The 48,124-nt window shown below is 45.8% G+C and carries 43 protein-coding genes, 1 tRNA gene and 2 pseudogenes; 25 read left to right on the top strand and 21 right to left on the bottom strand.

What is annotated here, in order from left to right; genetic code table 11:
• Positions 1-709, top strand: a pseudogene (locus QUA36_RS23030) (hypothetical protein); the annotation flags it as partial.
• A 58-nt stretch (positions 710-767) separates the two neighbouring features.
• Here QUA36_RS23030 and QUA36_RS23025 read toward each other — a convergent pair.
• On the bottom strand, positions 768-1,046 hold the full coding sequence (locus tag QUA36_RS23025) for a hypothetical protein (protein ID WP_333459230.1): 279 nt from the start codon (positions 1,044-1,046) through the stop codon (positions 768-770).
• A 588-nt stretch (positions 1,047-1,634) separates the two neighbouring features.
• Positions 1,635-1,708 (bottom strand) — tRNA-Arg (locus QUA36_RS23020).
• A 38-nt stretch (positions 1,709-1,746) separates the two neighbouring features.
• Between QUA36_RS23020 and QUA36_RS23015 the strand changes: the two genes are divergently transcribed.
• The 4 genes from QUA36_RS23015 (at position 1,747) to QUA36_RS23000 (ending at position 6,086) form a co-directional block, all read left to right on the top strand.
• Positions 1,747-1,926 (top strand): hypothetical protein, encoded by a 180-nt coding sequence (locus QUA36_RS23015; protein ID WP_333459229.1) that lies wholly within the window; start codon positions 1,747-1,749, stop codon positions 1,924-1,926.
• Between the two features lie 727 nt (positions 1,927-2,653).
• Positions 2,654-3,328: an Npun_F0813 family protein gene (locus QUA36_RS23010; RefSeq protein WP_333163983.1), complete on the top strand. Its 675-nt coding sequence runs from the start codon at positions 2,654-2,656 to the stop codon at positions 3,326-3,328.
• A 549-nt stretch (positions 3,329-3,877) separates the two neighbouring features.
• Positions 3,878-4,939 carry a hypothetical protein gene (locus tag QUA36_RS23005; RefSeq protein ID WP_333163980.1) on the top strand — a complete coding sequence of 354 codons (1,062 nt, stop codon included), beginning with the start codon at positions 3,878-3,880 and terminating at the stop codon, positions 4,937-4,939.
• Positions 4,940-5,093: 154 nt separating this feature from the next.
• Positions 5,094-6,086 carry a hypothetical protein gene (locus tag QUA36_RS23000; RefSeq protein ID WP_333459228.1) on the top strand — a complete coding sequence of 331 codons (993 nt, stop codon included), beginning with the start codon at positions 5,094-5,096 and terminating at the stop codon, positions 6,084-6,086.
• Between the two features lie 16 nt (positions 6,087-6,102).
• On the opposite strand, the gene QUA36_RS22995 is transcribed toward QUA36_RS23000, so the two are convergent.
• Together QUA36_RS22995 and QUA36_RS22990 are read right to left on the bottom strand one after the other, a co-directional pair.
• Entirely contained in the window at positions 6,103-6,378 is a 276-nt protein-coding gene (locus QUA36_RS22995) for a LapA family protein (protein ID WP_333459227.1), read from the bottom strand.
• A 363-nt stretch (positions 6,379-6,741) separates the two neighbouring features.
• Entirely contained in the window at positions 6,742-8,175 is a 1,434-nt protein-coding gene (locus QUA36_RS22990; protein WP_333459226.1) for a phosphoglucomutase/phosphomannomutase family protein, read from the bottom strand.
• 1,013 nt (positions 8,176-9,188) lie between these two features.
• Here QUA36_RS22990 and QUA36_RS22985 point away from each other — a divergent pair.
• Positions 9,189-10,283 carry a hypothetical protein gene (locus QUA36_RS22985; protein ID WP_333459225.1) on the top strand — a complete coding sequence of 365 codons (1,095 nt, stop codon included), beginning with the start codon at positions 9,189-9,191 and terminating at the stop codon, positions 10,281-10,283.
• An 81-nt stretch (positions 10,284-10,364) separates the two neighbouring features.
• Here the strand turns inward: QUA36_RS22985 and QUA36_RS22980 are convergent, their stop codons facing one another.
• The 3 genes from QUA36_RS22980 to nagA all read right to left on the bottom strand — a co-directional run bounded on the left by QUA36_RS22980 (position 10,365) and on the right by nagA (position 13,082).
• The gene (locus tag QUA36_RS22980; protein WP_333459224.1) at positions 10,365-10,757 is read right to left on the bottom strand and encodes a DUF423 domain-containing protein; all 393 of its coding nucleotides are present in this window, start codon (positions 10,755-10,757) and stop codon (positions 10,365-10,367) included.
• Positions 10,758-10,957: 200 nt separating this feature from the next.
• A complete protein-coding gene (gene bchM, locus QUA36_RS22975) occupies positions 10,958-11,644 on the bottom strand; it encodes a magnesium protoporphyrin IX methyltransferase (protein ID WP_333163965.1) in 687 nt (228 codons plus the stop codon).
• A gap of 208 nt (positions 11,645-11,852) precedes the next feature.
• A complete protein-coding gene (gene nagA / locus QUA36_RS22970) occupies positions 11,853-13,082 on the bottom strand; it encodes an N-acetylglucosamine-6-phosphate deacetylase (RefSeq protein ID WP_333459223.1) in 1,230 nt (409 codons plus the stop codon).
• A 226-nt stretch (positions 13,083-13,308) separates the two neighbouring features.
• Here nagA and purE point away from each other — a divergent pair, with 226 nt between their 5' ends.
• Entirely contained in the window at positions 13,309-13,830 is a 522-nt protein-coding gene (gene purE / locus QUA36_RS22965; RefSeq protein ID WP_333081709.1) for a 5-(carboxyamino)imidazole ribonucleotide mutase, read from the top strand.
• Between the two features lie 83 nt (positions 13,831-13,913).
• A complete protein-coding gene (locus QUA36_RS22960) occupies positions 13,914-15,512 on the top strand; it encodes an ammonium transporter (protein ID WP_333459222.1) in 1,599 nt (532 codons plus the stop codon).
• A gap of 136 nt (positions 15,513-15,648) precedes the next feature.
• Here the strand turns inward: QUA36_RS22960 and QUA36_RS22955 are convergent, their stop codons facing one another.
• On the bottom strand, positions 15,649-16,899 hold the full coding sequence (locus tag QUA36_RS22955; protein WP_333459221.1) for a transposase: 1,251 nt from the start codon (positions 16,897-16,899) through the stop codon (positions 15,649-15,651).
• A 61-nt stretch (positions 16,900-16,960) separates the two neighbouring features.
• Between QUA36_RS22955 and tnpA the strand changes: the two genes are divergently transcribed.
• From tnpA to QUA36_RS22940, 3 genes are all read left to right on the top strand, one after another.
• Positions 16,961-17,374, top strand: a complete 414-nt coding sequence (gene tnpA / locus QUA36_RS22950; RefSeq protein ID WP_333459220.1) for an IS200/IS605 family transposase — start codon at positions 16,961-16,963, stop codon at positions 17,372-17,374.
• A gap of 414 nt (positions 17,375-17,788) precedes the next feature.
• The gene (locus tag QUA36_RS22945) at positions 17,789-18,889 is read left to right on the top strand and encodes a glycosyl transferase (RefSeq protein WP_333459219.1); all 1,101 of its coding nucleotides are present in this window, start codon (positions 17,789-17,791) and stop codon (positions 18,887-18,889) included.
• 103 nt (positions 18,890-18,992) lie between these two features.
• Entirely contained in the window at positions 18,993-19,409 is a 417-nt protein-coding gene (locus QUA36_RS22940; RefSeq protein ID WP_333459218.1) for a secondary thiamine-phosphate synthase enzyme YjbQ, read from the top strand.
• On the opposite strand, the gene QUA36_RS22935 is transcribed toward QUA36_RS22940, so the two are convergent.
• Positions 19,396-19,911, bottom strand: coding sequence for a heme-binding protein (locus QUA36_RS22935; RefSeq protein ID WP_333459217.1), 516 nt, complete (start codon positions 19,909-19,911; stop codon positions 19,396-19,398). The two genes, QUA36_RS22940 and QUA36_RS22935, sit on opposite strands and share 14 nt — an antisense overlap.
• Positions 19,912-20,331: 420 nt before the next feature.
• Between QUA36_RS22935 and QUA36_RS22930 the strand changes: the two genes are divergently transcribed.
• The 5 genes from QUA36_RS22930 to QUA36_RS22910 all read left to right on the top strand — a co-directional run bounded on the left by QUA36_RS22930 (position 20,332) and on the right by QUA36_RS22910 (position 25,584).
• Positions 20,332-21,534, top strand: coding sequence for an EAL domain-containing response regulator (locus tag QUA36_RS22930; protein WP_333459216.1), 1,203 nt, complete (start codon positions 20,332-20,334; stop codon positions 21,532-21,534).
• Positions 21,535-21,677: 143 nt separating this feature from the next.
• Positions 21,678-21,839 (top strand): hypothetical protein, encoded by a 162-nt coding sequence (locus QUA36_RS22925; RefSeq protein ID WP_333459215.1) that lies wholly within the window; start codon positions 21,678-21,680, stop codon positions 21,837-21,839.
• A 373-nt stretch (positions 21,840-22,212) separates the two neighbouring features.
• Complete coding sequence (locus tag QUA36_RS22920) at positions 22,213-23,547, top strand: alkaline phosphatase PhoX (protein WP_333459214.1); 1,335 nt, start codon at positions 22,213-22,215, stop codon at positions 23,545-23,547.
• Between the two features lie 157 nt (positions 23,548-23,704).
• Positions 23,705-24,157 (top strand): DUF732 domain-containing protein, encoded by a 453-nt coding sequence (locus tag QUA36_RS22915; RefSeq protein ID WP_333367139.1) that lies wholly within the window; start codon positions 23,705-23,707, stop codon positions 24,155-24,157.
• Between the two features lie 632 nt (positions 24,158-24,789).
• Positions 24,790-25,584, top strand: a complete 795-nt coding sequence (locus QUA36_RS22910) for a sulfite exporter TauE/SafE family protein (protein ID WP_333459213.1) — start codon at positions 24,790-24,792, stop codon at positions 25,582-25,584.
• A gap of 144 nt (positions 25,585-25,728) precedes the next feature.
• Here QUA36_RS22910 and cysK read toward each other — a convergent pair whose 3' ends face one another.
• Positions 25,729-26,709 carry a cysteine synthase A gene (gene cysK / locus QUA36_RS22905; RefSeq protein WP_333459212.1) on the bottom strand — a complete coding sequence of 327 codons (981 nt, stop codon included), beginning with the start codon at positions 26,707-26,709 and terminating at the stop codon, positions 25,729-25,731.
• 18 nt (positions 26,710-26,727) lie between these two features.
• Entirely contained in the window at positions 26,728-27,165 is a 438-nt protein-coding gene (locus tag QUA36_RS22900) for an Rrf2 family transcriptional regulator (protein WP_333165957.1), read from the bottom strand.
• 110 nt (positions 27,166-27,275) lie between these two features.
• Here QUA36_RS22900 and QUA36_RS22895 point away from each other — a divergent pair, with 110 nt between their 5' ends.
• Both QUA36_RS22895 and QUA36_RS22890 read left to right on the top strand, forming a co-directional pair.
• Entirely contained in the window at positions 27,276-27,509 is a 234-nt protein-coding gene (locus QUA36_RS22895) for a hypothetical protein (protein ID WP_333165954.1), read from the top strand.
• 364 nt (positions 27,510-27,873) lie between these two features.
• Positions 27,874-29,085: a transposase gene (locus QUA36_RS22890; RefSeq protein ID WP_333459211.1), complete on the top strand. Its 1,212-nt coding sequence runs from the start codon at positions 27,874-27,876 to the stop codon at positions 29,083-29,085.
• Between the two features lie 146 nt (positions 29,086-29,231).
• Here the strand turns inward: QUA36_RS22890 and QUA36_RS22885 are convergent, their stop codons facing one another.
• The 3 genes from QUA36_RS22885 to QUA36_RS22875 form a co-directional block, all read right to left on the bottom strand.
• Positions 29,232-31,175, bottom strand: coding sequence for an ATP-binding protein (locus QUA36_RS22885; RefSeq protein ID WP_333459210.1), 1,944 nt, complete (start codon positions 31,173-31,175; stop codon positions 29,232-29,234).
• A 215-nt stretch (positions 31,176-31,390) separates the two neighbouring features.
• Positions 31,391-32,422 carry a sulfate/molybdate ABC transporter ATP-binding protein gene (locus QUA36_RS22880; RefSeq protein WP_333459209.1) on the bottom strand — a complete coding sequence of 344 codons (1,032 nt, stop codon included), beginning with the start codon at positions 32,420-32,422 and terminating at the stop codon, positions 31,391-31,393.
• A 173-nt stretch (positions 32,423-32,595) separates the two neighbouring features.
• Positions 32,596-32,853, bottom strand: coding sequence for a hypothetical protein (locus QUA36_RS22875; protein ID WP_333166033.1), 258 nt, complete (start codon positions 32,851-32,853; stop codon positions 32,596-32,598).
• An 86-nt stretch (positions 32,854-32,939) separates the two neighbouring features.
• Between QUA36_RS22875 and gltD the strand changes: the two genes are divergently transcribed.
• From gltD to QUA36_RS22860, 3 genes are all read left to right on the top strand, one after another.
• Positions 32,940-34,424 (top strand): glutamate synthase small subunit, encoded by a 1,485-nt coding sequence (gene gltD, locus QUA36_RS22870; protein WP_333173112.1) that lies wholly within the window; start codon positions 32,940-32,942, stop codon positions 34,422-34,424.
• Between the two features lie 108 nt (positions 34,425-34,532).
• Positions 34,533-34,931, top strand: a complete 399-nt coding sequence (locus QUA36_RS22865) for a hypothetical protein (protein WP_333459208.1) — start codon at positions 34,533-34,535, stop codon at positions 34,929-34,931.
• Positions 34,932-34,933: 2 nt separating this feature from the next.
• Positions 34,934-35,476 carry an Imm30 family immunity protein gene (locus QUA36_RS22860; RefSeq protein ID WP_333459207.1) on the top strand — a complete coding sequence of 181 codons (543 nt, stop codon included), beginning with the start codon at positions 34,934-34,936 and terminating at the stop codon, positions 35,474-35,476.
• Between the two features lie 220 nt (positions 35,477-35,696).
• Here the strand turns inward: QUA36_RS22860 and priA are convergent, their stop codons facing one another.
• The gene (gene priA / locus QUA36_RS22855; protein WP_333459206.1) at positions 35,697-38,258 is read right to left on the bottom strand and encodes a primosomal protein N'; all 2,562 of its coding nucleotides are present in this window, start codon (positions 38,256-38,258) and stop codon (positions 35,697-35,699) included.
• A gap of 79 nt (positions 38,259-38,337) precedes the next feature.
• Positions 38,338-39,408 (bottom strand): ATP-binding protein, encoded by a 1,071-nt coding sequence (locus QUA36_RS22850; RefSeq protein WP_333459205.1) that lies wholly within the window; start codon positions 39,406-39,408, stop codon positions 38,338-38,340.
• A gap of 376 nt (positions 39,409-39,784) precedes the next feature.
• Here QUA36_RS22850 and QUA36_RS22845 point away from each other — a divergent pair, with 376 nt between their 5' ends.
• The 3 genes from QUA36_RS22845 to QUA36_RS22835 are packed head-to-tail and all read left to right on the top strand — an operon-like array spanning position 39,785 to position 41,177.
• Positions 39,785-40,033, top strand: coding sequence for a hypothetical protein (locus QUA36_RS22845; RefSeq protein ID WP_333453916.1), 249 nt, complete (start codon positions 39,785-39,787; stop codon positions 40,031-40,033).
• Positions 40,023-40,967 (top strand): fused MFS/spermidine synthase, encoded by a 945-nt coding sequence (locus QUA36_RS22840; RefSeq protein WP_333459204.1) that lies wholly within the window; start codon positions 40,023-40,025, stop codon positions 40,965-40,967. Before QUA36_RS22845 ends, QUA36_RS22840 begins: the two co-directional genes overlap by 11 nt.
• Positions 40,968-41,006: 39 nt before the next feature.
• Positions 41,007-41,177 (top strand): YqaE/Pmp3 family membrane protein, encoded by a 171-nt coding sequence (locus QUA36_RS22835; protein ID WP_333041499.1) that lies wholly within the window; start codon positions 41,007-41,009, stop codon positions 41,175-41,177.
• A gap of 156 nt (positions 41,178-41,333) precedes the next feature.
• On the opposite strand, the gene QUA36_RS22830 is transcribed toward QUA36_RS22835, so the two are convergent.
• Positions 41,334-42,614: a lipid-A-disaccharide synthase gene (locus QUA36_RS22830; RefSeq protein WP_333459203.1), complete on the bottom strand. Its 1,281-nt coding sequence runs from the start codon at positions 42,612-42,614 to the stop codon at positions 41,334-41,336.
• 36 nt (positions 42,615-42,650) lie between these two features.
• Between QUA36_RS22830 and QUA36_RS22825 the strand changes: the two genes are divergently transcribed.
• On the top strand, positions 42,651-43,127 hold the full coding sequence (locus QUA36_RS22825; protein WP_333459202.1) for an ankyrin repeat domain-containing protein: 477 nt from the start codon (positions 42,651-42,653) through the stop codon (positions 43,125-43,127).
• Between the two features lie 117 nt (positions 43,128-43,244).
• On the opposite strand, the gene QUA36_RS22820 is transcribed toward QUA36_RS22825, so the two are convergent.
• The 4 genes and pseudogenes from QUA36_RS22820 to QUA36_RS22805 all read right to left on the bottom strand — a co-directional run.
• Positions 43,245-44,285 carry a calcium-binding protein gene (locus QUA36_RS22820; RefSeq protein WP_333459201.1) on the bottom strand — a complete coding sequence of 347 codons (1,041 nt, stop codon included), beginning with the start codon at positions 44,283-44,285 and terminating at the stop codon, positions 43,245-43,247.
• Between the two features lie 507 nt (positions 44,286-44,792).
• Positions 44,793-45,782, bottom strand: coding sequence for a calcium-binding protein (locus tag QUA36_RS22815; protein WP_333459200.1), 990 nt, complete (start codon positions 45,780-45,782; stop codon positions 44,793-44,795).
• A 206-nt stretch (positions 45,783-45,988) separates the two neighbouring features.
• A pseudogene (locus QUA36_RS22810) lies at positions 45,989-47,075 on the bottom strand (calcium-binding protein).
• An 83-nt stretch (positions 47,076-47,158) separates the two neighbouring features.
• A partial coding sequence (locus tag QUA36_RS22805) for a calcium-binding protein (RefSeq protein WP_333459198.1) occupies positions 47,159-48,124 on the bottom strand: 966 nt, incomplete at its 5' end.

Raw genomic sequence — 48,124 nt, 5'->3', positions numbered from 1 at the left:
TTATGCCAAAGACTTATGGAACGAGTTACAAGAGTGGTATCAAGAGGCGGGGATACTTGAGATTGAGTGGAACGAGAAGGGTAAGGACAAACTGGTTTGGAATGATTTACCTAACCAGTGGGACAAACCTGTGAAAGCTATCAACCAGTTATATGCCCGCCTTTGTGAGATTTTTCCCAAGCTGGAGAAGCATCGGCACACAGAACGGGGGTTTGAGGGTCAGCGGACAATGGGTGATTTTTACTATGTCGGCATCAGCAAACAAAAGTCTGAAAGAAGTGGAAAAAGTGCTCCAGCATCTCCAGCAGTAGACACAGCAAGGATATCGTCTCCAGCAGTGCTCCAGCAAGAAATTTCTGCTGGAGCACTGCTGGAGCAAACAATCCTTACGCAGAGCGCTGCTGGAGATGCTGGAGCACTAAACTCAACTTTGTTAGACTTTTGCAATTCATTCTCCAAACTCTCGGATTCCGACAAGCAAAAACTGACAGAGTTGCTCACTGGCGTTCCCTGCTCTGACCCGCTCAAAGCATTCAGAGTCGGAGACAAAGTGGCTGGCAACAAGCCAGAGGACTCTAGCTATAACTGGCACGGCCGCATCGTTGAGATTCACACAAGCATTAGTTGCAAGGTTGACTGGCAAGAGCGCGAAAAACACAAGGGCGGCAGGGTAATCTCAATGCTCTTCTGTGACCTGCGGAAAATTTAGCCGCTGCCTGACAACTGACGGCTCAATCCCATCCCCCTTAATTGGGGGATTTTTGTGTCTACAGCTTGTCAAGAATTAACTTGAGATCGGATATCAGCTTGCTGGCTGAGTTAGCCCTGTAGCCCGGTTCTTTAGCCTCTATTTTTACCTTAAGGATTCTCAGGTAGCTTAAGCTTTCATCCTGTGTCACAAGTGATTCGCCTGCATCCATTTGACGCGCTACCACCAGTATCTGTTCAGCGAGGGCAACGGGTACTCTGATGGTTTGAGTTTTGCCCGATCGCCACTTGCTCTCATAAGGTTTTAAAGTTTGAATATTTCCGTTGGGATTAGACATGATTCTCTGTCACAAGTGATTGATTACCTTTGTACCCTAACAAAGACTTGTTTGACTGTCAAGCACTGTGTCAAGTGATTCAATCTAATTTTTTAGCTCGTGTACTGTGAGATGTCTACATCCTGTATACAGATTTTGTCTACACGAAGCGACAACAACGTCAAGTCTACAATTTGTCTACAAATCCGGTGGAACTGTAGACAAGGTTGCGAGCGATCGCCTTGACCGTGTGCTTGACCGCAAGAGCTCAAGGAAGCGCAGCGCGATCGGGAAGAAAATAAAAACTCCGCTCCGACCGTCGCAGAATTTCCAGAACCGGCCGACTTGCTCAACCAGTTAAAAGCGCGGCGCAAAAAATCCAGAGCGGACTTGGCAGACGTGGAGACGTTCTTGGAAATATTGGGCTCGGAGAGTTGACCCGTGTCTGCTGAAAGGATGCCGGGATACTACCTGACCCAGATAGGCAGTGTTTCGCATTTGTTGTGCGAAACAAAATGCGAAACAAATGCGAAACAAATAAGGTTTGAGCCGCCCTCTACTTTTCGGTAAAGAACGGCTCAAAGCATTGATGCTATTAGGTTTCATCTACGGGTACGGCAGGACTTGAACCTGCGGCTCGCTGCTTAGAAGGCAGCTACTCTATCCAACTGAGTTACGCACCCAACTCAAAAATCGCTAACAACATTATTGTATCGGTGCAGTGTGCGATCGAGCAAGTAAATTATGTGATGACTTACGCAGAAACCGCTTTGATGTACAAAAATATGGCGTGCAGCGCGATGATTCGGGAAAAAAAACCAAGGTGATGAGAGTGCCTTTGCCTCCAAGACTGTATCTGACAAAAGCTGGAGGGACTCACCTGCAAACAGCACAATTGTAAATTTACAATCAAAACTAGGTAGGACGTGAAGTCGGGTAAAGTATTTAGAGGTCGAGTTGAAACCCCCATATTTGGTCGATCGGATATCTCCCCAAATTAAGACGGAGCTCAGACAGGAAAAGAGTCACAGGTACTTTTTCCAATATCTCTATTAGTTATGTTAACATCCCCTAGTGGCAAAGCCTAAAACGCTGACCGCATTACCGCAAAACCAGAGATCGTCCCCTGCCTGATTTGAGGTATGAGTTGAGCCCGAATGAATAATTTGCTGATATTGAGTTATGTTGGCTAACATTCTACTCGACTTGATATTTCATAAAAATGTGGTAGAACTAGGATTGAAAGACTCAGGTGAAAATCCCTGATGGTACGGAGCCTCTATATAAGCTTCCTCTACGGCATCAAAGCAAAACAGTCAATCGCCCGCTCGGCACGAGCGCTAAAATCAAGCGTTGCCAGTACAGCAGTCGTAAATTGTGCGCGGGGGATTTTCCTTCGTGCATAGATTTATACGCCAAAGCTGAGAGACAATCTCAGCTTAGATATTTGTTAGCATTTGTTAGCAAAAAAGTATCGGAACGCTTGAGGAGAGAACCATCTCTGGGTGATCGGGAGCAATCCTGCTAATTTAAGTGGACTCGCTGAATCAAGAATCCCCTCGCCTTTAGGCATGGGGAGTGTCAAAAGCACAGCACCTCGGCCATGACAGGAGTCAAATCGCAGTGTCATGTTTATTCTGAAACGGCAGGATGTTGAAATAACCAATTTTCAACACCCAAAACGGGATCAACAAATTCCCATTCTCAATTATCAGGGGCAGACTTTTCGCCTGATCAGCGCCTTCAACGGCAAGCAAGCAGAAGACGCCAGAGCCTTGTGGCGGGACTTAACCGACAACCGAGGCAAAGCCTGTGTTCTGCTAGAAGAGCCGGATAGATATAGCGTCTGGGGAAAAGTCCGTTTAGATCAGCTTGCCGGTGAAGAACCGGCAGGGAATGAAGCAGCCAAAGCACCACTGTTCGCGCAGGCTTGTCTGCTGCTGCTCCAAGCTGTTTACTTCGATGTAGAAGACCTCTTAGGCGCAAGGCAAGCCACATCGTTTCAGAAAGATATCGCCAAGGTATTTCAGCAGGGAAACTTCCCCCAGGCAGACTCCCCTGATGCGATAAAAAACTGGCTAACCGTTAGTCCCTTGGAAAATCACAAGGTGCCTCCTTGGCAAGAGCAGCATCTCAAGACCTTATTGCAAGAACTCCACCGCTTGGGCAAATCATATTTTGGCAATACGGACTTCGCGGAGGGAGTGAGCGATGTGCTACAAGATATGCCAGCACCGGATCGGACTCAGTTTCTAGATTGGCTGAAACAATCAGCCCTCAACAAGTTGTGGATCGCAGGATAGAAAATCTGTGACAATTGCTCAGACAATTGGGCCCAGATAAGGGAGCTTAGATAATTGCACTGTAGGGGGTACGCGATATACAGGTTGGATGGCCAACTTGTATTGACCAACCAAATTGTTGATTCGGTTTGGAGGCCACCTATGGTCTGGCAATTTAACTCAGTTTCGATCGCAGTCCCCACCCACAATCATTGATATGAGTGGGGGAGTGTGAAAGCAAAAAAACATATCCCTCAACATTTGAGGGTAGAATTTCCGAGATAGATTGGGTACTGTAAAAGCCTTAAGGGTGGAGACATATACCGTATTTCTATCATTATATTTTCGGATACAAGATCGACTAACAACTAATTCATTGAATTAGTAAATAGATATTATTCTTGCTTAGTCTTTCTAGAGTGTACGAGGGCAAAAGTCCCGACGACACACTGAGGACGCCAGTTATTCCGGAAGCGTCAGATCAAGGTTTTTTGGCGAAAGAATCCTCATCTCGAATCAAAGATTGAGATGGGGTGCGTTCAACCGCTAGTTAGGTCTCGTGGAATCCCTATGAGTAGCACTTCAGAAAAGTCATCTACATCTTCATCTTTACTGTCAGCTCAGACCCTAGTGATTGCGGGCATTGTCTGGGCTGTAATGGCGCTGCTGTTCTTTTTGCTGTTCAGCGTCCCGCTCTCAGCAGAAGAGGGTTTACCTCTTTGGTACTCGATCGGCACTTATATTTTTGAATGCGGAGCATACTTGGGAGCGGCTTTAGTCTGTTTTAGAAACTGGCAAAGCCCGCACATGGTCAGCGGGCGCAACGTCTGGCTGGGCATTGGTCTGGGGATGCTGTTCTATTTCATAGCCGGCGTGCTGTTCGGGATTTGGGAACTGTATTTCGAGTTAGACCCGGACGTGTCTCCTGCAGATGCGTTTTATCTGGGCAGCTATGTGGTCCTGATCGGGGGCATGGTTGTAGCTGTGACTTCCAAGCGACTGAATCTAGAAATTTGGCAGTGGGCTTTGTTAGCGGGAATTGCAGCCTTCGGGATTGCTGTAGCTATTTGGGTTGCTGCACCTGACTCTTGGAGGGCCCAGCTAGGAATGGCTCCGGCAGCCACTCAAGAATTAGTGACAGAATCTGCACCAGCAACCGCTACCACAGGAAGAGCGCCTGCTTTGGACAATTCTTCCAAGATACAACCAAAAGCAGCAGCGACTGATGCTGCATCCGCACCCGAAGAAGAAGAAGCAGAAGCAGAAATCAAAGCTCCGGGATGGGTGATGGCACTTGACAAGCAACTGGCGCCTCACAAAAACGCAATCAATTTGTTTTACATCGTTGGGGACGTTTTTCTGCTGATTATTGCTACTGCATTGCTGCTGGCGTTTTGGGGAGGACGTTTTTCCCAATCTTGGAGAATGATTGCGGCTGCAACTTTTTCGCTTTACATCGCAGATATGTACTTTAAATGGCGCGATACTCAGGCTGAGGGTAGTTATCAAAGCGGCAGTTTGCTGGAAGTCTTTTTTGTTTTCAGCGCCATCCTGTTCGGAATTGGAGCTATCTTGGAACATGACATCTCAACCCGTTCTCGCCAGAGCAGGCGCAGTCGTCGCGCATCCTAGCGATTTGAGATTAGGGTTGCTTTGGCAAGCGATGGGGACGCGAAAGCTGTTTTGCCCTTGTCGGCATCTGTGAGCTTGAAATCGAAAATGAAAAATCACAGTTCGCTAACTGCTAGCCTGGGTCTTTTCACGTCTTTTTGCTGGAAAACTTGGCATGACGCCTACAAAACTCTCCGATTCAGACAAACGCGAACTCATCAGGCTGTACCGACAGTCAAACGAGAATACTGTCACTCTGGCAAAGCGCTACGGAGTGAGCAGTTCGACTGTGAGGCGCATCATTCAGGGGGCTTTGTCGGAGCCGGAATACGAATTTTTAGTGCAGCAAAAACAAAAGCGTTTGTCCGATCGCACAAGTGTTTCTGAACCGACAGAGAGGACTACTGAGTCGTCGGCCGATGGCGAAACCGATCCTATAGGTGTCCCCCTGTCGGAGTCAGCCCCTGTCCATCAGTCAGCCTCAAATTCGAGACCGACGATCCGAAAGCGTTCTGGATCAGCCCCTGAACCAGTTGCAGAACTCGAAATTCGAGGGAATGTAGAGTCGGATTTGGATGTTTCTGATGTGCCAGATGCCCAAGCAGCTACTGCCGATCGCAGCCAGCGCGCTGTTGTGACTGGTGAACTAAAGGCAAGGCTGCCAGCAGAAGGGCTGCTGGCAGGTGAAGACTTTAGCGATTTCGAGGACGACGATGAGGACGAGGAGGATGAGGAGGATGATGAAGACGATTTAGATGACGACTTCGACGAAGATGTAGAGGATGAAGACTCTCTGTTTGAAGGCAGTCTCCTGGGTTCACTATCGTCGGGTGAGTCTATCGAGCTTCGGGGTACAGGACTGATTCAAGTTTTGCCTTTAAGCGAAGCATCTCTGCCCACAATTTGCTATTTAGTGGTCGATCGGGCAGCAGAGTTAATCACTAGACCTCTAAAAGCTTTTGGCGAACTAGGTCAAATTCCGGCGGCGGAAATTCGCGAGAAAACCCTGGCAGTGTTTGACAATCACCGAGTTGCCCGCCGATTTGCTACTCGCAATCAAAGAGTTTTCAAGATTCCTGACGGTAGGCTGCTGCAAAAAGCTGCGCCTTACTTGCTAGCCAAAGGAATTACTCGGCTGCTGATTGACGGCCAGGTGTATTCCATCTAAGAATTCAGCAATTAACTTAATATTCTGCGGTGTTGGAGTCTTCTGGATTTGCCGGAAATTTAGGACGCGAGTTTTGCGACTCTGAAAGGTTCCACAGCGGTTGCAGCAGCGCACCGCCGATCAGTCCTGCACTAATGCTCATTGCCAATACTACTCCTACGGGCATTTGTATCGATTTAAAAAAGATAAAATTTAAGGATACTGGGGCGGCGTTCTGCACTGAGATAATGCCGATCGCGCTGGCTAAAATTGCTAATAAAAAACTAATGGCGAGCAGAGGAATTGTTTTCATAAAAGGGTTGACAGGCTACTTATTTAACTAATATAATTGTTTTACAATCTAAATATGTGTTAAAGTTTTATTTGTGCAAATATCCCATTATTTAATAATATACAATAAGACTAGGGAAAAAGTCAAGTAGATGCGGAAAAAAATTAGGAAATTTTTTAATTATTAAAAATTTAAAATAAATAAATTTACCAATCCCAAACTTTAACAAATCCACGTGTATTGCCAATATATAACTAGCTGAGCATTATCGTTGATGAATGTTCAGAGGCTCTACAAGAGTTATCAAAAAGATGTGAGGTGCTCTGCGGGCACCTCACAATCTCAAGCGGTAGAGAAAAACCCCGCGTTGGAATAGGTTGAAATTTAAACAGGTTCTAACTGAGAAATTACCTTTTCCATGTATTGGGCAACTTTGGCTTCTTTTTCCACAGAATTTGTTTCCATGTAAACGCGCATCAGGGGTTCGGTTCCCGAAGGCCGCAGCAATACCCAGCCGCCATCTTCAAGATAAAGTTTAATTCCGTCTTTGCGACCGATTTCCTTAACGCCGATACCTGCTATTTCTGTGGGGGGATTCTTGGTAAAAGATTCCAAAACGGCTGCTTTGTGGGCTTCTTCTAGGTGCAAGTCCAAACGTTTGTTGTACAGGGGGCCGTTGGCTTCTTTAATGGCTTCTTCGACTAGCTGAGAAAGCGGTTTGCCTTCATAGGCGATCGCCTCAGCAACTAGCATATCAGCCAAAATCCCGTCTTTTTCGGGAATGTGACCCAAAACGCTCAAACCGCCAGACTCTTCGCCACCGATGAGCACCGCAGTTTCCCGCATTTTTTCGCCGATGTATTTAAAGCCGACTGCAGTTTCGTAGATTGTTAAACCGTACTTGGCGGCCAAATTGTCCAGCAAGTGGGTAGTTGCGACTGTACGGACGATCGCCCCAGTCAATCCTTTATTCTTAACCAAGTGACGCGCCAGCAGCAACAGTACAGTATTTGGAGTCAAGACATTTCCCAACTCGTCAACAATACCAAAGCGATCGCTGTCGCCATCGGTAGCTAAACCCAAATCCGCCGAATCCTTCTTAACAGCTTCCACCAACTCAACTAACTGTTCCCCCTTGGGTTCGGGCATTCCGCCACCAAACAGCACGTCGCGGTAGGTATGAAAACTTTCGACATCGCAGCCGCAGTGTTCCAAAACGCCGTCGAGATAGCCGCGAGAAGTCGAGTAGAGAGCGTCGTACTTCACCTTCAACTTAGCAGAGCGAATCCGCTCCACATCGATCAAAGTATAAAGAAACTTGAGATATTCGGGTTTCGGGTCAAAACTGGAGATTTTATCGTTGTGGCTGCCTTTGGCTGGGGCATCAGAAGCACCAGCAATATTGGCCACAATTGTATCAGTAATTTCCGGGGTGGCTGGGCCCGCGTAGTCGGGGATGTATTTGATGCCACAGTAAGGTGCGGGATTGTGGGAAGCCGTGAACATCAGGGCTCCTGCGGAGTTGAGATGCTTGGCGCTGTAGGCGATGACTGGTGTGGGGCAGTCTCGATCGACCACTTTCACCGTCCATCCCAAATCTGCCAATACTTCCGCCGAGGTGCGGGCGAACTCGTCTGCCAGAAAGCGGGTATCGTAGGAGACTAGAACTGGACGGTCTTTGGTGTAAGCGGTTTCTAGGTAACTGGCGATCGCCCGGGTGACTTTTCGCACGTTGGCAAAAGTAAAGTCATGGGCAATCAGTCCCCGCCACCCATCGGTTCCGAACTTAATTTCTGTTGAATTGCTGCTAGCGCTCATTTTATCCACTTCCTCTCGTCCTACTAATCCTACCCGAAGCCATAGCCTTAAAGACGTACTGGCCGTGCTGTTTGTGAGGATTGATCGCCCATGGGACCTAATAAGCCTAATCCTATCGTTGTAGGGACAGGCTTCCGCCTCCGGCAGAGGACTCGAACCCGCTGGATTTGGCAAAATGTGCGGGCTACCGGGCGAGTCACTCGCTAATTCTGGTTTTGAAGGGTAGGTGGCCGATCGAATGGACAACGATCAATTGCGGGCGATTCCCTACGGGATAGCTTCGCTTCACGGGGAAGCTAAAAAACTGATCCCAAAAAACGGCCCTGGCAATAGTCTTAACGAAATGCACATAAATCTCATCCTAATCTTAAATTTAATTTTTTATTTAGCAATACTCCGGACAGTTTTTGAGACCGAGGCTGAAACCCTCATTCTACCGTTAGTATTTGACCTCACTGAGAAGGCTGAAACCCTCATTCTGCCGTTAGTGATTGAAAACTGTCCGGACTATTGATTTAGAAAAGCCGATTATTAAATTTGTTAGGGTTTCCTAACAATCGCCCGACTCACAATACATTTCTAATTCAGCTATAGAAATAAATTAACCAAGGTCATCGCTAGATCGTGCTGTAGCCTAGCTTCTTTAAGAAATTAGGGCGATCGACCAAAGCGCTTCAAAACAAAGATAAAGTATTTCAAGCAGCAGTTTTTTTTGAGGCAGATTTGACTTTAATTATCAGATTTTAAGACAAATTAAATTTACTTCTCGTCCTCTTTATAGGTCAAAAAAATAATTAGGATCGCGATCACAGGGTGATGGTGATCGCTCGCACAATAAATAACGTTATTAACGTGCAACTTATAAAAGATGCAGGCAGTCGAGCCAAATGGCTTATAGCTTTAAGCGTAATGGCTGATGACTGTCAGCGTACAAAGGCAGAAAATTGTAGTTAACGACGTTAAAAATTAGGGGATTCGATCGAGTGCGACTTAATAAAAAAACGAGGTTTATCATGACGGGTATTTCACAAATATCTTCAAAATCTTTACCAGCAGCCGACCAACTTCAACACGGCCCAAGTCAGGCGTCCCAAGGTATTACCGGACCCGACACTGACAAACTCCCAAAAGCTCAAGGTGTCAGCGTTTCTTCCTTCGCAGTTAGCTGGGCAAAAAAATATTACAGTACAGTTGCGACACGAGAGAACCAAGCGCCACGTCAAATTCTCCCAAGCCTCGATTTAACTAATTTTGAGGGGAATAGAGCCCCAATAGTTGAAAAATTGACAGATACCCTAAACTTAGCCAGCGAGATAGCTTGGAGTAGAGTAGAAGCTCTTTTAGGGAAACAAATAGAGCGGCACGCGATCAATCCAAGTTTAATTAATTCTTTAGAAATTCCCGGTGATTCTCGCACCTTATATCGGAAAGCAATAGACGCTTATGCGGATAGAGAACCTGTTTTCCGCTTGTCAGTGCTGGTGGGAAAAGATATTATCAAAGTGAGGCGAAAATACTCAGAGACAGATCCGTTAGTGCTGGGATTTGTGACAATGCAGTTTCAATACACTAGCAAAATCTTGTTAGGATGTCTTTCGGAGTCAGAGCGAGCGGAATTTGCGCCCTACTTAAAAGTAGTAGACGATTACCTGCACATTCCCTACGGAGAAATTAACGAGGCTGCGGCGAATCAGCCCCCGAATTCAAGAGCTCTATTAGCCGTTCAGCATTTGTTGCAGCACACGACTCAGATTGCTAGTGCAGTGTACGATCGAGCTAGTGCCCAGCATCAAGGATACCGCAGCAGCAGTGGCTATTTGAGCGATCGCGAGGTAAAAATTTCTGGTATTCGGGATGTCGAGATTTTTCAAAGCTATTTGTGCTGGTGCGTTTTGGAAGGTAGCATTCACCCGGTACAACAAGAATTGTTTCCAATTTGCGTGATGTTGTACCCGAAACTTCATGTAAGTTGGGAGTTAGTGCAGGATATGCTGCTGATTTTGTTTTGGGAAATATGCGAGCGGCTTCCTGCTGAAGATTTAACGGTATTTGTACCTTACTTGCGTACTTTGACAGAGCTGTTTTCCAGGGATGTGTTTGATAATTAGGGAATTGGGCATCGGGCATAGGGCATGGGGTCGAAAAGCGGAACTCTCGCGGAGGGATTTGGCATAGGGAATTGCCAATCTCTATTTAAAACTAAAAGCTGCGACTGCCAAACATCCCCAACCAACAATAAAAGCAACTCCGCCCAGCGGGGTAATTGCACCCAGCCATTTGATGTCGCTCAAACTCAGGGCGTACAAACTGCCTGAAAAGATGATAGTGCCGGCAATAAAAGCCCATCCAGCCACTGCAAAAAAGGTTTGAGACTCTTGGGCGCGGGTCAAGAGTAAAGCGACGAGTAATAGAGCCAGGGCATGGTACATTTGATATCGGGCGCCGGTCTCAAAAATGGTTAAAGCTCGATCGCTCAATTGATTTTTCAAAGCGTGGGAGGCGAAAGCACCGCCTGCAACGGATAAACCTCCGAATACGGCTGCTGTTGCTATGAAAATGCGCGTTAGGATTAGCGTTGACATATTTGTTTAATTGGTAATTTGATGCGAGCCGGTCAACCGCAGATATAAGGCAGATGCAACGCAGATACACGCAGATAATTTCATTCTGATGAAAACTGCGAAATGCAATGCAAGTCTATTACTTTAAATCGGCGAAGGAAAGGTGCGTGGCGCGCACCCTACGTTTATAAGAAAGTCGCTTTTTAACGGATATTTTTACCCTATTTGCGAACTGCTTCCAGCAACCTAGAATAGTAAAAGCTAGTGCTATTCATGGCTGTTCTGTTAATAACAAAGCCGTTGGTTTCTAGGATTTTGATAATATCAGCTTCGCGGTGCTGGTAAGCCCGGGTAGTTTTGCTGGGCCCTGGGAAAAGCTCACCAAATTTTTTGAGGGCGGTAAGTGCTAAGGTTTTGGGGGCAAAACTAAGAATTAGTCGCGATTCGGCGATCGAACTTAGGTGAGCGATCATTTCTGCAGCCTTATTTTGAGGATAGTGGATTAGCACGTCCAAACAAATCACTGTGTGGAATTTGCCGGTTAAAGCTTCCAAATCTTGGGCTGCGAAGGAGATGTTGTAGAGCTTGCCGGGAACTGCTGTCGATCGATCGTAAGCTTCTGCTACCATTTTTTCTGAGATATCGCTAGCGCAAACAATTGCCCCAGCGTCAGCCAGAGGAATGCTCAGAGATCCCACACCGCAGCCGGCATCGCAGACACAAAGCCCGGATAAATTCCCGTCAGCTTGCAGCCATTCGATGACTGTATCCACCGTTTTCTGGTGCCCGGTGCGGATGTCTAGCTGAACTTTATTGACTTTGCCGTCGCCGTAAATTCGCTGCCAGCGATCGAATCCCGTCGAGTTAAAATACTGTCTAACTATAGTCTTGTCGTCTACCAAATTCATCGATCTGCCTGCTGCTGAGTTATTGCCAACGGTTAGACATTATATAGCAATCCGGTTCGGAAAATGTGCAAATCGCAACAACCTATTTTAGATTTGCGATTTTAGATTTTAGATTAAAACGGCACATCTAAAATCTAAAATCGATCGGGTAATACCAGTTAGCACATTCCCACTCCATCAATTCTTTAATTTAAAATGATATAACAGGTTAAAATAACCGATGCCAAGTCAATTGCTTTGTCGCAGCATTTAAATTCCAGCGCAACAATTGACTTGCCGATTTGCCAATAATTCCCGAAATTCCGATCGCCCTTCTCGGAGATTCAGTTGCCAGGGCGATCGCACTTTCGGCATCGCAAATTCCCCACTCCACCAAATTCTGAACTCCCGCCAACAGCGGCAGAGTTGTACCTGCCAAAGTAGCAGATTCCAGGGGCGAGTGGTAATCTAATCTTACCCAAGCTGTACCTTTTCTGACTTCAATTTGTCGGGAATCCCAAGGATAAACACCGTCAGGCAAACCCAAAGGAGCCAAAGCATCGCTCACTAAAAAAACGCCTTTTTGATACCTACCAGCGCGTAGCAAAAAATCAATCATTGTCGGAGAAACGTGCTTGCCGTCGGCAATTAAACCGCATTTTACGCCCGGATAAACAATCGCCGCTCCCAATAAACCCGGTTCTCGGTGGTGCAAACTCGGCATCGCATTAAAAGCGTGAGTTACCATTGAAGCTCCCCGCTCAAATGCTTGCTGTGCCTGCTCAGCCGTCGCTTGGGAGTGTCCAAGACTGACGGAAATTCCCAAACTTTGCAAATAGGAAATGACTTCGCCAGTGCTGTCTAACTCCGGCGCTAAAGTAATTATTTTGACAATATCGGCACAATCTCCTAAAACTCGCTTGACATTTTCTATAGTTAGCGGTAGCAAAAACTCAACTGGGTGAGCGCCTCGCTTCAGGGGGTTGAGAAAAGGGCCTTCGAGATGAACGCCGAGAATTTCCGCTGTTTTGGGTTTAATTCTTGCGCGATCGGCGGTTTGTACAGTGCGGATATAATCAGCTATAGTCGAGAGCGATCGCCTAAACTTATCCAGCGAAGTTGTCACCAAAGTCGGCAAAAAAGCATCGACTCCCTGATTCCACAAAAATTGACAAATTTTTGGCAAAATTTCAATATGCTTGTTTTCTAAATCGGGAAAAGCAAAACCCATGGCGCCGTTAATCTGCAAGTCAACACCGCCTAGAGAAAGCCAATCGCCTGCTACATCAAGCACTTGCAAATCGGGAGGACAAATCCGTTTAAATACAGCGTCCATTGGCCAAACTTCTTGAATGATGCCCGTTTGGTCAACAGCAAGCATCTGCAAATCCTTGCAACCGGGGAGGCGAACATTGAGAATATCTGTGCGGGCGGCAGGTGGGGTTGTGGCTTCAGTCATCCGATTTTAGATTTTAGATTTTAGATTTAATATTCGCTACGGATAAATCCGGTGGCTGTCGATGAGGAGGGGGAGTTTTTGCTTTTTGCTGGCTCCAGGGCTGCTCAGACGGGGGCTTGTGGCAAAATTGCTTTTAAGGGTCAGTTTTGGTACAAAATATCTAAATTTGAATTAACACAATCATTTAAAATTAGCATTTATCTGAAATCTCAAATCTGAAAATTTTATGAATCAAGCGACAGTTGGAATTATCATGGGTAGCGATTCGGATTTGCCAACCATGAAAGATGCGATCGCAGTTTGCGAAGAATTCAGTGTTGCTTGCTCCGTGGCGATCGTCTCGGCGCACCGCACCCCTGAGCGCATGGTGGAATATGCCCAAACCGCTCACCAACGAGGCTTGAAAGTCATTATCGCAGGTGCCGGGGGAGCGGCGCACCTCCCCGGTATGGTAGCATCTTTAACCCCCTTGCCAGTAATTGGGGTGCCTGTACCGAGCCGGCACCTGCAAGGGGTAGATTCGCTGTACTCGATCGTGCAAATGCCAGCCGGGATACCCGTAGCAACAGTGGGGATCGGCAACGCTAAGAATGCTGGCTTGCTGGCAGTTCAGATACTGGCAGCTCATCAGCCGGAATTGCTAGAGCGAGTTTTGCATTACCGCAAAACTTTGTCCGAATCTGTACTGAAAAAACAAAATCAACTAGAAGAGCTAGGCTATCATAACTATCTCAATCTCAACAAATAATCCATAAACTTTTGTAGTAAGATTGGAAAGTTTTCCGAATATTGCTGAGCTTACTAGCCGTAAAGAGGGTAAAAGTGATTAAAATGACTGTCGGAAAGAAAAAGTCGAAACAAGTCAGGCGGGAGACTTTAAATTTGCCAGCAGCTAAATTTTTTACGAAAGTCAACAGGTTGAAGAAGTTACAAAGGGCGATCGCCCGCCTCACTCCAAGTTGGCAAGCCTGCATACCTTTAGCAGCAATCATCGTCTTGGTGTGGGGATATGCGGCGGTAGCCCAAACAGCTCCCGCGCCAACCACCGAGGAACAATTAGCAAGCCTTAAGGTGGGCATGGATACCATGTGGGTCATGGTGGCGGGGATGCTAGTGTTCTTTATGAACGCCGGTTTCGGTATGTTGGAAACCGGTTTTTGCCGTCAGAAAAATGCCGTGAACGTGTTGTCCAAAAACTTGATTGTTTTTGCGCTTTCTACGATCGCATTTTGGGCGATCGGCTTTGGCTTAATGTTCAGCAATGGCAACGATTTTATCGGCAGCAGCGGATTTTTTCTGTGGAATGTAGCCGACAACAGCCCTGCCACAGGAGAGGCTTATCAAGGCATTTTCGAGTCGCTTAACTGGACAGGAGTCCCCCTCAACGCTAAATTCTTTTTCCAATTAGTTTTTGCGGGAACTGCTGCGACGATCGTTTCTGGAGCCGTTGCAGAGCGAATTAAATTCCTTGAATTCTTAATTTTCTGCTTGCTGCTAGTAGGCATTGCTTACCCGATTACCGGACACTGGATTTGGGGCGGCGGCTGGCTGGCAGACGCAGGCTTCTGGGATTTTGCCGGTTCGACGGTGGTTCACTCGGTTGGCGGTTGGGCGGCTTTGATGGGAGCGGCATTTTTGGGGCCGCGGCTTGGTAAGTACCGCGACGGCGATACTGTGGCGATGCCGGGACACAATATGAGCATTGCCACCCTGGGCTGTTTGATTCTGTGGTTGGGTTGGTTCGGGTTCAATCCCGGTTCGACAATGGCAGTCGATCCAAATGCGATCGCCCATATTGCGATCACCACCAACACTGCCGGTGCCTTCGGGGGAGTTGCTGCAACCATTACTGCTTGGCTGTACCTGGGCAAACCCGACCTTTCGATGATTATCAACGGCATCCTTGCGGGCTTAGTCGGCGTAACAGCGAGCTGCGCTTGGATTAACGTGCCAAACTCTGCCATAATCGGCACGATCGCTGGTATCCTGGTAGTTTTCGCCGTAACTTTCTTCGACAACTTGAAAATTGATGACCCTGTAGGCGCAACTTCAGTTCACTTAGTCTGTGGAATCTGGGGAACTCTGGCAGTGGGCTTGTTTGCTGACGGGCCTACAACTGGACTTTATACCGCAGGTCCTGCAGCCGGATTGCTTTTGGGCGGAGGTTTCGGTCAACTCTGGGCGCAGTTGGTCGGCATTATCTCTGTAGGGGGGATGACCGTGCTGCTGAGTACGATTTTTTGGCTGGCACTCAAAGCTTTGCTGGGTATCCGCGTTTCTGCTTTAGAGGAGGCTGAAGGTTTGGATATCGGCGAACACGGGATGGAAGCTTACACGGGGTTTGTGAAGGAAACGAGCTTGGATAACAGAAGTGAGACCAGCTACGGCGGTTATGGTGGGGGTTCTGGAGGCAAGACTAGCAAACTGTAGAGCGTGCGAAGAGATCGATCAATTCAGCTTTCGTGTCCTAGATTAGCTATTTATCAGCTAATTCACGCCTTTATTCAGAAAAACCACACTCTGAATTGACACTCCCTGCGCTGAAGCAGCAGGGATTCTAAAGAAACTACCAAAAGGTAATTCTTGAAGGCGCTGTCAAAACACCCCTACAAACTCCGTCAAGGTCAATCCCCAACATCGTCTCTACTTTTCTCAAAATGTTGGCTGCGCCATTGCAGTCAGCATTGATGTACCAGTTTTTTACACCCGTCCGGTATAAACCGCGTTTTACCCGTCTACCCGTTTCCTTCCACCCTTCGGGTTTTTCACCGATTGTAGGTAGAAAATCGCGGTCTACAAATGATGCTTTAGACGTGTAACTTTCTTCGGTTTCGACAAACTTAATACCGTATTGTTCGCACAGTTGAGCAATACGGTATTTTAGTCGTGCCGTAGGGATTTGAACAAACTGTTGATTTGTTTTTTTGCCCATATTGGCAGAATCTTTCTGCCTTTTGTTCCACCCAAAAACGATAACACCGATTCCGTTTTTGATACAGTGATTAGCAACTAAACGAGCTGCTTTATTTACAGCATCGCGCATTCGACGGTTTCGCTTTTCAGTCAATCGTGCTAATTGATGTGACCAAAAACCATTAGGCTTGCCCTCCATTAAACTTGCTACACGCTTGTTGTACCATTGATTGACCGACTTCAATTGTTTGCCATCAATAATAAAGCTTGTACCTGAGTTGCTGACGCAAGTAAGCCAGTTACCAATACCGTGATCGATGCCTAAAGCTTTTTGACTGTCTGTCACAGTTTGAATGCTAGATACCTTGTAAACAAACTCGGCGTAAAAACAGCCATTTCTGGGAAGAATTCTAATTTCTCTGATATCGGCATAGTCTAAGTTTGTAGGCATGGGAACTTGAAAGTTCTTCAGTCCAAACCAAGTTGTTACTTTTTGACCGAGAGGAATTGAAACTTGACCGTCGATCAACTTTTTTCCAAGCGCTTGCTTCGGATAAGCTATCAAATGAAATCCGCCAGGAGTACGGTAATTGGGAAATTTGGGCTTAAATTCAAGCTTGCCATCCCAAAATAATTTAATTAGTCCTTTGAAAGATTTTACTGATTCACCGACAGCACCGCAAGTCTGCTGAGCAGCTTGAGCGCATAAAGCCCCGTAATGGGAATTGCGTTTTAAAGCGTTGATTACGTCAAATGGGCGGACGAAAGTGTCAGTTTGGAAATATATTTGGCGAGCGTAGTAGACTGCACAATTGTGCAGATTGTTCGACTCTTGGCAAATGTATTCTAGAACCGCCCTGAGTGCTTTATCAGGCTTGAGCAGTATTTGTTGGCATCCAAACATTTAAGATTCGTCGCTGTGGTATGTTGATTATACATCATTAATCAACGGAGTCAATCACTCTATGGCGAGTTTGTCGAAAAAGGATTTAGAGTATCGGCACGAAAGTAACGCTGTTTCACTGATCAATATGCACTTTGTTTTTATCCCGAAACGACGTAAAGCCGTCCTGGTCGGCAAAATCGCAGAACGGCTGCAAGAAATCATTTTCGAGGTAGTGACGGAAAACAGATGGAAAATTATTGCTTTGGAAATCATGCCAGACCACGTACATTTATTAGTTAACGTTAAGCCGACTGATTCTGCTAGCTTCATCATGCAGAGAGTCAAAGGCAGGGCTTCAAGTTACTTGAGGAAAGAGTTTCCTGAATTGTTGAAATTACCTACCTTGTGGACTCCCAGTTATTTTGTCGGTAGTGTTGGCAACGTCTCAACCGAAACTGTGAGAAAATATATCGAAGGACAGAAAAACAAATAATATGGAACACTCGTAGCCTAAAGGCTACAACTGCGTTTCATCCCCGGCTTAAAAGACCGGGGTTCTCACGCGACGCGCTATAGAGGAGTGGCGTTCATCATTAAAAACTAATTTTATTATAGTCAATCTATCGGAGATCATATCAATTGGTAACATAAGCTAGTCAGCCTTTAAATTGCATCTAAAATAATAAAAATCTTCGGGGCAGTTGCTCAGAGCAAGGTTAGGAATATACAAGTTAAATACACAACCGCTTAGTCCTTAGTCCTTATTCCTTAGTCATTAGTTATTAATTGTGTCATTGTTCGTTGTGCGTCGCTTGAAGCTTAGCCTTGTTGCCTTCCAGTCTCTACCTCCAATTCCCGATGCCCGATGCCCTATTCCCCATTCCCTATTCCCCATTCCCTATTATCAATGTCTCGACCAACATTATATATTGCCATCACGAATCACGGATTCGGCCACGCTGTCCGAGTCTCCTCCGTAGCTGCAAAAATTCAAGAATTAAATCCCGATATCTTACTAATTATCACAACAACAGCACCTCGCTGGCTGCTAGAATCTTATATTAGTGGCGACTTTATCCACCGTCCCCGCGCTTTTGATGTCGGAGTCGTGCAAGCTGACAGTTTGAATATGGATAAAGATGCGACGCTGGAAAAATTGCGGGAAATTCGGAAAAAGCAAAATTCCCTAATTGCCAGCGAAGTTACTTTTATCAAGCAAAATCGGGTGGGTTTGGTGCTGGCAGACATTCCTCCTTTGGCCACGCGAATGGCGGCAGCGGCTGGGGTTCATTGCTGGATGATGAGCAATTTTGGGTGGGATTTTATCTATCGAGATTGGGGCGGGGAATTTGCAGAAATCGCAGATTGGATTGGTGAATGTTTCGGAATGTGCGATCGGCTTTTTCGTCTTCCTTTGCACGAACCGATGGCAGCTTTCCCAAATATTCAAGATGTTGGCTTGACTGGCGGCAATCCTCGCTACAGTAACGAAAAAATTCGGGAAGTATTCGGGATCGAAACACCGCTGGAAAAAACTGTATTGTTGACTTTCGGCGGATTGGGTTTAGAGGAAATTCCTTATCAAAATTTACAGCAATTTAGTGACTGGCAATTTATTACTTTTGATGCGGGAGCTCCCGATTTGCCGAATTTGATTTATGTCAAAAATCAGGAGTTTGCACAATCTTTCCCGATTTTACCGCGTCCGGTTGATATTATGCCTGTCTGCGGGCGCTTAGTTTCTAAACCGGGATACAGCACTTTTGCGGAAGCTTTGCGCTTGGAAATACCTGTTGTTTCTATAATGAGAGAAGGTTTTGCAGAAGCTGCGGTGTTGCTGGAAGGGATTCAAAATTATGCGGAACATCAAATCTTGACGGCGACGGAGTTTTTTGAGGGGGATTGGGAGTTTTTGCGACAACCGCTGCATCCGCCCTGTTTGTCGGATAAATTGGATAAAAATGGTACGGAGGATCTCGCCCAAGCTGTTGTAGACTATTTTTCATAAGTGCGATTAGAAATCGATCGTACACAAACAAAGTCTACCTCCGCCGACAGAAGACTTTTGCATCAGTCTCATCCAAAATCTAAAATCTAAAATCTAAAATCGAATGAATCACTATCAACAGATACTCAAGATTCAAACTACAGGGAAATCCCTGTGCAAAATCACTCCTAAGATAGAAGATGCGGTGGCGAATTCAAGTATTAAAACGGGACTTTGTAGTTTATTTTTGCGCCACACTTCTGCTAGTTTGGTGATTCAAGAAAATGCTGACCCGGATGTACTTAAGGATTTGGCTAACTTTTTAGCTAAACTGGTACCGGAGGGCGATCGCTACATTCACGATGCCGAAGGCCCAGACGATATGCCGGCACACATTCGCACTGCGCTGACTCATACTTCTGAACAAATCCCGATCGATCGCGGCAGGTTGCTGTTAGGAACTTGGCAGGGAATTTACCTGTGGGAACACCGCCAGCGGGGTCACATTCGCGAATTAGTTGTTCACGTCAGCGGCACTTGATCGGAATTTGTACCTCGCTGATTTTAGTTGCTTCCGGCGTCATCGGGGAATTGTAAAAAAAGCGGCGCGGCGGCCCGACTATTTCGTATTCAGGATGTTCTTGAAGCCAATCTTTGAGTTTCTGGAGGTTATTTTCGTAGCTTTCCCAAGTGTAGGCCCCGCCTACGCCGATGCTGACAACCGTCATCGGCGAAGTATCTGTGACTTCTACAGCGGAGTTAACGCTGCTGGGGGCGATATTTGGTTCGGGATAGAGGAACGAAACTTTTGCTTGGGGAACCGAATCGATTTGCCCGGAAGTTTCCGTGTAGCGCGCTTCTACTGGCGTTGTCATCGCAATTTGGTTGTTGCTGATGTGTTGAAATAAGGGATTGAAGGCGATGCCAGTTGCTTGTCGCAAATCGCCCGCATGGGTGTAGGTGACAGCGCGGTACTGAGGATATTGCTTAACTTCTATGACCCCAATCTGGGCGGGTTCAGGGAATCCAGTAGGTAATACCATTTGAGATTGAAAAGTTGAGATTTTACATTGAAGAATGGGGAAGACTGACTCCGCAAGGGTTTGGAACTTGCTTACAGTTGCATGGTTTTTGGCAACTGCTATAAATAGGCTGAGATTGTTTGCAGACAATCGTTCAGGTGGCACAATTAGTTTAGCAGTTATTTAAGGCGCTGCTAACTATCGATCGCCTAGAATTAGTTGAGAGATTATTAATTAACCTCGTAATAATACGGACGGCACTGAGTAAGCAGAGAAACATTAATCTAGTTGTGCTTGAAAAATTAGCGTTTTTCCGGTGTTTGCTATTTGTGTCGGAAAATATTCGGCTGTTGGGCCCATCGATCTGTGCGTTCTCAGTTATTGGGACGCTTATCGCGTTCAGTAACGCCTATCAATTATACCGCTTTCAGGGAATGACGTATGAAAAAGATTCTAGTGATTGAGGACGAGCAAGTAATTCGGGAGAATATTCTCAAACTCCTCAAAGCTGAAGGTTTCGACGTGACGGGTGCAGAAAATGGAGCAAAAGGTTTATATGCGGCGGTGTCAAATGTTCCCGACGTGATTATTTGCGACGTGATGATGCCAGAACTTGACGGATATGGGGTGCTAGTGGCTTTGCGATCGAATCCTGTTACTGCTACAGTACCTTTTGTTTTTCTGACAGGTAAAGCCGATCGCTCTGAAATGCGGCAAGGTATGGAATTGGGAGCAGATGATTACCTAACTAAACCTTTTAGTAAAGCTGAACTTGTGGGCGCGATATCGAGCCGCTTGAAAAAACAAGAAGCTGTCGCCGAACAGTACAATACTTTGCGATCACAAAGCAGCGAATATACCCAAAATACGACCGACAAATTAGAGCAGATAAAAACTTGTTTGTGCAATGCACTGAAACGAGAAGAATTCCAAGTTTACTATCAGCCGCAGGTCAATGTCCAGACTGGTAAAATTATGAGCGCAGAAGCTTTAGTGCGCTGGGTACATCCAGAAAAAGGGCTGATTTCGCCCACAGAATTTATCCCCCATGCCGAAGCAACTGGCTTCATTGTACAGTTAGGCGAGTGGGTGTTAAAGACAGCTTGCAGGCAAATGCAAGTTTGGCAAAATGCTGGTTTTCCGCTCCGAATAGCGGTGAATCTGTCGCCACGCCAATTTCACCAACCGGATCTCAGCAGTAGAGTTGCCCAAATTTTAGCAGAAACTGGTTTGGAAGCGAGCAGTTTGGAATTAGAGCTGACAGAAAGTTTGATGGTAGAAGATGCCGAAAGTGCGATCGCGACTTTACAACACTTGAAAAATTTGGGAGTTTGTATATCTCTTGACGATTTCGGAACTGGCTATTCTTCTTTAAGCTATCTGACGCAATATCCCTTCGATACTTTAAAAATAGACCGCTGTTTTATCAGCAAGATAACCGATGGTTGCACAAATGCAGCGATTGTGAAAGCTATTATTGAAATGGCGCATATTCTCTGTCTTGAGGTAATTGCCGAAGGAGTTGAAACCGAAGCAGAAAAAGATTTTCTCTGGCGCTATAAGTGCGATATAATGCAAGGATATTTGTTCAGTCCTCCTTTGGCAGCAGCGGATTTTGAACAGTTGTTGAGGGCAGGAAAATAAAATATCTATTCAGTCAATATTGAGCAGATAATTAAGTGCGATCGGGGTGTAGGGTGGTTTGAGAGTCCAGCATTAACGTTGACTCCCTCAAATCCAGCAAGAAAAAAAATAAAGAGGTTGACCTAGTTGTTAAACCAACTCTAGTGATAGTTTTTTTAGCTATTATTTCTAAGTTTTTTGTCATAGTCAACGCTGGAGAACCCGGCGTTATGATGCAGTTTGGTAAAGTGCAAGCACAGGTATTAGGGGAAGGAATTCACGGGGATGGGATTATCTCACTTTTGAAGTGGCTATTATCTGGGTAGAGGTTGAAGAAATATAAGCTGTTAAAAACAATGTTTACTATAGCAAAATTACAAACTTAATACGGCAACCAAAGTCTAACAAATGTTAGGAATTATCCTAAATAAGTAAAATTGAATAAACCTACATTCATTTTAGGGAAATGTTTTTCTAGAATGCTGATTAACTTGCTGTCTCCCCTACAACTCCCTAGTTAAAAAACGTCAATGGGTTCTGAACAGGGAGAGCAACGAACAGTCAGGTTCGTCGAGCAGTTACGAGCCACAGAGATTGACTTTTAACAACTATGAGACAACCTTAATGAGAAATTAAACCAACCTTATCTTGGTCTTGATGCAGGTTGAGTATGCTTTGTTTAATTCACCGGAAAAGCTGATGCAACTATCACGACGAAAGTTTTTTACCTTGGCAGGAGCGAGCGCTGCTGGCACTTTGATGATGTCTCCTCTAGAAGCGCTTTATGCCAGAAAAGCCAATGGTCAATCAGTATTTGGGGGAGGGTATGGCCCTCTCGTAGCCGATCCGAATGGATTGTTAGATTTACCCCGTGGGTTTCAGTATCGGGCTTTTTCACGAACGGGCGAAATGATGAGTGACGGTTCCCCTGTGCCCGGTGGTCACGATGGCATGGCGGCTTTCCCAGGCCCCCAAAACACGGTGATTCTGGTTCGCAATCACGAACTGAGTCCGAATTCTTCAACACAAGTTGTGGGCCCAAATCCTTACGATCCTCTTTGCAAAGGGGGGACAACCACACTACAGGTTGGACCCAATCGTCAGCTCATCAAGCACTACGCTTCGCTTAGCGGTACCTATCGAAATTGTGCGGGCGGCCCGACTCCCTGGGGTTCTTGGATTACTTGCGAGGAAAATGTCTCGACTCCGGCGACTAATAGACCTGGCAATGCGACAAATGTATCTCAACTGCACGGCTACAACTTTGAAGTGCCGGCTCAAGCAACAACTCCTGTGAATCCCGTACCTTTAGTTGCGATGGGACGGTTTAACCATGAAGCGGTGGCGATCGACCCCAAAACCGGAATTGTCTACGAGACTGAAGACCGAGGAGATGGCCTTTTCTATCGCTTTATCCCATCTCAACGGAACAATTTAAGCGCAGGGGGCACTCTCCAAGCGCTGAAGATTAAGAATATGTCTCAGGCAAAAACTTTTGCAGGGTTTCCCAAGGGCCAACCGATGCCGGTGGAATGGGTGACAATTGACAATCCTGACCCTGCTACGGATACGGTACGGGTAGAAGGTTTCGGTAAAGGTGCTGCCCAGTTTACTCGTGGGGAAGGTATCTGGTACGGCAATCGTGAAGTTTACTTCTGTTGTTCGGACGGTGGCTCTGTTGACGCCAATGGCAGACCGAACGGATTTGGTCAGGTTTGGCGGTATCTTCCCGATCGAGATACGATCAAACTTTTTGTTGAGGCTCAATCGGCTGACGAACTCGATGGCCCTGACAACATTGTTGTGGCACCTCATGGTGATCTGATAATTTGCGAGGATGGCGATGATGAGCAGTTCGTGGTGGGCGTAACTCCCAAGGGGGAACTGTATCGTCTGGCAAAAAATGCTATCAACGATCGGGAATTTGCCGGAGCCTGCTTCTCGCCGGATGGTAACACTATGTTCGTTAATATCCAAACCCCAGGCATCACGTTTGCCATTTGGGGCCCTTGGAAGTCTCAACGAGGAGCATAACATTACTGTCTTGTAGTGCGGGCATTTATTTGGGTGTAAAACGCTTAATGTTCGCACTATGCAGAATATGGCGAATCACGCTGGATTGTGGCAACATTCGGTGTGGGTTCTCTATAAGCTGATGAAAATTTAACGGTTTGTGGGAGTTTGAAGAGTAGTGCAATATGTCCGCCAGTCGAAACGAGTGTTTTATTCTTTGGTAATGATGTCGATCGCCTTTGGCGTTGACCTATGTCAATCTAGTGGTTCAGTCGCTCAAACATCGGTTGATTACGTTTGCTATATACAGACGAGTGATGGTCGAACGATCGACTTAGGTAAGCTTTGTGGACGTAGTAGCAGTGGTCGCCCGATCGCTTTAGGGTCAAATGATCAGGCTTTTATTAATAATTACCAACAATCGTTGAGCAAACGGCTCAATTCATCCTCATCCGATGCCGTGTCTCGCCTTCAGCGAAATCCCCAAGCTGCTATCGAACGTGCGCGCGGGATATGTAATGCGCTCAGTGGGGGAATGTCGATCGACTTGCTGCAACCTCAAGGCAATGCTGAAGTTGATGCGCTTAACGCTCTGGCTCCTAAATATTACTGCCCTGAGTTTCACGACTGAGCAAGGAAGTCTGTGTGGAGCTATCGCCTCGCCTCCGCCATTACTGGCCGTTCAGGAGTAGGAAAAGCGGCTCAGATTGCCTCTGTTAGGTCAGTTTGCCAGTCACAAAAAGCAAGGAAGTAACTAGATTTTGAAGGGCTTTAAGGAAGTCTGGTTTAAAAAAATCTGAGGCTGGTTGCTTCTGGCAATTGAATACAGCGTATTCCAGGTGTACTTAATAAACCTGGAATACACTGTATTTTAATGTTTTCGATACTCCCGATTTTTGTTCGGGTAAACAGTCGGTTAACCTCTACTTTGTTTTACCTGCGATCCTCGTCAATTTAAGGTATAATACAAAACATCAACCATGAATAAATCGACGCTTTTAAATCACTTACACAGGCAAATACAAGAATTTTATAAAAAGTTTTACTATAATTTATGTTGATTTATTTATTGGGATATGGTTCCTTTAAAAACTAAAATTGTAGCTAAACCAGAGGTTGATTGTCAGCGTTTAAGAGCAAAGTTAGTGGAAAAAATATTGAATTGCGGATAAAATTTTCCCTATGTTACTATGTGGCAGTAGCCGCCAAAATTATCTATTTGTTGGTTAGCAGCGCTTAAATACACAGTTTTTGGGCATAACCGTGAACTACTTATTGCTATCGTTTCTCAGCTTTTTCGTGGGCATTATCGTTGGTTTGACCGGAGTTGGCGGAGCCTCGCCCATCACCCAAATGTTAATTTTTGTTTTCCAAATTCCAGCATCAATTGCTATTAGTTCGGATGTCGTAGCTGCTACACTGATGAAAGTTGTTGGCGGCTTCAAACACTGGCAGCAAAAAACCCTCGACTTGCAAGTAGTTAAGTGGCTGGCTTTGGGGAGCGTGCCCGGTTCGCTGACTGGCGTGTGGATTTTACACTGCATCAAATCCAGCGGAAATCAGGACTTAGACAGCATATTGCTGCGCTTTCTCGGAGTAGCGATCGCACTAATTGTCGCTTTATCGCTGACCCAATTAGCGGTCAAAACATTTTTCCCTAATTTTAAATTGCCTGCGCCCCCTGAATGGGACTTAAATACTAATTATGGCCGTATTTATACTGTGAGTGCGGCAGCAATTTTAGGCTGCATAGTGGGAATGACTAGCGTGTCTTCCGGTTCGATGTTTGCACTGTTGCTGATTGCTTTTTTCCGCCTGGATACTTCTAAATTGGTGGGTACAGATATTTCCCAGGCGGCAATTTTATTGATGTTTACATCTTTGGGACACGTCAGCCTCGGAACAGTAGACTGGAGTTTAGTATTGCCTATTTGGTTGGGTTCGGTGCCAGGAGTTTTAGTAGGGGCTAAATTCTGCCAAATTATGCCTAAACGCCCGCTAAAGTTTGTTATTTACGGAATGTTGGCGATGGCTAGTTGGAAGTTGTATCAAGTCTAAAAAGTAGGGTAAGGTCAGGAGTATTGCTGTCAACAAATATGCGTTTTCGGTTCAGTCCGGCAGGGGTTTAAACCCCTGCCGGTCTTTCCTTTCGGGTTAAACTGAGAGCAATGTCGCAGTAATCAAGCTCGCCCCTACTAGAATTTAATAATTGCTGACTAATGATTCGAGTTCGCGGATAGTCGGCAATTCAAAGTCTTTAAACAAGGCTGTACTGAGGTAGCGTTCGCCATAAGAAGGCTGCACAAAAACTATCAATTTTCCAGCATTTTCCGGACGCTTGCCGACTTGAATTGCGGCACACAAAGCGGCGCCTGCAGAAATTCCTGACAACAATCCTTCTTCTCTGGCTAGCCGACGGCTGTAAGCGATCGCATCTGCATCGCTAACTGCGATTACCTCATCAATTAACTCTGGTTTCAACACTTCTGGGATGAATCCTGCGCCAATCCCTTGAATTTTGTGAGCACCAGATTTGCCTCCAGAAAGGACGGGGCTGGTGGCTGGTTCAACTGCAATTACCCTAAAACTGGACTTTCGCGGTTTAATTACTTCAGCAACTCCAGTAATCGTACCGCCGGTGCCAACTCCAGCAACTAAAAAATCTACTTTACCCTCTGTATCTTCCCAAATTTCCTCAGCCGTTGTTTCACGGTGAATTTTTGGATTAGCGGGGTTGCGAAACTGTTGCAGCATGAAAGCATTGGGGGTTTCTTCTACAATTTCTTCCGCACGGGCGATCGCGCTTAACATTCCTTCATGTCCCGGAGTTAATTCCAACTGAGCTCCATAAGCTTTCAGCATCGATCGGCGCTCTAAACTCATCGTATCCGGCATCGTTAAAATCAGACTGTAGCCTTTCGCCGCCGCAATCATTGCCAAAGCAATTCCAGTATTTCCTGAAGTCGGTTCTACTAAAATAGTTTTCCCCGGTTGAATTAACCCCGCATCTTCTGCAGCCTGAATCATGCTTGCTGCAATCCGATCTTTCACCGAAGCAGCCGGATTCATCCCTTCTAATTTGACCACAATTTGAGCAACTACTCCTTCGGCTTGGGGAATTTTATTGAGCTGAACTAATGGAGTTCTGCCAATTATTCCTGTAACATCCTTAGCAATTCTCATGGCTTAATCTATCTCCCCTTAAATGTAGTACATGGGATGTGCTTGTTTGCGAACATCCCGCTGTTCGCACAAATCTTGTAATGTGTATTTCCCCAAAACAGCCCAAGATGCCTGTTGAGCTTCCTGCCAGATTTCTAGCACCGCAGTTTTTTCTATTGTTACAGATTCCGAAACTTTTTGGGCCGGGCCACTGCCCGATCCTTCGAGTGTCGAAAACACCTCTAGCAAAGTAATTTGCCAAGGATCTTTCGCCAGCAAATAACCGCCTTTAGCACCCCGCAAACTCTGGACAATACTTGCACGCCGCAGCACAGCAAGAATTTGGTCTAGATAGCGTTCCGGTATCTCTTGAGAAACAGTAATTTCGTTTACTGTTAGGGGCGAATCCTTCGGGTAGTGACTCGCCAGTTCCAAGAGCGCTAACAGGGCATATTGTACTCTAGAAGATAGTTCCACATTCCCCACTGGCGATCGAGTTTAAATTGTACATTATATAATAGTACATAATTCCGGTAGACATACAGGTGTTAGTATATTTTTATTACAAAAACGGTTGGAGAAATCCCGTGAGTAATGTAAATGTAGGGAATTTAAGCTGTCGGCACTGTCGGTATTACGAGCAGCACGGACACAGGGGCGGAAACTGCCTGATGCTCGGCGTGGGGGTACAGGGTGGGTGGAAAGCTTGCTCCTTCTTGGTTCCACCCTTTGCACCGTCTTGGGAACACCCCGAAGCGGGTAGAGCCCGAAAGTCTCAAATGTTGCACGGAGCGAGTATTTTACAGGCAATACCGCCTTAAAGTAATTGCTAAGTAGGTAGGCGGATATATGCTGTGTCATCGTTAAGTTTATTCATACTTACCTACTTAACGGCAGTCAACAGGTGCGATATCTCGCATCTGTTGGCAGTGAGAAGAAAGAAATCAGGAGAAACAGAAAAGCAAGTGCGATCGTCACCCTTGCTTTTGACCTTATTGACCAGTGGAGGAGAAAATTTAATAAATGCAAATTCTCACAAAACTTGGTTTAAAACCCCGTCCTTGTAGGACGGCTTTCTCTTAATTTAGGGATACGCCCGTACTTGTGTTTGTAGATTTTTGTGAAGAATTCGGCAATATTAAGCCAGCCCCGCTAGCATAAAGATATCGTGATGAGGTCGAAGTCATGCTAGTTTTTGAGTTCAAAGCATTCGGTAAAAAACAGCAATTTGACGCTGTAGACGAAGCAATTAGAACGGTGCAGTTCATCCGCAACAAAGCATTGCGCTTTTGGATGGAAAACACAAAAGTCGATAAATACGGCTTAAACAAGTACAGCGCTGTTCTAGCTAAAGAATTCCCGTTTTGCGATGACTTAAACAGCATGGCTCGCCAATCTAGCTCAGAAAGAGCGTGGTCGGCGATCTCCCGATTCTATGACAACTGTAAAAAGAAAGTCCCAGGAAAAAAAGGGTTTCCGCAATTCCAGAAAGACAACCGCTCGGTCGAATACAAGACTACTGGCTGGCGGATGGCAGATGACCGGAAATCTATCACTTTTACCGATAAGAAAGGAATCGGGAAACTCAAATTAAAAGGAACGCGCGACTTGCATTTCTACCAGCGCAGTCAAATCAAGCGAGTGCGCTTGGTAAAGCGAGCAGACGGATATTACGTCCAGTTCTGCATTCAAGTTGACCGCTCTGAGAAGATTGAAATTACTGGCAACGCCATTGGATTAGACGTGGGACTAAAAGAGTTCTACACAGATTCCAATGGTGTTGCAGTCGAAAATCCGCGATTTCTCCGCAAGTCCGAGCGCAGGTTAAAAAAAGCCCAAAGACGAGTTGCCAAACGAGTCAAGGGTTCGCAAAATAGAAAAAAGGCTAGAGTGATTTTAGGAAAGCGCCACCTCAAAATAAGTAGGCAACGTAAAGATTTTGCCGTGAAATTGGCAAGATGCGCGATCCAGTCAAACGACTGTGTAGCCTACGAAGACTTGAGGATTAAAAATATGGTGAAGAATCACTGTCTAGCAAAATCGATTAACGACGCATCTTGGTATATGTTCCGAGTGTGGTTGGAATATTTAGGCAAAGTATTCGGAAGAATTACGATTGCCGTGCCAGCCAATGGAACAAGTCAAGAATGCTCTAACTGCGGAACAATTGTTAAGAAAACTCTATCAACGCGAACCCATGCTTGTCGGTGTGGATGCGTATTAGATCGTGATTGGAACGCCGCTAAAAATATTCTAAGTCGGGGATTGAGTACGGTGGGGCACACCGGAACTTGGATTTTAGATCCGAACGCTTGTGGAGAATTGACCGCTACCGATGTTGAAGTAATTCTACATCGGCAAGTCGATTCTGCGAATCAAGAATCCCCTCGCCTTTAGGCAGGGGAGTGTCAAACAGTATCGGCAGTGCCGAGGGTTTAAGCTGCATCAAGCAGTATTGGTTTTGGCATTACTACATATAATACTATAAGCCGACCGATTTACAGTAGTATATGGGGAAAAAATTTTTCCTTCCCCAGCCCCTTCTAAGCTGCCTCCGATATTTTCCGCGAAACAAACGGTACAGCTTGTCTGACTTCTTGCTGCAGCGGAATCTCGATCGAGAATTCCGTCCCCAATCCCGGTGTCGAATCGCAGCGCAGCATACCTTTGTGCTTTTCTACGATAATTTTATAGCTGATTGACAGTCCCAATCCTGTCCCTTTTCCGACCGGTTTCGTCGTAAAGAACGGGTCAAACAGCCGTTTTTTGACATTTTCTGGCATACCGGGGCCGTTGTCAGATATCCGCACAATTATTTTATCGGGACTTGAATATTCTGTGGTTATGGCGATCGCGATCGGATTGGCTTTCGCTGCTTTGGGCCCGCGATCGAGGTTGTAACTCTCCAGGGCGTCGATCGCATTAGCCAGAATATTCATAAACACCTGATTTAATTGTCCGGCATAGCACTCTACTAAAGGTAAATGGCTGTAGTTTTTAACAATCTCGATCGCAGGGCGGTGGGCTGTAGCTTTCAGGCGACTTTGCAGAATTAGCAGAGTGCTGTCAATGCCTTCATGGATGTTGACAGGTTTCATTTCGCTTTCATCTAAGCGAGAGAAATTACGCAAAGATTTGACAATTTGAACAATGCGATCGGCTCCTATTTTCATCGATGACAGCAGTTGCGGCAAATCTTTGCTGAGAAAGTCAAAGTCAATATTTTCTAAATACTTTGAAATTTCCGATGGAGGGTATGAATAGTGTTTTTGGTAGAGTTTTACCAACTCCAACAAATCCCTACTATATGCGCTGGCGTGTTGAATATTGCCGTAAATAAAACTAATAGGATTGTTAACTTCGTGGGCGACACCAGCAACTAACAAACCCAAACTAGACATTTTTTCCTGCTGAATTAGTTGAGTTTGAGTTTGCTGCAACTCTTGCAACGTTTGCTCTAGCTGTTTAGATTTAGCCGTGCGTTCTGCTGCTACTTGTTCAAGTTTATCTGTATAATTCAACAAGCTCATTAGATAAAGTGTCACAGCCAAGCTTAAGATGATCCCTAATATTAAAACAGTCAAAGAACGCCAAAATCTTAGAGGATTAATGTACTCTGGCGTTAGCCGCAGTTGCAGCAGCCACCTGCGATTTTCAATATTGAGAATGCGGGTGCAACTGCTGCCGTCCGGGCAGTAAGCTCTTTCGCCAATATCGAGTGTATTTTTAATGTTTTCGTCAGTAACTATTCTTTTAGTCTTCGCTTCGTAAAAAGCGAGAAATCTTTCGGCTTCAGGAGCCATAGCATCTTGAAGATATACGTTAACAAAGTTAAGTTGAGTTTCCTGTAAAGCCGACTTAACAATAGCATCAATGAGCAAAATTCCCATAGTAAAACCTTTCAAGTTTTCTGTTCTTTTAGCAGGTAAGTTTTCTGAAAATGGTGCGGTGTCGCCAGGAGACGTTTGACTAAAAATTGGCAGAAAGACGAAGAAACTTGGGGGATTTTGTGATGGCAATTTTTGGCGGTCAGTCGCGATAATTTCTTGTCTTTTGGTGGCGTTTTCTAACGCTACTCGATTGGCAGTTAAATCTAAACTTAAATCTATTTCCTCTGTCAGGAATTGCGGAGAGTCAGAAACACGGGGCAGCCAAGCGATCGCCTTCAGGCTCGGATGGCGGTAGAGGGCAGGGCCAACAAATGTCTTCATTTCTGGTTTTTTAACGCCGTCAAATACGCTGTAAAATGCTCCTGCAGCCCGAATTATTTCTAAATTGCCGCTAACATCTCTCTGAATGTCTGTAGCTATTTTGTCCAGCCGATCTTGCAGTTCGGCTTGCATGAATTTGTATTCCCAATTGTACGCAACTGAAGAGGCGATCGCAGACAGTCCAAATCCTGCACAAAGTGTTAATCCTGCTTGGATGTAACGGCGATAACCAAGTAAAGCGCTAGTTGCTAAATTCAATAATTTGTTAGGATTCATATTCTTCGCTGACCTTTTTTTATCGTTCCCACTCAAAATTTCATGAGGAAGCTTTTTCCCCTTCCCAGGCAGAGCCTAGGAATGAATTTCAGGAGGCTCTGCCTCCGATTTGGAGCCACGAGACAGCATTACCAGGCTCGTGCCTGGTAACGATGTGGGAGCAGTGTTTTGCAGAAGCTCCCCGATAGTATTTTGAGTAAGATGCAGTCGCTGATTTAAATTGAATAAGCAGGAAAAGTCATGGCGTGTTTGGGCTTGACGTAAACCTGCTGATCTCGCGTTAACTGTAGAGAATCGAAGCGCTCGCGACTCACGTAAGCTGTTACTACCTGCTGGGATTCTAACACTAACTCGGTTTGTATTTCCCGCCCTAAATGAATGATGCGGCTGACTGTTGCTAATGAAAAACCCGACTCCGGCTTAGTTTTAATTTCCACGTCGTGGGGGCGCAAAAACACTAATTCCGAATGAGCGGCTCCATTATGGCGAGGCGCTGCGGCGTGGCTGGCGAACAAACCTGCAGCATTGGACAGCACATTGACAGGCCCAATAAAACTCATCACAAAAGCTGACGCCGGTTTGTCGTAAATTTCAGCAGGAGTGCCAACTTGTTCGACTCTACCTTTGTTCATCACCACAATTTCATCGGCTACTTCCATAGCTTCTTCTTGGTCGTGAGTCACAAAAACTGTGGTGATGTTAACTTCTTTGTGAAGGTTGTGCAGCCACGATCGCAATTCTTTGCGGACTTTAGCATCTAATGCTCCAAAAGGTTCGTCTAGCAGCAGCACTTTTGGTTGAACTGCTAGAGCTCTGGCCAAAGCAACCCGCTGCCGCTGGCCGCCGGAAAGTTGCGAAGGATAGCGATCGCCCAAACCTGTCAACTGCACTAAATCCAAAAGTTCATCAACCCGCCTACTAATTGAGCCTTTAGGAACTTTGCGAATTTCCATCGCAAAAGCAATATTTTTCCGAATACTCATGTGTTTGAACAAAGCGTAGTGCTGAAACACAAAACCGATATGCCGTTCTTGCACCGACTGATGAGTAGCATCTTCACCGATCAGGTAAATATGACCGCTGTCCGGCGGTTCTAGCCCCGCGATCATCCTCAGCAGAGTCGATTTCCCGGAACCAGAAGGCCCCAACAGCGCGACTAAAGAACCCCTTTTAATTTCCAAATTCACGTTGTCAATTGCGTGGAAGGAGCCGAAGTGTTTCGATACGTTCTGAACTGTAATGCTCATGAGTTTATTTACCTATTTTAGGAGTTAAAAAAGTAAACTCCGCTTATCTGACAGATTTACAGTAGTATATCCTGAAAATATTATTTTGCAAGGTCTGTAACTTTTTGTATAGGATCTCGATGCTCTCCAGATGGGGACTGCGTTTCAAAGTTGAGGCTGGCGGGCCGTCGGAGTTAAGCTGTCAGCGTTTCGAGATGTGGCTGTAGCGGTAAATGCGATCGTCCCAGAGTAAGCAATGCTGAAATTACGCAGAAACCGGGTTTGATGGACGAAAATACTGCATCAAAACCTTTAAAACCTTTAACCCCCGTAAAAAACCCGGTTTCTTGGCTGTCGCTGTATATTTTACGGCTGCCGACAATTCCCCGACTCCCGGCGATATTGAAGATTTCACGTAGGAATTGCTCAATCTGAGGTGCGATCGCACACAATTTAGATCACAATAGTTAATTCAGAAGCCCGCCAGCTTCACCTTTGAGAAACTGACAGAATAGTAAATTCTAACCAGAACACCACTATGGGAAAACCAACAGGCTTTATCGAATTCTTGCGCGAATTGCCCTCCGAACTCTCACCCGTCGAGAGAGTCCACAACTGGGACGAATTTCACCTGCCGATGGATGAGGACAAACTCCGCACCCAAGGCGCGCGCTGCATGGATTGCGGCATTCCGTTTTGCCACACGGGCACAATTATCAGCGGCATGGCAAGCGGCTGCCCGATTAACAACCTCATCCCCGAATGGAACGACCTAGTATATCGCGGACTGTGGAAAGAAGCCCTAGACAGACTCCACAAAACCAACAACTTCCCTGAATTCACCGGCCGCGTCTGTCCCGCACCCTGCGAAGGCGCTTGCGTGCTCGGCATCAACAACCCGCCGGTGACGATTAAAAACATCGAAGCCGCAATTATCGATAAAGGCTGGGATGAAGGCTGGATTACTGCCGAACCACCCGCCAAACGCACCGGCAAAAAAATCGCCGTCATCGGTTCCGGGCCCGCCGGTTTGTCCGCCGCCGCGCAACTCAACAAAGCTGGTCATTGGGTAACAGTATACGAAAGAGCCGATCGACCAGGCGGTCTGCTAATGTATGGCATCCCCAACATGAAGCTAGACAAAGAACAAGTCGTAATGCGCCGCCTGAAAGTCCTCGAAGACGAAGGCGTGACATTCGTCTGCAACACCGAAGTCGGCAAAGACTTGCCAGCCGAACAACTGCTAAAAGAATACGACTCAGTTGTGCTCTGTACCGGCGCGACAAAACCCCGCGACTTGGGCATCCCCGGCCGGGAATTAAAAGGCATCCACTTCGCAATGGACTTTCTGACTGCGAACACCAAAGCAGTTCTCGACAAGAGCACCAACGATAACTTCATCTCCGCCGAAGGCAAAGATATCGTGATCATCGGCGGCGGCGACACCGGCACCGACTGCGTGGGCACCTCCATCCGCCACGGCTGCAAAAGCCTCGTACAGCTAGAAATCTTGCCCAAACCGCCCTCGGAACGCGCCGCCAACAATCCCTGGCCCGAATGGCCAAAAGTCTACCGTCTCGACTACGGCCAAGAAGAAGCCGCAGCCAAATTCGGCGACGACCCCCGCGGCTATCTCACCACGGCGACAAAGTTCGAGGGCGACGAAAACGGCAATGTCAAAGCTGTGCACACCGTTGAAGTGGAGTGGGCGAAAAACGAGAAAGGGCAGTTCATTCCGAACCACATCCCGGGCACGGAAAAAGTGTTGCCCGCACAGCTTGTCTTGCTAGCGATGGGCTTCCTCGGCCCGGAACAGCCCTTGCTGGATGCCCTGGGATTGGAACGCGACGCCCGCAGCAACGTGAAAGCCGAGCACGAAAAATATACAACCAGCATTCCGGGAGTTTTCGCGGCTGGAGACTGTCGCCGGGGACAAAGTTTGGTTGTTTGGGCGATTAATGAAGGGCGGGGCGTGGCCCGGGAGTGCGACCTTTATCTGATGGGGAGCACTGATTTGCCGTAAAGCAACCGGGTTGACGCATTGGTTTGTAGTAAGGACTTCAGTCTTTTCAAACTCGGATTTAAGGACTAAAGTCCTTACTACGAACTTATTACAGAATTAACCCCAATTATGCCAAATTCATTACTTTCGGGTGAGGGTGCTGTCGGTACTTATAGTGAATTACTCAAAAAAGGATGTAGAGGCGATAACCTGACGCCACATCACATACCATCAAATGCGTTTATGGAAGCAAAAGTGCCTGCTTACACCAGAAACAAAGGGATAGCAATGATGATGGAGCATTTGTCACCAGGAATGGGCGGTCGCCACAGAGAAACGCTATCCTATGGACAATCCCCTAACTTAAATATATTACCAAGACAGGCTCTCGCTCGTGAAGTTTGGGATGTGCGATCGATTTATCGCTGTCAAGGACTTTACACCCCAGAAATTAAGCGGGGTTTACAGCAAGTCATTCAGCAAAACAAGTTAGCGTGGCAAGGTGTTTTCGATAAATGGAGGGTTTGAGAATGAGCCATAATTCATTAATTAACGTTTTAGAAACTAATAGATTGATGCGTTCCGATGAGGAAGTCGCTGCATTTGAGAATGCTCTAGCCGAACTTGCCAAAAACTCACCAATAGAAAATCTGCGAGAACTGCATCTAGTCTTAGATGACAAATGTCAGCACCCGGAAGTCATGTTTAGTCTCATCCATTTTCTAGAGTCTTTTGACGTAAAAAAGCAACTTCAAGCATTTATTAATGCGGTTCCGCAATTAATCGTTTCCGCACCGGAATGGACGAAAATTATCCACAATCGCATCCTAAATGATGAGTCTGCGCGTGCGTGTTATCAAGATATTTTGTCTGCTGTTGACAGCCACAGCTCACTGATGAAACAAACTATTGAGCTACCAAAAGAATTAGCTGACCTTTTAGAACAATATCTTAAAGAAATTCCTCCGCAGCAATTAATTGTCTATTTGCGGGAGCAATTAGGCTTAGTCAAACCTGAATTCCAAGACCTTTCTGATTTGTTAGCAGTAGCAGGAGTCGCTAAAGATAAGTAGGTCACTCTAATTAAACCAGGACTTACGCAAAAATTGGCTTTACACACTACCAATAGCGGTAAGGTGCGCCCATAAGCACCCTAAATATAGAGTAAGTGCGTCCAGGACTGTAAACGTAAAACGCTCTCGCTGTTATATCCCCGACTTATTAAAGAAGTCGGGGATATGGGTATTCTATTTTTTCCTACCAACTAAATTACAACACAGCCCATCAAATTTTTTAACCAAAATTCAACGGATCGACATCAATAGTTAAACTAACAGAACGCGGCGTGCGATCGCGCAATCCGATCAAATCCGACAAATCCACCGACTCATCCAAAGGCAACTTCAGCAAAATCTGCCACCGATAGCGATTTGCCACCCGCATAATCGCCGCAGGTGCAGGCCCCAACAACTCACACCCCGGTACAGACAATCGCTCAATATACTCCTGACAAACAGACGCCAATTGTACCGCCGTCACCGCCACTTCCGCCGCATCTACACTGCTCAACCGCAACAAAACCAGCCGCCCCGAAGGAGGATAATTCAGCGCCGCTCTTTCTGCTAATTCTGTTTCCACAAAACCTGCATATTCATGCCGCCTAACTGCTTGAATAACCCGGTGTTCGGGAGTGTAAGTTTGAATAATTACCCGCCCCGGATCGTCGCCTCTGCCCGCACGACCCGCGACTTGAGTTAATGTTTGAAAAGCTCGTTCGCTGGCCCGATAATCGGATAAGTTTAGCAACCCGTCAGCAGAAACAACTCCCACCAATGTGACTCCAGCTAAATCTAACCCTTTCGTCAGCATTTGCGTACCCAACAAAATGTCAGCTTCCCCATTGGCAAATTGCGTTAACAATCTGCGGTGATCGCCCTTATTTCTAGTCGTATCGCTGTCAAACCGAATTGCCCGCAATTCTGGAAACAATCTCGTTAATTCCTGTTCGACTCGCTGAGTCCCACTACCAAAGTTTTTGAAGTAAGGAGAACTGCATTCTGGGCAGTTTTGGGGGTGTCGTTCCGTGTGGTTGCAGTAGTGACAGCGCAATATTTCTGCGGTTCCTTCGCCGACGTGGTGATAAGACAGGGAAACATCGCAATTCGGGCATTCCATCACATAGCCACAACTTCGACAAGAGACAAAGGTACTGTGTCCTCTTCTGTGAATAAATAGAATACCTTGCTGTTGTCTTGCTTGCAATTGTTCCAGCGCGTTTTGCAGGGAAGCGCTGAAAATTGAGCGGTTTCCTTGCCGCAATTCTTGGCGCATATCGACTATTTCCACAGGCGGCATCGGGCGGGAATAAATGCGATCGGGCAATGATAAATAATGGATATTTGGTAAGGAGTAATAATCTCGGCGCGTCCCCACCAAAGTCTCTAATGCTGGAGTTGCGGAACCTAAAATTAAGGGACAATTTTCTAATTCGGCGCGCCATTTGGCAACGGTGCGGGCATGGTAGCAGGGGGCTGGTTGGTCTTGTTTGAAGCTGCTGTCGTGTTCTTCATCGAGGATAATTAAGCCGAGGTGAGGTAAAGGTGCGAAAATGGCCGATCGCGTGCCGATGACAATTTGCGGCGTTCCAGTCAGCATCTGACGCCATGTATCGTAACGTTCGCCGTCGGATAGGGCGCTGTGGTACACGCAAATTTGCTCGCCAAAACGGGCGCGGAATCTGTCTGTAAGTTGCGGTGTGAGGCCGATTTCGGGAACGAGTACGAGGGCGGATTTGCCGCTGGCTAAGATTGGGGCGATCGCCTGCAAATACACTTCGGTTTTCCCGGAACCTGTAACGCCGTGCAGCAGCACTTGACGGAATCCCGAAAAAGAGTTAATAAACGCTAAAGCTTCTGCTTGAAAATGAGTTAAAGTTTTCGGTGAATCGGGCAATTGAGAAATTCCGCGATCGCCCCTGAGAACTTCCCTTTGATCGATGACAACGCTACCTTTTTGTTCCAAATTTTTGACAACAGAAGAACTCGCGCTGCAAATTCTCAGCAAATCGTTCATCCACATTTCACCGCCGCCACGCCGCAAAACTTCCAATACTTCTTGTTGCCGCTTGGTTAAATCTGTGACAAATGCACTAGCAATTAATGTCACTGCCGGTTTTAGTTGTGGTTTGGGAGGATGGGGAGGTTCTAAATAACTTTCTACCCAACCGCGTTTCAATAAATCTTTCAATCCCCGATAACTTCCCTTAACTTGGCGCTGAAGGTATTGCCAAGTGTAATCGCCGTTTTTTTGAGCTTGCAACAATTGCAAAATTTGACTAGCTGCGGGATTGAGAAATGTTTCGGCATTCGGAGAAATTGCGTCCTTAATTAAGCGAATTCGGCGCACGGAACGGCTTAACAAACCGGGCGGCAGTGAGGCTCTAATTACTTGAATTAAAGGTGTGCAATAATAGGTGGCAGTGCGATCGAGCAATTCCCAATAAGTAGGCGGGAAAAAACCCGTACTGACAACATCTTCGACATCTTTAACCCGCGCCGGATCTAAGTCTGGCGGCAGTTGAGAAATGAACCGAATCGCGATCGCCCCTACCTGTTGACTGCCAAAGGGTACACTCAAAATATCCCCTGGTTGCACAGTAAGTTCCGCAGGTAAACGATAGGTAAATAACTTGTTTTCCTCCCCAGACGAGTCCCCCGCAACCCTGAAAGGAGAGTCCACCAATACCTCCATCCACTCTGCCCGCACGGTGGGGCGCTGTGGCGGTTCGCTGCTGCCGTAGGATGCCCCGGCCTCTGCCGCTATAGGGGTTGACAAACCAAAAGTGACAGTAGACATAGGGTTGCACATCAAACTAGGAGGAGCCGCGGTCAAAGGGAGTTTTCATTATCCCTCAGTTTAGCTCGATCGATCGATCTTAGCTGCGGGAATTGGCGATCGGAATCTCGATCACGAATTCAGTCCCTTCTCCAATTGCGGATATGCACTCCAACCTCCCGCCGTGTTTGTCCACAACAATCTGATAGCTAATTGATAATCCCAAACCCGTCCCGTGACCAACTTGTTTGGTGGTGAAAAAGGGATCGAAAATTTTGGTTTTTACAGATTCATTCATTCCCAGACCATTATCTTTGATGCTAATTCTTGCCAAATTTTCGGAAATAATAGAAGTAGTAATGGTCATCTCGATAGGGTTAGCTTCTATCTCGTCCAGTGAAGACTTTTGCTCTCGCTCTCGCAGGGCATCAACAGCATTATTAATGATGTTCATAAACACCTGATTTAATTGACCCGCATAACACTCCACCTTTGGCAAATCTCCATAATTCTTAATAAGACTAATAGCCGAATGACCGGGTTTTTCTTTAGTTAAATGTTGCAATATTAACAAGGTGCTATCAATTCCTTCGTGAATGTTAACTGGTTTCTTTTCACCTTCATCTACCCGCGCAAAGTTGCGTAAAGTCAGCACTATTTCGCGGATGCGCTCGGAACCAACTTTCATTGACGAAAGAGTTTTCAACAAATCTTCGCGCAAGAAGTTGATGTCAATTTTTTCCAGGAAAGCTTCAATCTCTGCATCTGTTTCGGGATACCTATCCTGATACATTGCTAGCAATGTTAAAATGTCGCCAGCGTAGTCATTGACATAGGTAATATTGCCGTAGATGAAGTTAACGGGATTGTTGATTTCGTGGGCGATACCAGCTACCAAAATGCCCAAAGCCGACATTTTTTCGGCTTCGATCAATTTGAGCTGCGTTGTTTGCTGGTTTAAGAGAGCTTTTTCTAGTGTAGACATTCTTGCTTTTAAAATATTTTCGGAATCTCTAAATTCCTCCGTTAGTGTTTTTAGCAAAGATTCTTTTTTTTGATTAATGGCTTGTAATTGGCTGCGTTCGGTTTCCGAAGTTTCAAGTTTTTCCCGCAGGATTCGATTTTCCTTTTCCAGCTCTTTGATTCTGTTGTCCCAGTCTGTTGGTTCCATCGGCTATTATTTTGAACCTAAAAATAGTGTCAGAGCATTTTTATTAGAAAATTTATTTACACCTTTACATAGTTAGAATCTCGGTGTACATCGCCTGGCCAATTTTGTCCGAAAATTTCAACACTTCCTTTATTTGGGTCGATATAAAAATCTTATCTAAGATACATTCACAATGTCAACATATTAATAATAACTTTGGTTAAAACCGATCGCTAGTTTTATTCCCCCCTCTCGCATTTGCGGGTTTTTCATCGGATTGTTGATAAATAAGCTGGCCGATCGCAAACTTATCAAGGCGGGCCCAGTGCGAAAAATTGCCCGATTCAGACAACCTTTGTACAAAACCCGTGGGCAATGCAAAGGGGAAATATTAAATGTGAGTGCGATCGACTCCGGGGCGTCGGGAAAAGTGCGATCGACTGGTCGCGCGATCGCCCACAAGCAATCTCAAGTACCAAGCCACTTGCTCTATCCCAGAACGCAATCACACTATACCATTGCTGAAAAATCTCACTTTAATGTGTCGATCGTACTCACACACCCGCACCATTGTGTGCTAATAACTACTACTTGTGACAACATCGACACAGCAGTTTATATTTGGAGAGTAATTGATGTCAGGTAGCGAAGTTCGTGCAGACTTTTGGATGAGCGAGTACATTACCCCTTGGGATATTTACGTTCACGGCATCATCGCGGTGCTCGCTTACAAGAAAACTGCCTATCAAGAAATGTACGTAGTTCAGACCGGTACCTACGGCAAAGGCTTAGTTTTGGACGGCAAATGGCAATCTTGTACAGGCGACGAGTTTCTGTACCACGAACCCCTAGTGCACCCAGCCATGATTTGTCACGGTTCACCCAAAAAAGTCCTCGTTCTCGGCGGCGGAGAAGGAGCTACAATTAGAGAAGTGCTGCGCTGGAAAACAGTTGAAAAAGTCGTGATGATCGACATTGACGGCGAAGTAGTAGAAGCTTGCCGCGAACACCTGCCAGAAATGCACCAAAATGCCTTTGACGACCCCCGCTGCGAAGTAGTAATCGGCGATGCTTTGGACTATTTAGATAAAACTGACAATGATTGGGATATTGTCATTTCTGACTTGTCCGATCCCATTGAAGAAGGCCCATCTTTCCAGTTGTTTACCAAAGAGTATTTTGAGAAAGTTCGCAGCGTAATGTCACCTAACGGATATTTCGTAGTGCAAGCGGGCCCAGTTTCTCCGGCAGAAATGAAAATGCACGCTCGCATTGTAAATACCCTGAAATCTGTTTTCCCCAACGTTCAATCCTGCACCAGCTTTATTTCTACTTATGGAGCTCCTTGGGGTTTTGCCGTAGCTTCTAATCAAGAAATAAATACGCGACCAGATCCCGAAGTTACTGACAAATTACTTGCCGAGAAAACCACCGGCGGGTTGCGGATGTTCGACGGAATTACACTGTTGGGGTTGATGCAGCTTCCCGGTCACTTACGCCAGGTAATCGCCGCTGAAACCGAAGTTTACACTATGGCAGCACCGCCTAAGTTTTTCGGGAAAGGTTCGGTTGGTCAGTGAAGTTAAATTGAAAGAGAAAACTCGTTTGGAGTAACTGAGATGGACAATTTAATTCGCATAGTCGCTGCAATTTTTCTTCCCCCTCTGGGCGTATTTTTGACTGTCGGCATCGGTACTGATTTTTGGATAAACCTAGTTCTCACGTTTTTGGGCTTTATTCCCGGCATCATTCACGCTGTTTGGGTAATTGCTAAGCACGATCGAGCTTAAGTTGAGATCAAATCCTGTTTTGGGATAATAAACAGGCAAGAGAAAATAAGTTTTCTTTTGCCTGTTTTCACCAATTAATCTGGATTAAATCTGCATTCATCCGCGTACCCTTCGGGAAAGCCAAGCGCCTACCTCTGCGGTTAAAAATAAAAGAATCTAATTCTTATGACAATTAGATTGCACCTCAATTTCTTCACAAACCAATTCAGCAATTTTTTTCGCCGCTCCCGATTCTCCTCGAACGGCACGCAAACGATCACCCATTTGTGCTAATTTTTCAGGATGGCTCAAATAGTCGATCGCCAATTGAGCAATTACTTCCGGTTCCAGCTTCCCAATTAACTCCGGCACAATCTCTTCCTGTGCCCAAATATTCGGCCAAGCATAAAGCTTTCCATTTCCCAATTGCCAAATTAGCCAATTAATCACCGTAGCAAAAACTGAACCGACTAACGGCAAATTTGCCAGCAATCCCGGCAATCCGTCCCAAGCTTTCATGGCATCCAATTGCTGCGTCGGAATCAAAACAATCATCGGTACAGCTAACGAACCCAATTCCGCAGTATTTGCTCCCACAGTAGTTAAACACAGGCTGCATTCTGATAGCAAATCGTAGGCGGGCGTCTGCGTCCAAAGTTCTACCTGCAAGTTATTTGCTGTCTGCAAAAACGGTGGTTCTGTTAACTGAAGTTCGGCGCTAGCGTTCTCAAATAAATGCAGGCAAGGATTTTGTTCAGGGTCGGCAAAACCTGCTAGAGTTTGCACATCTATGGTAGGAGCAACGGGAATTACAAAGCGAGTATCAGGGCGAAGGCGATGGATGGATTGGGCGATCGACAAACATAACGGTACACCTAAAGCTAATTTTGCCGCTTTAGAACCGGGCAACAATCCAATTAATTCTATTTTCCGTAGGGGCGGTGTCCCCGTGCCCGCCCTGCCCGATTTCCCGTTCCCTACTTCGGCGATTAAGTCTCCGACAACTGTAAATTTATTAGCATATTTTTGGGGAATTTTAGCAAAAACTTCTGGTTTCATCGCCGCAAATTTATCAATCCAGCGATACCACCGCGCGTCCCATTCAGCATAAATAACAGTGCGATATTTAAGTCTTTTGCCAATAACAACAGTAAAAAATTGATCGCCGCCTAAAAACAAAACAACTCCTGTTTCATACCAATCCCAATTTTCAGCAGTTTTGCCCGACAATAAGAATGGAAGAAAATGCTCCGGTGCTTGCACTCTGTCAACTTCTGGGTAGGAACAAGCGATTTGTGCTTCTTTCCCGGTGGCGTGCGGACAGGGGGACAGCACCACAGAGATGCGCGCTTGAGTGCCCGCGTTTGCCAATTGCTCGCGCAAAGCTTGCACGGCGGGACGCACCCAAGTTGCTAATTCTCCGGGCCCGTTGGAGAGGATTAAAATATCGACTGCCATAGCATTTAATATTTGAAAGGATACAACGGAGAATTTATGACCGATTTAATTGATGCCGTCAAGATGGGTGATGTTGCGGCTGTAGAATGTGCGATCGAACAGTGTGCAGATATCAATGCCAAAGATGAGGAAGGTGCGACAGCTTTGACGACTGCGGCTGAGGCTGGCAATTCGGCGATCGTCAAAAAGTTGCTGGCTGCAGGTGCGGATGCCAACAGTCACGACAATGACGGGTGGACGCCGTTAATGAGTGCCGCTGCTGCCGGACATACCGAGATTGTACAGCTTTTGCTGGAGGCGGGAGCGGATGTGAATGCTAAAACTAATTTTGGTTTGACGGCTTTGATGAGTGCTGCAGGTAGCGGGCGCACTCAAGTTGTGGAATTTTTAATCGATAAAGGAGCTGATATCAAAGCTAAGGATAATAATACTTGGACTGCGTTAATTTGGGCCTCTTCGGAGGGTCACAAAGATGCGGTTGAGGTTTTGAAGCTAGCGCGCGATTTCCATTAAAGACTTAGAAACCGGGTTTATTCGAGAAACCCGGTTTCTGGAGAGTACAATTAATGAATAAATTTGCGATCGTACCGACATCAGCAATCAGGAAAATCTCCAATAGCTGCGAGATTTCTACTTAAGGATAAGTGGAGATTCTGGTAATATACTCAAAGTGAGATTTCCGCCGCCTTCAATAACCGCGATTGTGTCAAAACGACTAATTTCGGTACGTCCATTTCTATGGACGTACACGCCGTTCGTTTGGATAGCTAAATCTTGATTATTGTTGATGGGAAACACCAATAAGTTATCTAAAGAATGAGATGGAACAACGATTTGATCCTGATCTTGGGTAAAGTTCCGAATTGTAGCAAAACCTGGCCCGATGTAGAGCTTTTCGATTACAATCCCGCTTATGCCCGCCGAAAAAGTTGTGGCGAGCATGAATGTATCGCGGCCACTACTGCCAATGAGAGTATCGAATTCATTGCTGCCGTAACTGTCCGGCCCGAAGTATCCTAATCGGTAGCCTCCAAATATTTTTTTCCCTACTTCAACTCCCAATAAAGTTACCTCTCCCACCCCTACACCAGTGACGATATCATTGCCGGAAGTTCCGACAAAAGTCGCAGAGCGGCTAGGCTCAAATTGCCCAAAATTAAAGTAGTGTTCCCTACCTGTTTTCAAAGCTCCAGAGTTGACCAACGGTACAATATCGGGGTTGTCGCTTAAGTAATTTGATTCAAAAAATGAAGTACCAAAACGGCCTTCTTTTGCCCCGAATTGAATAAAGTGGTTGTAGCCATTTTTAAAAGTTCCATTCTGAATAAACGGCACCATATCTTGGTTATTTGCTACATAAAACGCTTCGTCATAGTCAGGCGATACGCGTGTGCGACCCTGTTCGTAGCCCAACTGAATAAAGTGATCGATGCCAGACGCAAAAGGGGCGTTTGGATTGTTTGGCGTGCGAACTAAGGCAGCAATATCTGGATTTTGAGATAGATAGGTTTCTTCGTCAAAGTAACGCGATACTTTGGTCAGGCCGCCGGCTTGACCGAACTTTTCAAAGTGTTCTCTGCCGGATTTTATAATTCCTGCATCAATAGCAGGTTTCACCCAAGGATATTGCGCCAGGTAGTATGGTTCGTCAAAAATGTCATAATTAGTCATAAATTTTGCTCCAAGCTTAGTCTGCTTACTTGTCTGTTAAACTTAAACTACTATTACTAATTCTACTAACTCAGTATGTCAAGTTAATTATTGTTAAGCCTGTTTTATTATTTGTATGGTCAACACAAAAGTGCGATCGCCCATTTTGGTAATGTGCGATCGCACTCCCCAGCAGCCAAAGGTAAATCCTTAACTGCTGCGAGATTTCTATCGAAGGAAAGATGTAAAAGAAAGAGATTTTAGTAATAAATTCAAACTGAGATTGCGGTCGCCTTCAATAACAGCGAGCGTGTCACCGCGGTTGGTTTCGACCCCTCCATTTTTAACAAAAGAGAAGCCATTAGCTTGGATAGCTAAATGTCGATTATTGTTAATGGGAAACACCAAGAAGAACTCTCAGAAAGTCCCTGCAAGCTGGATGCTATCCTGACCTTGGGTAAAGTTAAGTAGGGTGCGTTATTAACGCACCTACCATGTTAAGGGAGAAAGAGATAACCGAGGTTCCGGTTATTTAAGGAATAGGTAGAAAGTGCCGTCGCCCTTTTGCTGAGTCGCAGAGAAATCTAAATTTCCTCCCCCCTCAATCCTACCAATTGTTTCAGATCCTGGGCTTAGGATTAACAACTCGTTACCACCACCACTTGTTCTGTAGGTAGCGGGTGAGCCTGCCAACTGGATCTTGTCATTGTCTTTATCAAAGTTCCGAATTGTAACTATACCGGTGATATCCGCATAGAGTGTACGGGATGTGGGATTACCGGAGGTAGGAGGAACTCCGAGTACGAATGTATCTTTCCCAGGGCCGCCGATCAGGACATCAGATTCATCACTTCCAAAGCTTTCATACTGCCGATTGCCTTGGGGATCGATACCTACTTCCACTCCAATCAGTTCGGTATTCCCCACACCAACGCCAGTGAGGATGTCATCGCCGGAAGTTCCGACAAAAGTAGCGGATCGGTTTGGCTCGTTTTTCCCGAAATTGAAGTAGTGTTCCCGACCGGTTTTCAAGGCTCCAGAGTTGACAAATGGCACAATGTCGGGGTTTTCTTTTAAGTATTCCGGTTCAAAAAATGAAGTCCCAAAACGACCGTCTTTGAGTCCGAATCGAATGAAATGCTGGTAGCCTGATTTGAACGTTCCGTTCTGAACGAACGATTGCAACTCTGAGTTATTTGCCAAATAAAAATCTTCGTTGTACTCAGGCGATACGCGGGTGCGGCCTTCTTCGTAGCCAAACTGAATAAATTGGTCTAAACCCGACGCAAAAGGCGCGTTTGGATTGTTTGGGCTGCGAACCAGGGGAGCAATATCTGGATTTTGACCTAGATAGGTTTCTTCGTCAAAGTAACGCGATACTTTGGTCAGGCCGCCGGCTTGACCGAACTTTTCAAAGTGTTCTCTACCGGATTTTATAATTCCTGCATCAATAGCCGGTTTCACCCAAGGATATTGCGCCAGGTAGTATGGTTCGTCAAAAATTTCATAATTAGTCATAAGTTGTACTCTAAGCTTAGTCTGCTTACTTGTCGATTAAACTTGATCCCCTATAACTAACTCTACTAACTCACTATGTCAAGTTAATTATTATTAAGCCTATTTTATTATTTTCATGGCAAACACAACAGTACGATCGCCCATTTTGCGAATGTGCGATCGTACCGACAGCAGCCCAAGCCAAATCCCCAATAGCTTCGAGATTTCTACCCAAGTAAAAATCTAGTAACTCTAGATTCTGGTAATAAATTCAACGTGAGATTTCCGCCGCCTTCAATAACAGCGATCGTGTCAAACGGAGCCGTTCCGGGAACAGCCAGGAGTGAAGCATTGTATTGGATAGCTAAATCTCGATTGTTGTTGATGGGCAATATCAAGTATTGATCTGAGAAAGGTAAAAAGCCATCTCCTAGCACGATGCTATCCTGACCTTTTGTAAAATTCCGAATTGTCGCAAAACCCGGCCCGATATAGAATTTTTCGGTTCCGGGCGCAGAACTTTTACCGCCTTCTATAAGGTCTCCGAGTACGAATATATCGCGGCCGCTACCGCCAATGAGAGTATCGAATTCATTGCTGCCGTCACCTTCATACACTCGGCCTTCGCCAAAGCCATTACCTGTACGTAAACCTACTTCAACTCCAATTAATTCGCTATTCCCCACCCCAGGACCGGTAATGATGTCATTCCCAGGAGTTCCGACAAAAGTCGCAGAGCGGCTTGGATCGTTTTTGCCAAAATTGAAGTAGTGTTCGCGACCGGTTTTCAATGCTCCCGATTCGACAAAAGGCCGAACATCGGGATTTTTTTGTAAGTATTCTGTTTCAAATAATGAAGTCCCAAACTGACCGTCTTTGATGCCGAATTGAATGAAATGCTGGTAGCCGTTTTTAAAAGTTCCATTCTCAATAAACGGCTGCAACTGTTGGTTATTTGCTACATAAAACGCTTCGTCATACTCAGGCGATACGCGAGTGCGACCTTCTTCGTAACCATATTGGATAAAGTGGTCTAGCCCGGTCGCAAAAGGTGCATTTTGGTTGTTGGGAGTGCGGACTAAGGCAGCGATGTCTGGGTTGCCAGCGAGGTAAGTAGCTTCGTCAAAATACCGCGATACTTTGGTTAAGCCGCCGGCTTGACCGAATTGTTCAAAGTGTTCTAATCCCGATTTGATGACTCCTGTGTCAATTGCTGGCTTGACCCAAGGATATTGAGAAAGGTAGTATTTTTCGTCAAAAATTGCCTAACTAGCCATGTTTTCTGCCTGCGGCTTTAATGAGCTGTTTAGGCAATTTATCAATAATCCAGAACTGAGACAATTACCTGATCGGGTGATTTTACCCAACAGTCAAATCTCACTTAAGCTCTATGCTTTCTAGCCGAAAAAAGTGAGACTGACTGGAGGACTAAATGGATTTATCATCTCAATCGGTTGCAGAGTTAGACTTGCTCCGCCCTGAACTCTGGCAAGTGTATCTCCAGATTTTTGAATTAATAAGTCCGCCCCTGATGGAAATATACTCAGTTCATTAAAGTTTTCGACCAACTGAATAAAATCTTTTCCTTTTTCAAAATTGACAATCCTGGCCTCCCCACTGCCCGTATAGAAATCTACCCGGCTGAGCAAACTACGTCGGTTGTTGGGAACAGCATCTCCGAGTACGAAGTAATCAATGCCAGAAGTGCCAATCAATGTATCGAATTCAGTAGTAGTCAGGAAAGGCTCTCTCGTGATGTCATCCAATTTCAAAGCGTCATACTTATTCTTATTAATGCCAAAAGGTGGATTGGGGCCGGCGAAAGCTACTTGCATTCCGATAATTTGATTTTTTCCCGCTGTAAATCCCGTGACGATATCATTACCGTTGGTTCCTGTAAAAAATCCGTATCGATTTGACTCAAATTGCCCAAATTTTAGATAGTGTTCTCGACCCGTTTTTAAACCTCCAGCCTCCACAACTGCCGCCACATCTGGGTTATCTCCCAAGTAACGTGGTTCAAAGAAACTTGTCCCGTACCTACCTTCTGTTTTTCCGAATTGGATAAAGTGTTGAAAGCCGGATTTAAAAATTCCGTTCTGCACGAAGGGAGTTATTTCCGGGTGGCGCTTTAAATAAAAAACTTCGTCGTAGTCAGGCGATACTCGCGTGCGGCCTTCTTCGTAACCAAACTGGATAAAGTGGTCTAAACCTGAAGCAAAGGGTCGGTTTTGGTTGTTGGCGGTGCGAACAAATGGTGCAATATCTTGATTTTGAGCTAGATATGTATCTTCGTCAAAATACCGCGATATTTTGGTGAGGCCGGCTGCTTGACCAAATTTTTCAAAGTGTTCTCTTCCAGA

Source organism: Microcoleus sp. Pol10D4 (assembly GCF_036701555.1).
In the GTDB taxonomy this organism is placed as follows: domain Bacteria; phylum Cyanobacteriota; class Cyanobacteriia; order Cyanobacteriales; family Microcoleaceae; genus Microcoleus.
This window is presented reverse-complemented; position numbering and strand designations above follow the sequence as displayed.

Coding starts and splice junctions, on each gene's coding strand:
- nagA (WP_333459223.1), bottom strand. CDS start 13,082: ATGACTGAAGCCACAACCCCACCTGCCGCCCGCACAGATATTCTCAAT.
- QUA36_RS22890 (WP_333459211.1), top strand. CDS start 27,874: ATGCTAGTTTTTGAGTTCAAAGCATTCGGTAAAAAACAGCAATTTGAC.
- QUA36_RS22955 (WP_333459221.1), bottom strand. CDS start 16,899: ATGTTTGGATGCCAACAAATACTGCTCAAGCCTGATAAAGCACTCAGG.
- QUA36_RS22825 (WP_333459202.1), top strand. CDS start 42,651: ATGACCGATTTAATTGATGCCGTCAAGATGGGTGATGTTGCGGCTGTA.
- QUA36_RS22930 (WP_333459216.1), top strand. CDS start 20,332: ATGAAAAAGATTCTAGTGATTGAGGACGAGCAAGTAATTCGGGAGAAT.
- cysK (WP_333459212.1), bottom strand. CDS start 26,709: ATGAGAATTGCTAAGGATGTTACAGGAATAATTGGCAGAACTCCATTA.
- QUA36_RS22850 (WP_333459205.1), bottom strand. CDS start 39,408: ATGGAACCAACAGACTGGGACAACAGAATCAAAGAGCTGGAAAAGGAA.
- QUA36_RS22990 (WP_333459226.1), bottom strand. CDS start 8,175: ATGAGCGCTAGCAGCAATTCAACAGAAATTAAGTTCGGAACCGATGGG.
- QUA36_RS22865 (WP_333459208.1), top strand. CDS start 34,533: ATGCCAAATTCATTACTTTCGGGTGAGGGTGCTGTCGGTACTTATAGT.
- QUA36_RS22960 (WP_333459222.1), top strand. CDS start 13,914: ATGACTGTCGGAAAGAAAAAGTCGAAACAAGTCAGGCGGGAGACTTTA.
- QUA36_RS22985 (WP_333459225.1), top strand. CDS start 9,189: ATGACGGGTATTTCACAAATATCTTCAAAATCTTTACCAGCAGCCGAC.
- QUA36_RS22935 (WP_333459217.1), bottom strand. CDS start 19,911: ATGGTATTACCTACTGGATTCCCTGAACCCGCCCAGATTGGGGTCATA.
- purE (WP_333081709.1), top strand. CDS start 13,309: ATGAATCAAGCGACAGTTGGAATTATCATGGGTAGCGATTCGGATTTG.
- QUA36_RS22995 (WP_333459227.1), bottom strand. CDS start 6,378: ATGAAAACAATTCCTCTGCTCGCCATTAGTTTTTTATTAGCAATTTTA.
- QUA36_RS22860 (WP_333459207.1), top strand. CDS start 34,934: ATGAGCCATAATTCATTAATTAACGTTTTAGAAACTAATAGATTGATG.
- QUA36_RS23005 (WP_333163980.1), top strand. CDS start 3,878: ATGAGTAGCACTTCAGAAAAGTCATCTACATCTTCATCTTTACTGTCA.
- QUA36_RS22920 (WP_333459214.1), top strand. CDS start 22,213: ATGCAACTATCACGACGAAAGTTTTTTACCTTGGCAGGAGCGAGCGCT.
- QUA36_RS23025 (WP_333459230.1), bottom strand. CDS start 1,046: ATGTCTAATCCCAACGGAAATATTCAAACTTTAAAACCTTATGAGAGC.
- QUA36_RS22880 (WP_333459209.1), bottom strand. CDS start 32,422: ATGAGCATTACAGTTCAGAACGTATCGAAACACTTCGGCTCCTTCCAC.
- QUA36_RS23000 (WP_333459228.1), top strand. CDS start 5,094: ATGACGCCTACAAAACTCTCCGATTCAGACAAACGCGAACTCATCAGG.
- tnpA (WP_333459220.1), top strand. CDS start 16,961: ATGGCGAGTTTGTCGAAAAAGGATTTAGAGTATCGGCACGAAAGTAAC.
- QUA36_RS22820 (WP_333459201.1), bottom strand. CDS start 44,285: ATGACTAATTATGACATTTTTGACGAACCATACTACCTGGCGCAATAT.
- QUA36_RS22980 (WP_333459224.1), bottom strand. CDS start 10,757: ATGTCAACGCTAATCCTAACGCGCATTTTCATAGCAACAGCAGCCGTA.
- QUA36_RS22885 (WP_333459210.1), bottom strand. CDS start 31,175: ATGAATCCTAACAAATTATTGAATTTAGCAACTAGCGCTTTACTTGGT.
- QUA36_RS22830 (WP_333459203.1), bottom strand. CDS start 42,614: ATGGCAGTCGATATTTTAATCCTCTCCAACGGGCCCGGAGAATTAGCA.
- priA (WP_333459206.1), bottom strand. CDS start 38,258: ATGTCTACTGTCACTTTTGGTTTGTCAACCCCTATAGCGGCAGAGGCC.
- QUA36_RS22840 (WP_333459204.1), top strand. CDS start 40,023: ATGTCAGGTAGCGAAGTTCGTGCAGACTTTTGGATGAGCGAGTACATT.
- QUA36_RS23010 (WP_333163983.1), top strand. CDS start 2,654: ATGTTTATTCTGAAACGGCAGGATGTTGAAATAACCAATTTTCAACAC.
- QUA36_RS22945 (WP_333459219.1), top strand. CDS start 17,789: ATGTCTCGACCAACATTATATATTGCCATCACGAATCACGGATTCGGC.
- QUA36_RS22835 (WP_333041499.1), top strand. CDS start 41,007: ATGGACAATTTAATTCGCATAGTCGCTGCAATTTTTCTTCCCCCTCTG.
- bchM (WP_333163965.1), bottom strand. CDS start 11,644: ATGAATTTGGTAGACGACAAGACTATAGTTAGACAGTATTTTAACTCG.
- QUA36_RS22815 (WP_333459200.1), bottom strand. CDS start 45,782: ATGACTAATTATGAAATTTTTGACGAACCATACTACCTGGCGCAATAT.
- gltD (WP_333173112.1), top strand. CDS start 32,940: ATGGGAAAACCAACAGGCTTTATCGAATTCTTGCGCGAATTGCCCTCC.
- QUA36_RS22940 (WP_333459218.1), top strand. CDS start 18,993: ATGAATCACTATCAACAGATACTCAAGATTCAAACTACAGGGAAATCC.